This is a genomic window from Pseudomonas fontis (genome assembly GCF_028656955.1).
Taxonomy (GTDB): Bacteria; Pseudomonadota; Gammaproteobacteria; order Pseudomonadales; family Pseudomonadaceae; genus Aquipseudomonas; species Aquipseudomonas fontis.
On sequence record NZ_JAMDGY010000104.1, the window covers coordinates 55,805 to 109,568 of the forward strand.

A 53,764-nucleotide genomic window follows, 5' to 3' on the forward strand; every position below is an offset into this window, starting at 1 on the left:
GGTCCATTGCGTTTCAACACCCAATTCTTCCAGCTCGGCTCGGATGGCTGGCAATCCGATGCGGAAGAATTCTTTACGTGGGTTTACCTTGTTTACCTGCTCTCGCAGGAAGTGCCGGTGAAGCCTTTTCTCCAGCCCAGGTGCATCGTCGCTGAAAATCATGGCGTGCACGTCGAACTCGAACGGGACACTTGCATCGCCGAGTTCACGCACGCGATCCTGCGGTTCCAAACGACGTGTCATGCCGATTTTAAAGACCTGCTCACCAAATGAGCCGATATTGGAAATGACATACACATGGCCAGCTCGAGTCTGCTGAGCCATGGAAAGCGCACGTTGGTTTTTCTCTTCAGCGGCCTGCAGTTGCTCCTGCAGCAATGCCAAGCGCTCTTCAAACTCGGCGCGCTCGGCAGCGCTGGCGGCGGCCACTTGCTCCTGGGCTTTTTCAAGGGCTTTGCGCAAGTTGGCTTCTTCTTTGGCCGCCTCTTTGATGGCCCGCTCAAACTCGCGACGGGCCTTCTCTTCCTCGCGGATTTTTTCGCGAAGCTGACGTTGCTCCTCACGTTCCTGGTCTTTGAGCAGTTTCGCAGTCACAGCCCAGCGCAGCTCTTCCAACCGCGAGTGCAAATACTCTTCGTTGATCCGGGCATTGCGAAATGGAGCACCGTTAAGGTTTACCAACGCCGCAGCGTCGCGAATCTCCTGTTCAAGCTTGCCGTGGTTGTCCGACTTGGAACGAGAAAGGACTGAGTCGACCTTGCCGTTGAATGCATCGACGACAAATCGAACAGCGATCTCACGCCGATTCGCTTCGACATAATCACAAGCAGCAGCCCTTCCCGACTTGACCATCAAACGCGTGTAGTCCCGCGCTGCTTTGAGCTTCTGACCGGCTTCAGTGAAGCCGAATTCTTCCGCCAGGTCATCCAGGAGGTTGTAGGTCGGAACGATGTAGGCATCGCCATATCCTTCCACAACATTCTTCATGGCCTGAGCGGCATCAGCGTAATGCTTGGCCTTGCCCATTGCGGCCAAGGCATCTCCAGCCACCTGCTCGGCGCGCGCCTGAGCATCAGCAACAATTTTGCCGGCATCCGCAACAGCCTGCTGCAGGCGACTTTCAGCTTGCTCCACCTTCGCCTGGGCCTGCTGCAACAGGCGATCACGCTCCACTTTGGTCTTGCCGAGCATTTGAGTTGATTCGGCCTCGGCCTGTGCAATAGCCTGCTTTAGTCGGGCGTCGGCTTGAGTCACTTTGGACTGAGCCTGTTGCAGAAGCTGGTTACGCTCCGAGTTTGCCTGCGAAAGAATCCGTGCAGCTTCTGCCTCAGCATCCACGATGTCCTTAAAGCGCTCCAACTCCTTCAGTGCTTGCTCAAGCTGTTGCCGAAGAGTAGCAAGCCCTTCTTCAGTGGTTCTCAGATCGTTCTGCCGGGCAGCCAACTCTGTCTTGAGCTGGTTGATCTGCCCTTTTGCTCTAACGCTATTAATCAGAAAAACGACAGCAGTAATGCCTGCGATTAATGCCAGAAACTCCATGAGCGGCTATCCATGTCCAGAAAAACCATGGATCGTACATGGCTATCACGGCCAGCCGCCATACTCTTTGGCTGAACCCTATCCAAGCGAAACATGGCAAATTGGAACCACCCCCCACCTTTACCCTACACTGCGCCCCTCTCACGCTTTGAAATCGGCAGGTGCCGGTACGTGAATAAGGAGATTCTGGTGTTTTTCAATGCTCGCCGTTGTTTCGCTTTGAGCGCTATCACGCTTGCCTCCCTCAGCCTCACCGGGTGCTTCAGCGAGGAAATCGACACTCGCCAAACCCAGGAAATCCAGGGGTTGGTGTACAAAGTCCACGCGGATGACCCGTTCACCGGCCGGGTGCTCAACTACCCCATGTCGGTACTGGGGCTGTTCAGCGTTGGCTCGTGCGCAGTCGACTTCAAGAAAGGCCTGCCTGACGGGGAAATGCGCTGCTCCGACAATGCCGGCGTATTGCTCGGAGTCGGTGAGTTCAAGGCCGGCAAGCGCGACGGCAAGGAAGAGAAATTCGACGCCAAAACAGGCAAGAAGACCGCCGAAGGCAACTGGAAGAAAGGTGTCCAGGACGGCCTGCAGGAGCAGTTCAACCCGCAGAGCGGTGAACGCATTCTTGAAGTGCACTACACCGCCGGCAAGAAAGACGGTCGCGAACGTGCCTGGGACGGTCAAGGTAAAGAGCTGATTGCCGACCTTGAGTGGGAAAACGGCGTACAGAGCGGTTTCGACAATCGCGGCACACAACATCGCACCTACCTCAACGGTAAATACCACGGGCTGCAAAAAGAGTTCGGCATTGATGGCAACCGCTTCTTCGTTGCGTACGAACAGAACTACGCGAACGGTGAACTTCACGGCACCCAGAAGCGCATCAATGCCAAAGGCAACGTGACCGAGCTGAGTGAGTTCGAACACGGGAACCTGCGAGCGCGTACCGTCGATGAATACAGCTACGGCGGCCAGCATATTCACCATGTCAGCCGTCTGGCCATCAAGGCAGACGTGAATGAATTCATCGCCAGCGACCTGAGCAACGATGGCCTGGAGCAATACTGGGACAACAATGGCCATCTGATCCGCGAGCTGGTGTGGAACAAAGGCAAACTCGTCAGCGCCGTTGCCTCGACATGGGTGGGCGACCAGCAAGTCGGCCAATACCAAGGGGTGGCGCGCGGTGGGGATGAGCATCAGGATGACGTGACCAAGCACGGTCAAGAACGAATTTTCGACCGCAACGGTGAACTGCAAGCGGTGGTGGTCTGGAACACGGGCGAGGTAACCCATACCCTGGTCGCGCTTCCTGCGGATCGCCGTAGCCAGTACCCCGGCAAGATGGCCCTGCTCAACCCCAACTGGGGCTGGGGCAACCCGGTGCAGGAAATCCCGGATTTCGATACAGCCAGCCGCTACGATGGCGGTGGCTACGCGATTGACCACATCACCATCGTCGATATCCCGGCCCCGGGGCAGGCGATTCAAATGCAGCCTGCAAAGCCCCAGGCTGTCGCCGCAGCCGCCAGCAATAGCCTGGACAATTGCGTGCAGCAACGGGTCGATGCGGTGCATGCAGAAAATCCAGACGCCTTGATACGCTCAGACATGATTGAAGAGTTTGAGCAGGACTGTCAGTAAGGCCGTCGTCAGGGGCATCTGCTGGATGCCCCTTTTTTTGAGCAAAAAACGTTTCATCTGGAGTTTTTTTGCCTCAAACCATCATAGACATTGCCGCCACGAGCTATTTCTGCACAATGATCCACACCAGAAACTGACTCGAAGGCCTACTGATGGATCTTACGCCCCAGGATGAACGACTTATCAAGGCCCTGGCCTTGGCCATCGTCAATCGCCCGCGCGCGACCCTCAAGGAACTGGCCGAGGCCGCCGGCGTCAGCAAGGCCACCCTGCACCGCTTCTGCGGCACCCGCGACAACCTCGTGCACATCATGGAAACCCATGGCGAGGCCGCACTCAATCGCATCGTCGTCGACACCGACCTGCCCAACGCCGACCCGCTGACCACACTGCGCAGCCTGATCAACGAACACATGGCCCACCGCGAGCTGATGGCGTTCCTGCTGTTCCAGTACCGGCCCGACACCGTCGGCCCCGAAGGTGACACCGGGCGCTGGCAGTCCTATATCAAAGCCCTGGACGCGTTCTTTCTGCGCGGCCAGCAACAGGGCGCGTTTCGCATCGATATTACCGCTGCGGTGTTCTCGGAAATTTTCCTGACCATGATCTTCGCCATGGTCGATGCCGAGCGCCGCGGCCGCGCCGCCAGCGCCAACTCGATCACCGTGCTGGAGCAGATGTTCCTGCACGGCGCCCTGGTACCCAAAGTCGACAACGTCTGAACTACAAGCAAAAAAAGCCCCGCGCCCAATAAGGTACGCGGGGCCAATAAGGTTGGATGCGCCAACCCGGATAACGCTGCCCTGCCCTATTTACTGGCAACCTGAGCCGACCAGCCCCCGCCGAGTGAACGGAACAGGTCCACCAGCGCAATCTGGCGCTGGGTGCTGATGTCGATGGCCGCCGACTGGTTGACGAAGTGGCTGCGCTGCGCATCAAGGTAACGCAGATGGCTGTCCACCCCGCCCTCGTAGCGCGCCTTGGCCAACTTCAACGACTCGCTGCTGGTGGCTGCCAACGCCAAACGCGCAGCCTCCTCCCGACGCAACGTGTCGGTGGCCGCCAAGGCGTCCGCAACTTCGCGAAATGCGCTCTGCACCGTGCCTTCATACCCCGCCACGGCAGAATCCTTGCGCGCTTCGGCCAGGCTCAGGCCGGCACGGTTGCGACCGCCATCAAACAGCGGCACCGACAACGTCGGCATGAAGCTCCAGGAGCGCGAGCCGCCATCGAACAACCCGGACATCTGCGCGCTGGAGGTGCCGAAGCTCCCAGTCAGGGTGATCCGCGGGAAGAACGCGGCGCGGGCGGCGCCAATATCGGCGTTGCGCGCGCGCAGGCGGTGCTCGGCCGCAAGGATGTCCGGGCGACGCTCGATCAGCTCCGAAGGCGTGCCTGGGGCGATGTCCTGCAACAGTGTTGGCCGGGCCTGCAGCGTATGCGGGAGGGTCTTCGCCGCATCGGCGCTGCCCAGCAGCAAGACCAGTGCGTTGTAGGCCTGCTGCTTCTGGCGCAGATTGCTTTCCAGCTCGGCACGCGACTGTTCGACCAGCCCCGCTGCTTCCTGATAATCCAGCGCCGTGGCCGTGCCGGAAGTACGCCGCTGGCTGATCAAGCTCAACGAACTGTCGCGGCTGGCCAGGGTCTGCTCAGTCAACGCCAGGCGGCGCTGGGCGCCGTCGTGCACCAGGTAGGCCTGGCTGACTTCGGCAATCAGCGCGATGCGCGCGGCACGGGCGCCGGCTTCGCTGGCCAGGTACTCCTGCAACGCCGAATCGCTGAGGTTTTTCACCCGGCCGAACAGGTCCAGCTCGTACTCCGGCAACGACAGGCCGACCTGATAAGTGCTCGCCACCTCGGAGCGGCCGCCGTTGGCCAGCTCGCCCGGCAAGCGTTGGCGATTGCCTGAGGTGCCGGCATTCAGGCCGGGCACCCGGTCCGCGCGCTGGATACGGTACTGCGCCCGCGCTTGCTCGATGTCCAGCAACGACTGGCGTAGCGAGCGGTTGTTCTCCAGCGCAGTGCTGACCAACCGGCGCAGTTGCGCATCCACAATAAACTGCTGCCAATCCAGCGCCTCGCTGGCGAGCGCTTGCTGCGCGGGCGCACCCTCCCAGCGCTCGGCCACAGGTGCAGCCGGCCGCTCATAGGTCGGTGCCATGCTGCAGCCGCCGAGCGCCAGGGCGATCAGCAGCATCGGCACGGGGAAAACGGTATTAGCCATGATCATCACTCCTGTACCGGTGCCGGTTGTTCAGCGGTGGTCGATTTGCGCTCGAGCAACGACAGCACCCAGACGAAGCAGATCGGCACGAAAATCACCCCCAGCAAGGTCGCGCTGAGCATCCCGCCGATCACCCCGGTGCCGATGGCACGCTGGCTGGCGGCCCCCGCACCGGTGGCAATCGCCAGGGGCACCACGCCAAGGATGAAGGCCAGCGAGGTCATCATGATCGGGCGAAAGCGCAGGCGCGCGGCCTCGATGGCGGCATCACGCAGGCTGTAGCCTTTCTCCCAGAGTTCTTTGGCGAACTCGACAATCAGGATGGCGTTCTTCGCGGCCAAACCGATGATGGTGATCAGGCCGACCTTGAAGTACACATCGTTCGGCATGCCGGTGACCATCACCGCCAACACCGCGCCCAACGCACCAATCGGCACGATCAGCATGACCGTCAGCGGGATCGCCCAGCTTTCGTACAGCGCGACCAGCAGCAGGAACACCACCAGAATCGCCAAGGCAAACAGCTGGGTGGCCTGGCCGCTGGAGACCTTTTCCTGGTAGGAAAGGCCGGTCCATGCGTAACCGATGCCTGGCGGCAGCTCGGCGACCAGGCGCTCCATTTCCGCCATGGCCTCGCCAGTGCTGTAGCCCGGTGCGGCGTCGCCGGCAATACGGATGGCCGGGTAGCCGTTGTAACGCACGATCTGCACCGGGCCTTCTTCCCAATGGGTGGTGACGAAGGCGCTGAGCGGGACCAGGTCGCCGGTGGCGTTGGGCACGTACAGCTTGAGCACGCTTTCCGGGGTCATCCGCGCGCTTTGCTCCGCCTGCACGACGACACGCTGCTGGCGGCCGGCATTGGCGAAGTCGTTGATCACCGCCGAGCCAAAGGCCGTGGACAGTGCCTGATTGATCGACTCGAAGGTCACGCCCAGCGCACGAGCTTGTTCCCGATCGATGTTCAGGCGCAGTTGCGGCGCCTCGGCCAGGCCTTCCATCATCGCGTAGAGGATTTTCGGGTTGCCATTGGCTTGCTCCAGCAAGCGGTCCCGCGCCTGCAACAGCGCCTCGCGACCCAGGCCGCCACGGTCTTGCAGACGCAAGGCGAAACCGCCGGAGTTGCCCAGGCCGTCGATGGGTGGCGGCATCACGGCCATGACCGTGCCGTCGCCATAGCCGGCAAACCGCTCGTTCACGGCGTTGGTTTCGTCGGCGGCCGACTGGCCCTTGCCGCGCTCGGACCAGTCCTTGAAGGTCGGGAAGGCCAGCGCGGCGTTCTCGCCCATGCCGGAGAAGCTGAAGCCAATCACCAGGAAGGACGTCGCCACCGCTTCGCGGGACTTCAGGAAGTTCTCCAGGTCCTGGGTGGTCTGGTCCGTCCGGCTGCGGGTCGCCGCCGGGGGCAATTGCACGTCGACGATGTTGTAGCCCTGGTCCTCGACCGGCACGAACGACTCGGGCAGACGCACATAAAGGAAGCTCAGCAGCACGACGATGCCCAGGTACACCAGCATGAAACGCCCGGTGCGTTTCACCAGCAGCGTGTTCAGCCGCGAATAGCGCTGGGTCAGGCGTTCAAAGCCACGGTTGAAGGCGCCGAAGAACCCGCTCTTCTCGTGATGCCCCGGGGCAATCGGCTTGAGCAGCGTGGCGCACAGCGCCGGGGTGAAGGTCAGGGCGAGGAAGCCGGAGAACAGGATGGACACCGCCAGCGACAGCGAGAACTGCTGGTAGATCACCCCCACCGAACCCGACATGAACGCCAGCGGCATGAACACCGCCGACAGCACCAGGGTGATGCCGATGATCGCACCGGACACCTGCCCCATCGCCTTGATCGTCGCTTCAACCGGCGAGCAGCCTTCCTCGGCCATGATCCGCTCGACGTTCTCCACCACGACAATCGCGTCATCCACCAGGATGCCGATGGCCAGGACCATGCCGAACATGGTCATCATGTTCACCGAGAAGCCCAACAGGTACATCACCCCCAGCGTACCGGCCAGGCACACCGGCACCACGATGGACGGGATCAGCGTGTAGCGCACGTTCTGCAGGAACAGGAACATCACCAGGAACACCAGCACCATGGCCTCGACCAGGGTGTAGATCACCTTCTCGATGGCCACCTCGACAAAGCGCGAGGTGTCATAGGGCACGGAATACTCGATGTTCTCCGGGAAATACGTCGACAACTCGGCCAGGCGCTGTTTCACCGCAGCAGCGGTCTCGATGGCGTTGGCGCCCGGGGACAGCTGGATGGCCCCGGCCACGGCCGGCTTGCCGTCCAAGCGTGAAGAGAAGTTGTAGCTCTCGCTGCCGATTTCCAGGCGGGCGACATCGGCCAGCGTGACGCTGGAGCCGTCCTGGTTGGCGCGCAGGACAATCCGGCCGAACTCCTGCGGGTCGTCCAGGGTGCCCTTCACGGCCAGGGTGGCGGTCAGTTCCTGCTCGCTGCTGCCGGGCGAGCCGCCGAAGCTGCCAGCCGGCACTTGCACGTTCTGCCCACGGATGGCATTGCCTACGTCGTCGATGGACAAGCCGAAGCCGACGAGCTTCTGCGGGTCGATCCACACGCGCATGGCGGCTTCGGAGGAGAAGAACTGCAACTTGCCCACGCCCGGCACGCGGCGCAGTTCGTTGTTGATGTTGCGGGCGGCGTAATCGCCCAGCACCGTGGTGTCCGAGCGCTCCTCGCCAGCCTTGTAGCTGAGCGCATACACCAGCAGGAAGCCGGCGCTGCTTTGCTCCACTTCAAGGCCTTGGGTCAGCACGGCCTGGGGCATGCGCGACTCGGCCTTCTTCAGGCGGTTCTGCACATCCACCTGGGCCAGCTGCGGGTCGGTGCCCGGCTCGAAGGTGACCAGTACTTCGGCCACGCCGTTGGAGTTGTTGGTCGATTCGAAATACAGCAGGTGCTTGGCACCGTTGAGCGACTCTTCGATCACGCTGGTGACCGAGTCCACCAGCACTTTCGCCGATGCCCCCGGGTAGGTGGCGGTGACCGTGATCTGCGGTGGCGCCACGTTGGGGTACTGGGCGACCGGCAAGGCCGGAATCACCAGCAACCCCGCCAGCGAGATGAACAGCGCCATTACCCAGGACAGGTTCGGGCGCTTGATAAAGAACAAAGACATTGCAAATCCTCGCGGTGGACGCCGCCTGCTTAGTGGCCCGAGGCCTGTTGCTGCTGCGCCGATTGCGCCGCGACCTTGGTGCCCGGCTGCAAACCGCTGATGCCACCGACAATCACTTGATCACCGTTGTTGAGCCCCTCGCTGACCTGCCAGCGCGCACCCTGCATGGCGCCGGTGCGCACGCTGCGCACCTCGGCCAGGCCCTGGTCATTGACCAGCAGCACGCTGGCGTTGCCGTCGGCGCCGCGCTGAATGGCCCGTTGCGGCACCAGGATCGCCTGGTTGTCGGTGCCTTGCGGGGTGCGCACGCGCACATACAGGCCGGGCAACAGGGTGCCGTCGGCGTTGCTGAACTTGCCGCGCATGGACACCTGGCCAGTGCCGCGATCCACCGCGACATCGGTGAACATCAGTGCGCCTTTGCGCTCGTAGGCGGTGCCTTCGATGCGGATCGACAGGGCATTGTGCTCGCCCGCCGCCAGCGAGCCGTCTTTCAGGGCTTCACGCAGGCGCAGTGCGTCTGCCGCTGACTGGGTGAAGTCGACATAGATCGGGTCGAGCTGCTGCACCTTGGCCATCAAGGTGGCGTCGCCCTGCCCGACCAAAGCGCCTTCGGTGACCAGAGCACGGCCTACCCGGCCGGAGATTGGCGCGGTGACCGAGGCATAGCCAAGGTTCAAACGGGCGGTTTCAAGGTCGGCCTGGGCCGTGCGTACAGCAGCCTGGGCGCCGCGCAGGTCAGCCGTCGCGGTGTCGAAGTCCTGTGGGCTGACGGCTTCGATCTTTACCAGCGGCTCATAGCGTTTGACCCGTGCCTGGGCCTCGTGCACTACCGCCTGGGCTCTCGCCAGTTCGCCTTCGGCGCGGGACACCGCAGCTTTCAGCGGCGCCGGGTCGATCTGGAACAGTACCTCTCCGGCTTTGACATCGGCGCCCTCTTCGAAGCGCTTGTGCAGGACGATGCCGGCTACGCGGGCCCTGACTTCTGCCACGCGCATGGGTTCAACCCGGCCCGGCAATTCAGAGCTCAATGCCAGCGGCTCGGTGACCACCGTGACCACCTCGACCGGGCGCGGCGCTTCGACGGCGCCCTGCTGTTCAGCGGCCGGACCACACCCGACCAATGCGATGGCTGCGGCCAACGAGCCCGCCATCCTTATTGCACGCAAATTGCCCATGATTCACCCGAGCTAGATTGAAAACGGAGCGAATGGTACTTTTCAAACCATAATGAGTCAAATATGTCTCACAAGGTCCGTTTTGGATCCGTCGCTCTCACATTCAATCAACCCAGGGTGTAGCCGCTGCCGTCAGGCTGCGCTCGCCTGCGACGCAGGCGCGGGTTCAGGTTCAGGACCCCCTTGGGAGCCCTGCGGACTCCAGCGCAGCCTTACGGCAGCGGCTACATCGGCGCGATCGCCCGAGCAGCCTCCAGCACCAGACTGCGTAACCATTTCGAGGCCTGCGACCGATGCTTGCGCGCATGCCACAGCTGGTAATAACGCAACGGCTGGGCCGGCAGCGGAAAAGGCTCGATACGCAGCGGCAACAGCTCGGTGTAATGCTTGGCAAACGAGCGCGTGGTAGTGAACACCAGGTTCGACTTGACCAGCACATACGGCGCCATGCAGAAGTACGGCAACGTCGTGGTCACCCGCCTGGCCAGCCCGCTCTTGGCCAACTCCGCACCAATGGTTCCCTGCCCCGAGGCGTTGTGGGTCATCACCGCCAGGTGGTCCGCCTGCGAATAGGCCTGTTGCGTGAGGCAACCCGGCAGGATGGGGTGCTCCTCGCGGATCAGGCACACCAGGTCGTCATCGCACAAAGGCTGCAAGTGCAGATGCTCCGCCGGTGTTTGCCAGTTGCCGATCACCAGGTCCAGGTAACCCTCCTCCAGCCCCCGCGAATACCCGCCTTCGGCCTGCAGGTGTTTCAACTCCAGCGTAGCAAGCGGCGCCTGTGCCTGGAACCGCTCGACAATGGCGGGCACAAAAAACACGCTCAGGTAATCCGGCGTGCTGATGCGAAAGGTCTGCCGGGTGCTGGCAGGGTCGAACGGGTCAATCGGGTGCAGGATCTGCTCGATCCCCGCCAGCGCCTGCGACACCGGCTCGATCAGGCTCTGTGCGTGAGTGGTCAGCACCATGCGGCTGCCGCTGCGTACCAGCAACGGGTCACCGGTAAGCTCACGCAGCCGGCGCAACGCGACACTCACCGCAGGCTGCGCCTGCCCCAGCAGTTCGGCCGTGCGCGAAACACTGCACTGGGTGAGCAAGGTGTGCAGCGTGCGGATCAGTTGCGCATCACAGTTGGGCATTGCGTTGGACACAGCAGCCTCTTCTTGTTTTGTTCAGGCTACGGGCCGTAGCGCTATATATACAAAGATATAGCGCTACGCCTGGGTACGTCCATGTACAACGGCCCGGCGCCTTGGGGTTAACGCCAGTTCGGCAAGGCTTTCAGCAGTTCGGCTTTCTCCTGGGTGGCGGCGCCCATCAGCACGAAGCCTTGCAGCTGGCTGTGCTGATCGTGAAAGACCGCCTTCACATCGGCGATGCCCTTGTCGCAACGCCCCAGCAAGGCCGTCGACCACTGCCCGCTACACCCCAGCGGCGAGGCCACGACGGTTGGCAGCACACTGGTCTTGATGGTCACCGGCATCGCCGGATAAGCGACCGGGGTGGGCTGGCCGGCCAGCGTCTGGGCCAGTGCACGCGCCTGCAGCATGATCGGCATCACATACGGCAGCACCAGGTCGTGAACTTGCGCGCAGTCGCCCAGGGCGTAGACGTTGTCAGCGCTGGTGTGCAGATAGGCGTCGGTAACGATGCCGTTGGCCACCGCGATGCCCGCTGCACGTGCCAGCTCCAGTCGCGGCCCCAGGCCAATCGCACTCAGCACATAATCCGCCGCAAGCTCACGGCCGTCCGCCATCTGCAACCTGAACCCCTTCCCTGCCCGGTGAACGGCAACGGGGGCATTGCCAAGTGCCAGTTGCACGCCAAGCGATGTGAGCGCGTTGGCCATTTCGGCGCCGGCCTCCGAGGGCAGCAGGCGGCTCAATAGCCACTTGGCAGGGTCGATGATGCACACCTCATGGCCGGCATGACGCAGGTCGTTGGCAAACTCGCAGCCGATCAAGCCGCCGCCGAGGATGGCAATCCGGCTTTCCACGCCAATCTGCCAGCGCAGGCGGCGGTAGTCCTCCAAGTCGTTCACGGTGATCATCGCGTCCACCCCATCGCCCTGCAGGCCGGGCCGACGCGCATCGGCGCCAAGTGCCAATACCAACGCGCGATAGCGCTGTGGCTGGCCATCGATGTAGACGATCTGCGCGGTAGTGTCGATCTGCTCAACCGTCGTGTGCGTCTTGATGCGCGCTTGCAACTGCGCCGCCATCTGCTCAGCGCTGGAGGTCACCAGTTGATCCGGCAAGCGCCCGGTCTGGAAGGCATTGGACAGCGCCGGCTTGGAGTAGAACTCGCCGCCATCACGGGTCACGATCAGGATCGGCGTGTCACTGCTGAGTTTGCGCAGTTCACGCGCCACGGTGTAGCCGGCCAGCCCGGAACCGAGGATCAGCACCGGGTCAGGTTGTGGCGCCGGCTGGCTGGCCACGGCACTGACGCCGACCCGGACCATGTCAAAGTCCGCCTTGCCCACACCACAGTCCGGCCAGAACCAGTCCTGCGGCACCTCTTCCCAGCGGGTGCCCGCTGCAATGCCGTCTTCCGGCCGGCCTGCCGCCTCATCGTAGATGAAGCCGCACACCAGACATTCCCACGTATACATGCTCGATACTCCCAACAATCAATCGATAGGCAGCCAAAGGCTCAGCTGATGAACGCGCGACCCAGGCCCAATGCGCTCAGGGCGCGGCGGTAGGCGGTGGAGGAGCGATCGGCGGGAATGTGGATTTCCAGCGAGAGGTCCAGCGGCAGGTCTTCCGGGCGGCACATCTCGACGATGTCGCGGTCTTCTTCGAACACCTGCTGGTTGAAGGCGTAGACGTCCTCAAGCGGCAGCTCTTTGTCGAAATTGCGAGTGATGCCGCAGAACATCCGGGTCTTGCGCGCCGAGATCGGGCTGGCGGCATTGAGGATCACCAGGCGGTGTTCCGGGTTGGGGAAGTTGACCGTCAGGCGCGCGGTGAACGGCGCGAACACATCGAAGGTGCGTACCCAAAGGAAGTCCTCCGGCGCGCGATGCTGCATGTGCTTGGGGAAGTTGCTGACATTGCTGGTGTACACCGCGTGCACCCCGTATGGCGTGACTTCGGCCCGGTAGGTGGGCACCACCGGGTTGTCGCGTTCAGCAAAGGCTTCGTGGTGAATCCAGGCGAAGTGGGCGACGTCGATGAAGCCCTCGACCTGACGCCCGGCGGAGGCGGCAATGTCCAGCGACGGCGGCAGGATGCACTGGGAGTCTTCATCGTCCCAGGAGGGCATTTCGGCGAATGGCGCGTCACTGCCGGACATCAGCACCCAGACCAGCCCATAGGCTTCGCGGGCCGAGTACATCTGGATGCGATGGCGTTCGGTGAGATTGGCGTTAGGCTCCGAGGGGATGCGCGTACAGCGGCCATCGGTGCCGAAGTGCAGGCCATGGTACGGGCAGATGATGTTCTCGCCCTGCACCCAGCCTTTGCTCAGCGGCGCACCGCGATGGCTGCAGATATCGCGGGCGGCATTGAGTTTGTCGCCAGTGCGGTAGAGCACCACCGGCTCGTCGAGCAGGGTCACGGCGTAGGGTTTGTCGCCGACCTCGGCGCTGAACGCCACCGGGTGCCAATGCTGGCTGAGGATTTCGCGGTCATGGGTGGTGAAGGTGCTGGAACGGCTGATCGGGTTCCAGGTGACGTTCTGGCAGGCTATCGCGGCGCTGGACATGGCGGTTCTCCTTATTGTTGGCTGCGAGGGCCATGCTAAAGAACCGTGTCGGGTGCGCCCATGGCGGGGGGAACATGTTGGGTATGTGGGATTCGTTATGTAGAACGCGCCTCAGGTAGAGGCGCGATCGTTCATGCGGGCAAGGTTTCCTGCGCCAACTTGTCCGGACCTTCGGGTATTTCAGCCCCTGTTCCCAGGCGGCGGATGGTCGACTTGGGCAGGGTCGGTGCATCCAGCAAAATGCCGTCCAGGCGCTTGCGCAGTTCGGTCACCACAGTTCCAAGGGTGCCGTCCTCCTTTTTGCTGGCCAGTTCGTCCTGAATTTCCCGCGCCATCGCCCCAAGCTTTTCCGCCGTGTCCTGATGTGCCGCCGCTCGGCTATCAAAGTTCAGAAAGGTCTGTACCGAACTCAGTACCAAGGTCAGGATCGACACGAAGCCTGCCACATATTGCAGCCACACCAGCGATGAGTTGTTGATCGAACTGAACACGCTGGCGCTGACCACCGCCGAAAGCCCCACACACGGAATGCCCAGCTTCCAACTGAACTTCTCGAAGTCCCGGGCACTTACCTCATGTTCAATCTGTAGCCGAACGATCATCCGGCGCCACTTTTCTAGCAGTTCGATCTGGCTCATGGAGTGGTCCTCACTAGGCATTTGGGAACATCGTTGACGTCGTGCATCGCGCCTCCTGCGGCTTTACAGGATGATCTGATCCAGTGTCTCAATCGGCAGGAACACCGGCTCGCCACGGGCGAGGGCCTCCTGGCCGAGTGGTATTTGGGCCAACGGGTCGCTGGAGGCGTAGTCCTTGAAGTCATAGCCCGTCGCCTGCGCCAAGTCGGCCACCGCTACCTGGAAGGTGCGGTACGGCCCCAGCTCGAAACCTTCCAGCGTTTCTCGTCGCGAGCGATCCTCCAGCAGCTTGCGCAATAGTTGGCCCTGGCTCAGCACGTAGGCCGTGGCGTGCAGGGCATCGCCCGCCGCATTGAGGGTCACCACCAGTTTCCAGAACTCGACTGCCGCGACTGCACCGTCGATGACCAGCTCGATTTCCTCGCTGGCAGCGTCGCGCAGAATCGGCCCGGTGAACACGCACGCCTTGAAGCCATGGGTACGCGCGTTGTCGAGAATGTAATTCTCCAGGCCTTGCCACAGCGCCTTGCCCTGATTCAGCCGTGAATGCTGCGCGGCGGCATTCACGTAGTGGAAGGTGTCGAAGTTGGCCTGCTCGGCCTGTTGCGCACTCCCCCAATTGGGATCCTCGCGCCGTACCAGGTGCCCACGGTCGATCAGGGCATCCTTGAAGTTCTTCTCGCCCAATTGGAACTGCGTGGGAATGCGCTCGTCGACAAACCAGCGGTCGGTGCCACGCTTGATCCGCACGCTGGCCTCGCCGTCAATATTGACCGCAGTGATCAACGGCAGTTTGAACTCAGTGGAGTATTTGACGCCGAAATGGGTGTAGCGCAGTTCGTTGGGCTCATCGGGGGCGTCACTGGGTTTGGCAAGTTTCTCTGCAAGCTCTGGAGGTAGTCCGGGCCAAGGCGTTGCCAGTGGTTTCGCGGTTTTTTCGGTTTTCAGGAATTGACTGTCGAAGCCCTCTCGCTTGCTAAACCACTCCGGCTTGTGAGTGCCGTCCTTTGCCTCGCTGTGACTGCCTTGCATCAGCACGCTGACAGGACGCTCGCCGTTGACCAGCGCGCTGATGGTTGCCGCTGAAATGGCTGTGTTGGCTTCCTTGTAGACACCCTGGAAATGCAACCCGACGACCTTGCCGTCGCTCAGGCGAATGACCGGTGAGCCGGAGTTGCCACCCAGGCTGGTGCAATCGTAAGTCAGCAATTGGCCGCTAGCTGCCGGCTGCATGATCAACCCAGGAGCGAAGCGTTTGACGTCGTAGAGGTCACGGAAGTACTTCGCCTGTGCACTGGCATCGTTACGTGAGTCATAGGCGGGGTAGCCGATCAAGGCAACCAGCTCACCCTTGGCCAGCGATACGTTGCTGTCGATCAGTTCCATTGGCGTGGGCAAGGTAAAATCTGCCACTTCGATCAGCAGCAAGGCAACATCAGCGGCGGCATCATCGGCCAGGTATTTCACCTTGGTCAGTTCGGCGGTACGGCTGGTGTCATCCGGTTTACTCTCGGCCTCCTCGCGAAAATCAATCGCGGCGCCGTAGCGTGCCCCGGTGATAGCAGAGCGGTCGAACACTGCGGTGCCATCGGGTTTGCGCGTCGCCACCAGTTTGGCGACATGGCGATTGGTCACCACCAAGCTGCCTTTGCCCGTGTGTTGCACCACCCAGCCCGTTCCGGCCCAGGCCATTCTGTGGTTGCGAAACTCGATACGGCCAACCGAAGGTATCCACTTCTCGGCCTTGAGGATCAGGCCCTTGGTTTCCTGTGGCAACTCCGGCAACGGCTCCATCACCACCCGGTCGGCACTGATCAACAGCGGTGGCCGGCCGACCAGTTTGATGATCGCCTCCAGATTGGCGAGGGTGCCGTCACCCAGAATCGACTCAAGCCCCGCGCCGTCCTTGAGTGCCTTCAGGCTCTCACTGGACAACGTGGACACCAGTGACTCCGGCAGGCGCCCACTGTTCAGTGCCTCCTGTACTGCCGCCTCCATTTCTGGCGTCAGCCGTGTCAACAGATTGCTAACGCGCTCTTCCTTGGAAATCCCACTCATTTCAACCTCCCCTGTTTCACAAGTTTGCGTTCAGGATCACAACCGCCAATGCCGGCGCGAACAAAGCGGGTATGCCACGTGCCTGCAAGAGACGGGTAATGCCGCGGGCAGTGTCCGGACTCGACCGGTCGTGCAGTCTGCCCTTGGCGACGTCGCCCAGACGTTGGCGCAACGTCGGCAGCAGTGCTTGGCCAGGTGTTGCCTCATCCCATACCTGCAACTGCCAGTGCGCCTGGTGCAGGCTATCTGGCGCATCCAACAGCATGCTCAGGCGTCGTTCGACAACCTGATCAAGCGGTGGCATCGCACGCCAGCGGCCAATACGCCGACCAATTGACCAGTCACCCGCTATCGTGCGCCGCCAGCGTTCGGCCGCGCGGCCGATCAACACGAGGTCTTCATCACGCTCGATGAATGCACAAGCCTGCGCCCAATCGGCGAACAGGCCGATGTCGGTCAATGCCCCCAATGGGTCGCCGGTGTCCAACCGGGCTGGCATTGAATGGCTCAGATCGAACAGTCCACCGGCGTGGTCAAGGGCATTGGCAAAGTGCCGGGCCGACTCGCCCAGCGCGTTTTTCCCCGGCAGCAGTGACAAGTGCCGGGCAAAACTTGCGTACGGCGTGAGCGTCGACAGGATCCGGCCTGGCTCAACCTGATGCAGCGCCAGTACCTGTGGCCCGACACGGTCAAGCTGACGATGTCCGGCTTCCATGGCAACCTGTGCTTCCCCGCCCTTTACGCCAAGCCAGATTTCACTGGCTGCCGCCGCAAGGTTGCTCTCGCCCTCGCGCCCCGTCGGAAAATGGTAAGGGTCGGGCAAGTTGCCGAGCAGCAACGCCAACGCCCCCTGGCTTGCGCAGTCGTCGCTGGCAGTGATGGCGGCTTCGTCCAGCCGGGCAATATCCGGTCGCCATCTCAGCCAATTCAGGCGGAGCCGATTCGGCTCGAACTCGGCGCGCATCTCCAGGCGGACCAACGCCAACTCGGCCGGCAGGTCCGGGAGGTCGTCATCGCCAGCGCGGATATGATCACGCGCCTGCAACCAATGCCGCGCCCCGGCCCATTGCCCGGAACGCCAAAGCAGCATACGCAGGGCATCAGCCGCTGGAGAGCTTGGGTCCAGCCCACCCTCGTTGGTAACGCTGCGCACTAGATAGGAGGCCTCGATCCAATCCTGGCGCTTGAGGATGGTCAGGCTCTCGCGCACGATCGCCGCGTCATGCTCGCCGTCGCCATTGGACCAGTCGCCACGCAGCTCACTACTACGTTCGCCGCGCAGGTTACGCAACCGGTCCGCCACCAGGCGCGGCAATTCCTCCAGCATCTGGCTGTCGAACTGTGCGGCAAGCTGACTTGACATTGACGGCAGCGCGGTGCCCCTGCGGCTCAACTGCAACCGGTGGTACATTGCCTCACGTCGCGCCCAAGGCTGCTCCAGCCTGGTAAACCAGCGCATCGCCGCCTCATCGACTCGCGCCGAAAGCTCGGCGGCATCGCTGTACAGCAGCGGCAGCAGTAATGCACGCATATCACTGCGGTGTTTGAGATACCCCGGTGCACCGGGATCAGCCTCGACCAGCCAGTGCTGGGTCGCCAACTGGTTGCACAGCTCCTCAGCCCGTTCAATGCTCAAGCTGTCCAGCCCCAGCGCCGGCGCCAATACCTCGCGAATCACCTGGCCATTGATTCGGCGCACGATCAGGCCCGGATGCGCCAGCTTTTTAAGAAGAGGGTCATCGATGCGTGAAAGCAGCAGTCGGTAGAGAAAGGCCGAGCTGACTTCTTCATCACGTTGATGCCTGAGCACACGCTCGCCGCCGGGTCGCCTGGCGATCTCTGCACCCAGGCGCAGTTTCAGCGGATTACCCTGCGCAAGCTCCAGCAACTCCTGGCGGCACTGCGCTGGTGCGCCGAGCCTGTCCAGCAGAGCCAGGGCAGCGGCCTCTTCCAGCCCTCGCAGTTCGACCTGCTCGATCTGCCGCCATGGCTGATGCCGGGATGGCTGCAGGCTGTCGAGCGCATCCCCCCGTCCGGCCGCCAACACGCTCAGGGGCGTCACGCCGAGTTCGATCAACTGATCGAGCCAAGCAAACAGTGCACCCGGATGGCTTTCACCTCGACTGCGAAGCACCTCCAGGGTATCGAGCACTATCAGCACTGGCCGACCCGAGGCCAATACCGCCTGGCCCAGGCTGCGCGCCAATGCCCGCGGCAACTGTTGGCGCAACGACTGTTTGCCCTTCGAGTGCTTGTCTTCAATACGCCCGGCTTTCAGCCTGGCATCGAGCAAGGTCGCAACATCGCCGTGCAACTGCTCCGCCATCTGCCGTGTGGCTTCCATGGTCAGGCCAAGCAGGTCCTGCACATCGAGCCCGGCGCGGTCGAAGTCCAGGCGCAGGACCAGCGGACGATGGTGCATGGACAGCCGCCGGACAGACTCGCCGAGCAACGTCGACTTGCCAATACCCGGCGCCCCGGTCAGGAACACGCAACCCACCGGTCCCTGCGTAGCCGGCTGCGCCAGCCACGCGGCAATCTGCGCGAGTTCTACCTCCCGACCAAAAAAGCCGCGCTCGGCCAATTGCTCCATCTTTTGTGCACGGTCGAGGCTGCCCAGCGCTGCTCGGGCCAGCGGCAGCAAATCATGACTGGGGGCAGAACTTCCCGCCCGGTCGAGCGCCAGAATTATCCGTTCCAGTTCTGCCTGCTCTGTAGCGCCTTCCAGGCATTGGCTGATGTGCGCACGGCTCAGTGGCGCCTGATCGAGCAATACCGCCAGCAGGTCCTGGGTCTGCTCATCGGGATCGAGCCCGCGACGCGTTGCCACCTCGGCAGCCAGCCGGTCCTGTTTTTTCAAGTTGGCGAGCAGAGTGTGGCGTGTCGGTGTGCGCAGCAGCCAAAGGTCCTCGGCATCGGTCGGGCGGATGTCGCACAGATCGGCCAAGCGGGTTGCCAGCATGGCGAAATCAACGGGCTTGGACGCAATTTTCATCGCCATCAATGCCTTGCCGGGGTCGAACGGCCCGGACAGGGCGGCAAACACCACGGCGTCCTGAGCCTTGTTGATGCTCATATCTGCGCTCCCCTGCGGCAAAGTTTCTGCAGGCGCTTTTGCAGCCGTTCGGCGATCGTGCTGCGCACAAGGCTGTCATAGCGGCCATTGACCGGCTGCAGATCTTCCAGCGCTTCCTCAAGCCATTCGTCGAGATACTCCCTGCTGATCGGGCGTTTCAAATCTCGGGTAGCGGTGTCAATGAAATGACGTACATCCTGCGCATTGAGGTCACCCAGGTATTCGACCATCAACCCAGGAGCGCCTGAGCCCAAGGCATCGCCGGGCGCATCAAACTGAACACCGGGCATCTGTATGGCTTCAAAGCCCGCCAGGACAATGCGCAGGTTGTCCAGGCTCATTGCCTGCTCGACAAATGCACACAATGCCCAGCGCGGCTCATCGCCAAACACCACTGCCGGGTGGTCGAAGAACACCCAAAGGCGGATGCCCTGCGCGTAAGCCTGCTCATTGAGCGACACGGCGATACGCCGAGCTCGGTCGGCGATCATCGCTTCCGGCTCGGTCTGGTCGACGCCCGCCCCGGCCCGTGCCAGCGGTGCCTGCACGGTCAGCCCTGCCTGTGCGGCGCGACGGGCAATTTCCAGTGGCAGGTCATGCACGATAGTGTCGAAGCTCACCCGCATCAGGCGCGTGCTGGGGCTGCGCTCCACCAGGCTGGCGAGTATCTGGTAGGAAAATGGCAAGCCGGACACACCGTGAGTCAGATCCATTCGTCGGATCCACAACCCGCGCGCTCGCGGTGGACCGCGCATGGCAGCCTGGTAGCCGATGAAGAAATCATCGCGGGCAACAATCAGGTTGCTCTGGGGCGAGCCATCGAGCGACCACAACAGTGGTGGTACCTCATCGTCGACAATCGCCTGTTGCACCTGATGGTGAAAGCAGATCAACGGGACCAGCCGGCCATACCCCTGCCAGCGCCCCTGGTGAATGCCAACCAGGAAGAAGTTGTTGTCGAAACAGCCGCCACCGGACGAACCAGGACGATTGTCGGTTACGTTGTACCCCCAGCGGGCAGTGAGGTTCGCCAGCTGTTGCAGCTTGGCAAACTCCACACCGCGCCATTCGCCTTCTGGATACCCCACCAGCATGACGCCTGCCGGCCCATTGAAGGCATAGGGCGGTGAAGCCAGGGTCGCGTAGCTCAGGTGTATCCCAGCAGGCTTGTACAAGTGCAGCAGCGCGACATCGTGGCGGTCGACGGCCTCATTGTCATCATTCGGCGCGCGGCCTGCGTTTGGTGGCCACTCAATGTCAGCACACGGCGATGAGGCGGCCAGCTTGGCGACCGCAATCTTGCGCCCGTCTGCAAGTACCACATGGATTTTCGGCAACACCTTCTGCACTGCCCCCGGCTGTTTCTTGGCGATGACATGCCAGGCGGTCAATACAGAATTGGGGCCGACCAGAATGCCTGAGCCCTTGACCTCGCCATCAACCTGAATCACACAGCGGAAGGAGTCCAGCCTGATCAGGAAGTCGGCCAGTTTGTGCGACTCATAGGAAGACAGACTTTCCTTGGCAGCCTGTATGGGCTGCGGACTGTGCCGCAGCAGCAGTTTGCGCGCACGCATCCCCATGACGAAGGTTTCAAGGCAGCCATAGGCCTTGAATTTTTCCAGCCAGTAGGTAGCACGCTCCTTACCCTCAAATTGCGCAGCAACATTTAAACCGGCCGCGTTGGAAATTTCCTCTTCCCGGCCGACCCGCAACTGTGCAAGCACCTCGACTGCCTGGGCGAAGCCCTGCGGGTCTCGCAGTAAGCTAACGATCTCATCATCGTCAGGCATCGACTGCTGGGCAAGCTCATCCAATACTGGCATTTATACCGCCTCCGGCGCGTACTGTAGCCATACAGCCAAGGCGTACCCCGCGCTGTCGGCGTGGCCCGTACTTGGTGCTTCCCGGATCCTTCCCTGCTACGGCAACGTAAGCGACGTGCAACAACCGAGGGCACTGCGGATGAGGTCCTTAGGTAATAGCACAATGCAACTGCAGGCGTAAAAAATATGGTGAGTGCCCCCTAAATGCGGGACGTTGCCAATCCGTGCAGCGTCCCGGCGGCAACCTCGTCGGTCACTGCTATGGCCCCAGATCGATCTCTACTGCATCACCCTTCAAACGTACCGGCCACACCGCCAGCGCCTGCTCCGGGTATTCCAGGCAGGTACCGTCCTGCAGGCGGAAGTGTTGTTTGTAGAGGGGCGCAGCGACTACTCGCTCCCCAGCCAGGCTGCCTACCAAGCCCCGGCCAATCACATTGGCGCCAGACTTCGGGTCACGGTTGTCGAGGGCGAACAGGCGCGCACCTTCCGGCTCATCGGGCAGGTAGAACAGCGCCACCTGGACGCCCTCCAGGCGCGCCACCACCCCGGAATTGGCGACCAGGTCCTGGCGCCCGCAGAGGGGGCGCCAGGCAGGTTGGCGGGCAATTGCTACAGCACTTGTCGGGTTCATCAGACCAGCTCCTGGGTGGTAATCAACGTGAGTTCTTCGGCGCGCACCGGGCGGCGCTGGCCGCGTTCCTTGACGAAATGGATATCCGGATCGCCAGCCTGGTCATTGACGAAGGTGCGGAAGCGCTTGAGCTTCTCCGGGTCTTTCAGGGCATTGGCCCATTCGCATTCATAGCGCTCGACCACCAACTGCATCTGCGCTTCCAATTCGCCAGCCAGGCCCAGGCTGTCTTCGATGATCACTGCCTTGAGGTAATCCAGGCCGCCCTCCAGGCTTTCGCGCCATACCGAGGTGCGCTGCAGCTTGTCGGCCGTGCGGATGTACAGCATCAGGAAGCGGTCGATGTAGCGGATCAGGGTGGCGTCATCAAGGTCGGTGGCAAACAGTTCGGCGTGCCGGGGGCGCATGCCGCCATTGCCGCTGATGTACAGGTTCCAGCCCTTCTCGGTGGCAATCACCCCGACGTCCTTGCTCTGCGCTTCGGCGCATTCGCGGGTGCAACCGGACACCGCGAACTTGAGTTTGTGCGGCGAGCGCAGGCCCTTGTAGCGGTCCTCGATCAACAGGGCCATTTTCACGCTGTCCTGCACGCCATAGCGGCACCAGGTGCTGCCCACGCAACTCTTCACCGTACGCGTGGACTTGCCGTAGGCATGCCCGGTTTCGAAACCGGCGGCAATCAGCTCGGCCCAGATATCCGGCAGTTCGTGCAACTGCGCGCCGAACAGGTCGATACGCTGGCCGCCGGTGATCTTGGTGTAGAGGTCATACTTTTTCGCCACTGCACCGATGGCGATCAAGCCGTCCGGAGTGACCTCGCCACCGGGGATGCGCGGCACCACCGAATAGGTGCCGTTCTTCTGCATGTTGGCCATGAACGTGTCATTGGTGTCCTGCAACGGCACCAGCCAGGGTTCCTGGATCTGCCGGTTCCAGCAGGAGGCGAGAATCGAGCCCACCGTCGGCTTGCACACCGCGCAGCCCAGGTGACCTTTGCCGTGGCGGGCCAGCAACTGCTCAAAGGTCTCGATACCTTCCACCCGCACAATGGAGTAAAGCTCCTGGCGGGTATAGGCGAAGTGCTCGCACAGGCTCTTGTCGACGCTGATGCCACGCGCGGTCAGGGCATGCTCGAACACCTGCTTGAGCAGCCCGGCGCAACCGCCGCAACCGGTCGCAGCGCGGGTCTGCGACTTCAACCCGGCAAGGTCGGTGCAACCGGCGTCAATCGCGCAACAGATCGCCCCCTTGCTGACGTTGTGGCAGGAACACACAGTGGCACTGGCCGGCAAGGCATCCACGCCCAGCGCCGGGGCCGCCTGGCCCAACGGCAGAATCAGGCTGGAGGGGTCGGCCGGCAAGGTGATCGCGTTTTGCACATATTGCAGCAGGGTGTCGAAGTAGCTGTTGTCGCCCACCAGCACCGCGCCCAGGGCGTGCTTGCCATCGGCAGACACCACCAGGCGGCGATAGCTGCCGCTGGCCTCATCGATAAAACGGTAACTGCGTGCGCCGGCCGTCGCGCCATGGGCGTCACCAATCGAGCCGACATCGACACCGAGCAGCTTCAGCTTGGTGGACATGTCCGCACCGACAAAGGCGTCGGCCGGTTCGCCACACAATTGCGCGGCCACGCTGCGGGCCATCTGATAACCCGGCGCCACCAGGCCGAAGACGCTGTCGTTCCACGCGGCACACTCGCCGACGGCATAGATGTGCGGGTCGCTGCTGCGGCACTGGCTGTCGATGGCAATGCCGCCCCGTGCCCCCAGGCCGAGCGCGCACTGCCTGGCCAGGGCGTCCTGGGGCCGGATACCGGCCGAGAAGACAATCAGGTCGGTCTCGAGGAACTCGTCACCGGCAAAGTTCATGCGGTAGCGATACTCACTGCCCGGGGTGATCGACTGGGTGCCACGGGCCAGGTGCACGCCCACCCCCAGCGACTCGATCCGCGCCTTGAGCGCCTGGCCACCCGGCTCATCCAGCTGCACCGGCATCAGCCGTGGGGCGAATTCCACCACATGGGCTTCCAGGCCAAGGGACTTGAGTGCATTGGCGGCCTCCAGGCCGAGCAAGCCGCCCCCGACCACCACCCCGCGCCGGGCGTTCTTCGCAGCGGCCTGAATGGTGTCGAGGTCTGCCAGGGTGCGGTAGACCAGGCGCGAATCGCCCTCCGCGCCTTCGATGGGCGGCACGAAGGGATAGGAACCGGTGGCCAGCACCACCTGTGCATAGGGGAAGCAGCCAGCGGCGGTGATCACCTCGCGCCGCGCGCGGTCGATCTCCAAAACCGGCACGCCCAGGTGCAGGGTCACCCCCGGTGTCTGGTACAGCGTCGCCGCGCCGAGCGCCAGGGATTCGGCATCGCGTCCACTGAAATACTCTGACAGGTGGACACGGTCATACGCACGCCGTGGCTCTTCGCTGAACACATGGATCTGATAGCGCGCCAACGCGCCACGTTCGACCAGTTGCTCAACCACGTGATGGCCGACCATGCCATTGCCGATCACCACCAGGTTTTGCAGATCACTCGCCAACTTGCTGTTCATAGATGTACCTGCCAAAGCCGATCCGGTTATTTCAAAGCAAAAAAAAACGCCTGGAACCAGAAGGTTCCAGGCGCCTTTGCCTGTTCGTGCGGCCGGCCCTTGGGCCTGACACCGTCATTGTCACCCGGGCCTGTGCTGGCCAAACGATCGCCGTTGATCGACGGGGCGTCTCACTCGCTCAGTTGCGGTGAGTTGCTTACACCTATGCAGCGCTTGTGCCAGCTTCAATCGGGCTGGCTCCCCCGCCCCCTGCCGACCCATTAGCGAGCCCGGCCGCGGGGCGTATCAGGGGTTTTTCAGCGGCCTTTGCAACACACCCTGAACACCCCGGCCATGGCGTCCAGCCGTACCAAAACAGTGCGACATTGGCTGCCAAGCCCCAATCTGGCGCCACAACACCCGGCATTTCATGTGCACGCATTGCCCCTCAAACGCAGGGCGATCACCCGTGGCCGGTAGTTTCGCCGCAGTTGGCGCGGGCATTGCTTTGTGTCTGTTCAAGCAAAGGTCGTCAACGTCGATGACCCCACATCACGAACAGCAACAGACACGACAAAGGCGCCGTGCAGCCCCGTTGAAAAACGAAGGGCAGCACGGCGCCTTTGTCGTTTTCCGCCGCCACACAACCCACCGGTGGCGGCGCTGGCGAGGAAGCGCGATGACCGACAGCAACAGCAGCAAAACCGTGCGTAGCGTCTGCCCTTATTGTGGGGTGGGCTGCGGCATTGTCATGCAGGTAGAGAACAACCTGATCGTCAAGGTCACGGGCGACAGGCAGCACCCGAGCAACTTCGGCCGCTTGTGCACCAAGGGCAGCACCTGTGGCCAACCGGTGGCCAACAGCGGGCGGATGGAGCATGCCTTCATGCGTGATGAGCGTCAGCGCGACCCGGTACGGGTCGGCATTGACCAGGCAATCTCTGCCACTGCCGAGCGCCTGCAAGCGGTGATCGACGAGCATGGTCCCGACGCCGTGGCGCTGTATGTCAGTGGCCAGATGTCGCTGGAGGCGCAGTACCTGGCCAACAAGCTGACCAAGGGTTTTTTGCGCAGCCGCCACATCGAATCCAACTCACGGCTTTGCATGGCCAGTGCCAGCAGCGGCTACAAGCAGTCATTGGGTGCCGACGGCCCACCGGGGGCGTACAGCGACTTTGAGCACAGCGATGTATTCCTGGTGATCGGCGCGAACATGGCCGACTGTCACCCCATCCTGTTCCTGCGCCTGCTCGATCGGGTCAAGGCCGGGGCCAAGCTGATCGTGGTCGATCCACGGCGCACCAGTACTGCCGACAAGGCCGACCTGTACCTGCAAATCGCAGCCGGTAGCGACCTGGCCCTGCTCAATGGTTTGCTGCACTTGCTGGTGAAGAACGGCCATACCCGCGCGGATTTCATTGCAGCCTTTACCGAGGGCTGGGAGGTCATGCCGGGCTTTCTCGAGGATTACCCGCCGCAGCGGGTGGCCGAGCTGACCGGGCTTGCCGAAAGCGACATCCGTCAGGCTGCGCAGTGGCTGGGCGAGGCGGCCAACTGGATGAGTTGCTGGACCATGGGCCTCAACCAGAGCGTGCAAGGCACTTGGCACACCAATGCCCTGTGCAACCTGCACCTGGCCACTGGCGCCATCTGCCGCCAGGGCAGCGGCCCTTTCTCGCTGACCGGGCAACCCAACGCCATGGGCGGGCGCGAAATGGGCTACATGGGCCCCGGCCTGCCGGGCCAGCGCTCGGCGCTTGACGCCGCTGACCGTGCGTTCGTCGAGCACCTCTGGGGAATCGCGCCCGACAGCCTGCGCGCTGAAGGTAGCGACGGCACCGTGGCCCTGTTCGAGGCCATGGCCGCCGGTGCAATCAAAGCCTGCTGGATTATCTGCAGCAACCCGGTGGCCAGCGTACCCAACCGGCAGAAGGTCATCGAGGCGCTACAGAACGCCGAGCTGGTGATCACCCAGGACGCCTACCTGGACACTGAAACCAACCGTTACGCCGACATCCTCCTGCCTGGCGCACTGTGGGCGGAAGCCGAGGGGGTGATGATCAATTCCGAGCGCAACCTGACGTTGATGCAGCAGGCCGTGAAACCGCCTGGCGACAGTTTGGCCGATTGGCAGATCATTGCCCGCGTAGCCTGCGCCATGGGCTTTGCCGAGGCCTTCAGCTATGCCAGCGCCGCCGAGGTGTTCGAAGAGATCAAGCGCGCCTGGAACCCCAAGACCGGCTATGACATTCGCGGTGCCAGCTACCCCCGCCTGCGCGAGCAGCCGCTGCAATGGCCCTGCGCTGCACCCGACAGCCCCGCGCGCAACCCGCTGCGCTACCTCAATACCGGCCTCAGCCAACAGCTCACTGTGGCGGCCGACGGCAGCCAGCCGGCCCTGGCCTTTGCCACCGCCAGCGGCAAGGCGCAGTTCTTTGCCCGCCCTCACCTGCCGCCTGCTGAACTGCCTGACGACGCCTTCCCCCTGGTGCTCAATACCGGGCGCCTGCAACACCAATGGCACACGCTGACCAAGACCGGCAAGGTGCCCAGCCTGAACCGGCTCAACCCCGGCCCCATGCTGGAGGTCCATCCCAGCGACGCCGCCCGCCTGGGCATCACCGAAGGCAACAGCGTGGAGATCCGCTCCCGGCGGGGCCTGGCGCGGTTGCCGGCCATCATCAGTGAGCGTGTGCGGCCTGGCAACTGTTTTGCGCCGTTCCACTGGAACGACGTGTTCGGCGAGCACCTCGCGGTCAACGCCATCACCAGTGACGCCGTCGACTCCACGTCCCTGCAACCGGCGTTCAAGTTTTGCGCCGTCAGCCTTCAGGCCATTGCCGCTGAACCACTGTCGCAGCAACACCAACCGTCGCTGGCCGGCACTGCCCCCTCCAGCGCGCAACAGATCGAGGCCTTCGCCCGCGCGCTCAACCTCGACATCCCTGTACAGGTGCAACTGAGCGCGGATGAGCAGGTCTACCTGCAGGGTTACCTGCTCGGCCTGCGCAGTGCTGAGCGTCAACCGCTCGGCGTGCCCACCCTGCCCGCTTGCGCCCCCTTGCCTGCCGACAAGCGCCTGCTGCTGAACGGTCTGCTGGCGGGATTGTTTTCTCGCTCAGACGCGGACGATATTGCCCTCGCCCAGGCGCCCCTGGCCAACTCCACGCACTGGCTGGTGCTCTGGGGTTCGCAGACCGGCAACAGCGAAACCCTCGCGCAGACCCTGGCCCAGCGCCTGAGCAGCGCCGGCCACACTGCCCGCCTGAAAGCCATGGACGAAGCCGGCTTGGACGACCTGAAAAGCGCTGCCGGCGTGCTCCTGGTGACCAGCACCTTTGGCGATGGCGACCCGCCCGACAATGCCAGCGGCTTCTGGAGCGTCTTGCAAGGCGCCGAAACTCAAGCCTTGGCCAACAGCCGCTACAGCGTGCTGGCCCTGGGTGACTCCAGCTACGACCAGTTCTGTGGCTTTGGCCGCAAGCTGGACGAGCGCCTGGCATCGCTGGGTGCCGAACGCTTGCAGGCACGCCTGGAATGCGAGCCGGATGACCAGGTGCCGGCAGAGCGCTGGATGGCGCGTATTTGCGCCGAACTGGCGAGCAGCACGCCGACCACGGCCGCACCCCCTGCCCGCGCAGAAAGCAGCCCTTACAGCCGCCACAGCCCGCTGCGCACCCGGGTGCTGCACAATCAATTGCTCAACGGCCCCGGGGCGGAAAAAGAGACCCGGCATATCGCCTTCGATCTACAGGGCCATGACTTCCCCTACCAGGCCGGCGATGCCCTCGGCATCTGGCCAAGCAATGACCCGCAGTACATCAGCGCCCTGCTCGATACCCTGCAACTGGACGGCACGCTCAGCGTTGAGTTGAAAGACCAGCCCGCCATGCCCCTGCGTGAAGCCTTGCAAGACCACCTGGAGATCGCCCGCATCACGGCGCAGCAGTTGCAGTGGGTCAGCGAGCGGTGTGCCGGTTCGCTGTTGCATACCCTGCTCAGCGACGACAACCCGGCCCCGCTCAAAGGCTGGCTGTGGGGGCGGCAACTGCTCGACCTGTTGCGCGAACACCCGGTCAGCCTCAGCGCCGACGAGTTGGTCGGCCTGCTCAAGCCCTTGCAGCCACGGCTGTACTCGATTTCTTCGAGCCCCAGGGTCAACCCGCACGAGGTACACATCACCCTGTCTACCGTGCGTTATGAGCATGCCCGGCAGCCACGTGGCGGGGTCTGTTCAAGCTTTCTTGCCGACCGCAGTGCAAGCCAGCCGGTGCGCATCTTTCTCCAGCGCTCGACGCACTTTCACCTGCCGCAGGACCCGCAATTGCCGCTGATCATGATTGGCCCAGGCACCGGCATTGGGCCGTTTCGGGCCTTCCTGCAAGAGCGCGAAGCCATGGGCGGAACTGGCAAGAACTGGCTGTTCTTTGGCGAGCAACGGGTACTCAGCGACTTTTATTATCACCAGGAACTGCGCGCCTGGCAGCGCAGCGGCCTGCTCAGCCGGTTGGACACCGCGTTCTCGCGCGATCAGGCCGAGAAAATCTACGTGCAGCAACGCATGCTCGAAGAAGGCGCACAGCTCTGGCGCTGGCTGGAGCAAGGGGCGCATGTCTACGTGTGCGGCGATGCCAGCCGCATGGCCAAGGATGTCGATGCGGTGCTGAAAAAGATCGTCCAGGTACACGGCAGGATGAGCAGCGGCGAGGCGGCCCTGTATGTCAGTGGCATGAGCAAGGAGCGCCGCTACCTGCGCGATGTGTATTGAGCGCCGGCCCGGTGCTCCGGCACGGCTATTGCTCGCTCAGCAACAAAACCGCCCGACCGGCTGCAGCAGCCCGGCCGGGCGGCGACCTTTGGTGGCAGCAGTTTTCAGGAACGACCCTATGAGTGATGGCCTGCTTTCGCACTCCCTGGCCTGGGTGGCGGGCAGCGATGCCCCGGAAAAGAACGTACTCAACCTCGGCTACATGCCGCTGAGCGATTGCGCCTCGGTGGTGGTGGCCGCGACCCAGGGCTTTGCCCAGCCCTACGGCTTGACCCTGAACCTGCACCGTCAGGCCTCCTGGGCGGGCATCAACGACAAGCTGCTCAGCGGCGAGCTGGATGCCGCCCACAGCCTGTACGGCATGATCTACGCCACTCAGCTCGGCATCAGCGGTGCGCCCGCCACCCCCATGGCAGTGCTGATGGGCCTGAACCAGAACGGCCAATGCATCAACTTGTCCCAGCCGCTCAAGGAGCAAGGCGTGACCAGCGCCGGTGCGTTGAAGCAACGCGTGCACCAAAGCGGGACGAAACTTACCTTCGCGCAGACCTTCCCCACTGGCACCCATGCCATGTGGTTGTATTACTGGCTGGCCAGCCAGGGCATTCACCCGTTGCAGGACGTCACCAGCGTGGTGGTGCCGCCGCCGCAAATGCTCGCGCACCTGGCCGCTGGGCGTATCGACGGCTTTTGCGTAGGCGAACCCTGGAGCGCCGACGCGGTGCAACAGGGTCAGGGCTTTACCCTGGCGACCAGCCAGAGTATCTGGCCGGACCACCCGGAGAAGGCCCTGGCGTGTACCCGCGAGTTCGTCGAGCGCTACCCCAATACCGCCCGCACCCTGGTCATGGCCGTGCTCGAAGCCAGCCGCTTTATCGAGCAAAGCCGAGAGAACCGCAGCAGCACGGCGCAACTGCTGAGCGGGCGCGACTACCTCGATGCGCCCCTGGCCAGCATCCAGCCGCGCCTGCTCGGTGACTACCACGACGGGCTGGGCAACCACTGGCACGACGCGCACCCGCTGCGCTTTCACAATCACGGTGCGGCCAATTACCCCTACCTGTCCGATGGCATGTGGTTCATGACCCAGTTCCGCCGCTGGGGCCTGCTGCGAGAAGACCCCGACTACCTCGCGGTGGCCCGCCAGGTGCAGCAACTGCAGCTGTACAACGATGCAGCCACGGCCCTGGACATCGCCGTGCCGAGCCAGCCGATGCGCGCTAGCCAGTTGCTCGATGGCAGCCAGTGGGACGGCCGCGACCCCGCCGGCTATGCGCGCAGCTTTGCGCTGCATGCCCTTGATGATCTCTGACAGGAGCTGGCCGCCATGCTGCGTATCCTGCTGATCAACGACACCTCGAAACGGGTCGGGCGCTTGCGCGCGGCGCTCAGTGAAGCGGGGTTCGAGGTCATCGACGAATCCGGCCTGACCATCGACTTGCCTGCACGGGTCGAAGCGCTGCGCCCGGACGTGGTGTTGATCGATACCGAGTCCCCCAGCCGCGATGTCATGGAGCAAGTGGTGCTGGTGACCCGCGATCAGCCACGGCCGATCGTCATGTTCACCGACGAGCACGATCCTGGGGTAATGCGCCAGGCGATCAAGGCCGGGGTCAGCGCCTATATCGTCGAAGGCATCCACGCCCAACGCTTGCAGCCGATCCTCGATGTGGCCATGGCGCGCTTTGAAAGCGACCAGGTGCTGCGCACCCAGTTGCAGGCCCGCGATCAACAACTGGCGGAGCGCAAGCGGGTGGAGCTGGCCAAGGGCATGCTGATGAAAATGAAGCACTGCAACGAGGAAGAGGCCTATACCCTGATGCGCCGCCAGGCCATGAGCCGGCAGCAGAAGCTGATTCAGGTTGCCGAACAGATCATCGCCATGAACGAGCTGCTCGGCTGAATGCCCCACAACGCAGCAGCCCTGCACCATCAAGGGTCTGCACTGGCGAAAGCAGCGCGCGTCGCCCCCCCGGCAACAGCCTGGAACGCTGGAGCTTGAGCACTCCAGCCCGGCGCAGCAAACACTGGCACACATACTGCTAACAGCAAGGTACAGGTAGCCAACGGCGGTTGCCCCACCACGACAAAGACGTCGCACATCCCATCGCGCAAGCGACCCCGGGATTGCGGCGTCTTTGTGTTTTTGGCCTTGGAAACGAGGCGGTGGCGTGGCCGTTGGCGGTCACCCACCTGCAAGCACACAACCTTCGTTGACTCTTTTTGCAGATGAGGTGCTGGGAATGAACACCAACAGTTTCTGGAAAGCCGGACATACCCCTACGCTGTTTGCCGCCTTCCTGTATTTCGACCTGAGCTTCATGGTCTGGTACCTGCTGGGCCCAATGGCGGTGCAGATCGCCACCGACCTGCAACTGACCACCCAGCAGCGCGGCTTCATGGTGGCCACGCCGATTCTGGCGGGGGCCTTGCTGCGCTTTGCGATGGGCATGCTGGCGGACCAGCTGTCACCGAAAACCGCCGGCATCATTGGCCAGGTGATTGTCATCGTGGCCCTGTTCAGCGCCTGGCAACTGGGCATCCACAGCTATGAGCAGGCGCTGCTGCTCGGCGTATTCCTGGGCATGGCCGGTGCGTCCTTTGCCGTCGCCCTGCCCCTGGCATCGCAGTGGTACCCGGCAGAACACCAGGGCAAAGCCATGGGCATCGCCGGTGCAGGCAACTCCGGCACCGTACTGGCCGCATTGGCTGCGCCGCTGCTGGCGGCGGCCTACGGTTGGAACAATGTGCTCGGGCTGGCGGTCATCCCACTGCTGCTGACCCTTGTAGCCTTCAGCCTGATGGCCCGCAATGCGCCCAACCGCAGCAAGGCGAAATCCATGGCCGACTACTTCAAGGCCCTGGGTGACCGCGACAGCTGGTGGTTCATGTTCTTCTACAGCGTGACCTTCGGCGGCTTCATCGGCCTGGCCAGCGCCCTGCCCGGCTACTTCCACGACCAGTACGCGCTCGACCCGGTAATGGCCGGCTACTACACCGCCGCCTGTGTATTCGGTGGCAGCCTGATGCGCCCGCTGGGCGGCGCGCTGGCTGACCGATTCGGTGGCATTCGCACCCTGCTGGGCATGTATGCCCTGGCGGCCCTGTGCATTGGCGCGGTGGGTTTCAACCTGTCCAGCTCGGTGGCCGCCCTGGCCCTGTTCGTCAGTGCCATGCTCGGCCTGGGCGCCGCCAATGGTGCGGTGTTCCAGCTGGTGCCGCAGCGCTTCAACAAGGAGATCGGGGTGATGACCGGGCTGATCGGCATGGCCGGTGGCATCGGTGGTTTCCTGCTGGCGGCGGGCCTGGGGGCGATCAAGCAGAACACCGGTGACTACCAGCTGGGCCTGTGGTTGTTCGCCAGCCTCGGTGTGGTGGCCTGGTTTGGCCTGCACGGGGTGAAAAGCCGCTGGAGGACCACCTGGGGTTCGGCCGCCTTTACCGCAGCCCGCGTCTGAGTGGTTGGCCATGGCCTTGCAATTGAGCTACGCCGACAGCAGCGGCCGCGGGCCACGCACCGAGAACCAGGACGCCACGCGCCTGGTTGCGCCGGCGCCGTACCTGGCGGGCAGCAAGGGCTACCTGTTTGCCCTGGCCGATGGCGTCAGCCAGTGCGCCGACGGCGGCCTGGCCGCCCGTTCGACCCTGCAAGCATTGGCCCACGACTACTACAGCACCCCGCAAACCTGGACCGTGGCGCAGGCGTTGGACCGCCTGCTGCTGGCGCAGAACCGCTGGTTGCACAGCAACGGTAGCGGTCAGCCGCTGCTCACCACCCTGAGTGCCCTGGTGCTGCGCGGCAGGCACTTCACCCTCGCCCACGTGGGCGACTGCCGGGTGTACCGCTGGTGTGCCGGGCAATTGCAACGCATCAGCCAGGACCATGTCTGGGCCCAGCCGGGCATGCAGCATGTGCTCAAACGCGCCCTTGGCCTGGAGCAGCACGTGGTGGTGGATTACCTGGATGGCGAGCTGCGTGAGGGCGAATGCTTTCTGCTGGTCAGCGACGGCATCTGGGCGACCTTGAGCGAGGTGTCGATCAGCGGCGTGCTGCGCGACGAGCCTGACCTGCAAGGCGCGACCCAGGCGTTGGTGCGCGCCGCCCACCTGGCCGGCAGCCAGGACAACGCCAGCGCCGTGCTGGTGCGCGTCGACGCCCTGGGCGAGCCGGGCGTGTGCGATGACCTGGGCCGGGTCGAGCAATGGCCATTGCCGCCGCCCTTGAAGGCCGGGCAGGTGTTCGAAGGTTGGCAGGTGGACAGTTTGCTCGCCCAGAGCCGGCAATCTCTTGTGTACCGGGTGCGCGATGCCCAGCAACAGCCCTGGCTGCTGAAAACCCTGCCACCCCGGCGCGAGCAGGACAACGCCGCCGGCCAAGCCCTGTTGCTCGAGGAGTGGTTTTTACGGCGGGTCGCGGGGCGCTATTTCCCCCCGGTGCACCCTGGCACCCAGCGTCAGCATTTGTATTACCTGATGCGCGAACTGCCCGGGCAAACCCTTGCCGAGCACGTCAAACAGCATGGGCTGCTGGGCCTCAACCCGTGGCTGGAGCTGGCCACGCGGCTGCTGCGAGCACTGGGCATCCTGCATCGGCGCAATATCCTGCACCGCGACATCAAGCCGGAAAACCTGCTGCTCGGCGCTGACGGCGAACTGCACCTGCTGGACTTTGGCCTGGCGTACTGCCCGGGCTTGTCCAGCGCAGCCCATGGCGAGCTGCCCGGCACACCCGGCTATATCGCCCCGGAGGCCTACAAGGGCGAACCGCCGAGCGTTGCCCAGGACCTCTACAGCGCAGGCGTCACCTTGTACACGCTGCTGACCGGGCATTACCCGTACGGCGAAATCGAGGCTTTCCAGCGCCCCCGTTTTGGGGTGCCGGTGAGTGCCGGCCGCTATCGCCCGGACCTGCCGGAATGGGTCGCGCAGACCCTGGAAAAAGCGCTCGCCAGTGACCCGGCGCAGCGCTACGAAACCGCCGAGCAGTGGCTGCTGGCCTTGCAGCAGGCGGAGGATCAGCCCCCTGCCCGGCCGCGCCCATTGCTGGAGCGTGAGCCGGTGAAAGTCTGGCGCACGCTGGCCCTGGCTTCATTGTTGTTCAACCTGGCCTTGCTGATGACCTTGCTGCATGGCTGAACTCACTATTCTTGTTGGAGAAACGCAGATGCCTGGAAAAGTCTGGTTGGTGGGTGCGGGCCCGGGTGACCCCGAGCTGTTGACCCTGAAGGCCGTGCGTGCCTTGCGGGCGGCAGACGTGGTGATGATCGACGACCTGGTCAACCCCGCGGTGCTGGAGCATTGCCCGCTGGCGCGCGTGCTCGCCGTTGGCAAGCGCGGCGGTTGCCGCTCGACGCCACAGGCCTTTATCCATCGGTTGATGCTGCGCTATGCCCGCCAGGGCAAATGTGTGGTGCGCCTCAAAGGCGGCGACCCGTGCATTTTCGGGCGTGGCAGTGAAGAGGCCGAATGGCTGGGTGGCCATGGCATTGAAGTGGAACTGGTCAACGGTATTACCGCAGGCCTGGCGGGCGCCACCCAATGCGGCATCCCCCTGACCTTGCGCGGGGTAGCCCGTGGCGTGACGCTGGTCACGGCCCATACCCAGGACGACAGCCCGCTCAATTGGCAGGCCTTGGCGCAGAGCGGTACCACCCTGGTGGTGTACATGGGCGTTGCCAAGCTCGACATGGTACGTGAGGCATTGTTGGCGGGCGGCATGGGCGCCGGGACCCCGGTCGCGATGATCGAAAACGCCTCACTGGCGCATCAACGCCAGTGCCGCAGCAGCCTTGCGCAGATGACGGAAGCGGCCCAGGCCTTCGGGCTGAAAAGCCCGGCGGTGTTGGTAATTGGCGAGGTGGTCGAGTCTGGGGCGCTGACGCGCAGGGAGCTTAAGGAAGTCATGGCCATTCCGTTGACTGAGCGAGTGTCGCCACGTTAGCACTCAGGATTACCTGGCGTCATGTGATGCCCGGGGTGACCTGCCGTTCAGAACCAGGCCACCCCGCAAGCACCCTTCAATCACTCACGCCCTGAACGCGGGCGCCGCCAAGGGCTGATCAGCGCTGGGAATCCAGCACCTCGTTGTCGTTCACCACCTGCTGGGCCTTCAGGTAGCTCTCGATCAGCAACTGATAGTGCGGGAACACGGCGCTGTAGGCTTCGGCCCATTGCGCGGCGTCCGGGCGGTTCCAGGTGCGCTGCACTTCCGAGCACACCGCAGCGGTGTCCATCGGCACCACGCCGGCCTGTACGACACGCGCCAGGGTGATCTCCTGGGCCATCTTCGAATAAGTGCCCGAGGCATCGATCACCGCGAAGACCTTGTAGCCGGCATTGACTGCGGCAATCGCCGGGAAGGCCATGCACACGCTGGTGATGGTGCCAGCGATGATCAGGGTCTTTTTACCCGTCTTCTCCACGGCCGCGACGAACTCCGGGTTGTCCCAGGCGTTGATCTCGCCCTTGCGTGCCACGTACTGGGCATGCGGCGCGGCTTGGTGGATCTCCGGGATCAGCGGGCCATTGGGCCCCTGCGGGACAGAGGCCGTGGTAATCACCGGGATGTTCGCCAGGGTGGCGATTTTTGCCAGGGTGATGGCGTTGTTGCGCAGTTCAGTCATGGGCATGTCCTTGACCGTCTGGAACAGCCCGCTCTGATGGTCGATCAGCAACATCGCGGTGTCGTCCGGGTCGATCACCGGGCGCTGGCCGTTGAAGTTGGCAATCTGGTTGAAGTTGCTCATGTTGGTGTCTCCTCGAGCGGCATCCTTGCCGAGTGGCCCGCTGATCCCTGTGCGGGCGTTGTTTCTGGCTGCAGGTCGCTGCAGCCAGGGGGATGTTTAACGGGGCCTCTATCTAAGCCGACCTTGCTAAATCGATGGAGAACACGATAGATCTGCAACAATGCTGCGGGTAGTCTGTAAAAATTGCCTTCAGTGTTCTATTTGGAGAACAACGCAGTGGATGACCTCAACGATTTCTACTACTTCGCGCAGGTGGTCGAGCACGGCGGCTTCACCCCTGCCGGCCGAGCGCTGGACTTGCCCAAGTCGAAACTGAGCCGGCGCATTGCGCTGCTTGAGGAGCGCATGGGGGTGCGCCTGATCCAGCGTTCCACCCGGCATTTTTCGGTAACGGAAATCGGCCAGGTGTTCTACCGGCACTGCACGGCCATGCTGGTGGAGGCTGCGGCGGCCACTGAAGCGGTTGAGCGCCACCGTTCAGAGCCCAGGGGCGTGGTGCGCTTGAGCTGCCCGACCGCGCTGCTGAACTTCTGGGTTGGCCCGATGCTGGCGGAGTTCATGATGGCCTACCCGTTGATCGAGCTGCATGTGGAGAGCAGCAATCGCCAGGTGGATTTGATCCAGGAAGGCATCGACGTCGCCCTGCGGGTACGCTTCCCGCCGCTGGAGAGCAGCGACCTGGTGATGAAGGTCCTGGGGGAAAGCCAGCAATGCGTCGTGGGTGCGCCGCAGTTGCTCCAGCAACTGCCGCAACACCCCACGCCTGCCGAGGTGGCCGCGTTGCCGACCCTGCACTGGGGCTCGCCGCAACACGTTTACCAATGGCAGTTAGATGGGCCGGCGGGTGCCAGCGCGCAGGTCGCGCATAGCCCCCGGCTGGTGACCGATGACCTGATCGCATTGCGCCAGGCTGCCCTGATCGGGGCAGGTGCGGTGCATCTGCCATCAGTCGTGGTAAAGGACGACCTGAGCAGCGGCCGCCTGGTCAACCTGTTGCCCGAGTGGCTGCCGCGTACCGGCATCGTCCACGCCGTGTTCCCTTCCCGGCGCGGTTTGCTGCCTTCGGTGCGCGCGCTGCTGGATTTTCTCGGCGAGGCGTTCGTGAGAAGCGATATGGCCTGAGCGCGGCGAGTCGCGGGCTGTCAGGCATCAACGCGGAAACAACAGCGTCACCGCGAAACGAAAGCCCCAGCCGTGCGGACCATCCTCGGGGCTGTCGAGCCAGTAACGGGGCCCGGCTTGTACCGTCACGGGGTGCCCATCGACCTTGAACAACTGCGTGACCGTCAGGTTCACCGGCACCGACCATTCGCGCGCTTGCCAGTCGTAGGTCGACTCCGAGTTGATCCCATAAGTGGTCAGGGACGACGTGGTGTAGGAGAGGAATGGTTGCAGGAATGTCTGGTTGACCTTGGCCTTGTCATGGTCCGGGCTGCCCTCCAGGCCCCAGAGGTGGTTGGCCAGTACGCCGCGGGTCCAGCCATTTGATTGCTTCAACGCCACCGCCGTCGGGCCGAGCCCCCATTGCTCATTGCCCAGTAGCTCATCACTTGCGGTGGGGATCAACAGGGCCGGGCCGGCGCCCAGTATCCAGCCGCTGTCTGTCGGCTTTTTCGGCGAGAAGAAAAAGCTTTGCGTGATATCCCCGACCCCGGACTTGTCTGCCGCGCCATCGGGTGCCAGGCCATGCTGGTTGATCACCGGCAGGATCGTCCGGGAGATCAGGTTCCAGTCTTCATTCAAGGTAAAGGGCAGCACGGGTTGAATGTTGGTCACGCTGTGCATGCCGTCGCCGCTGGGCCCGATTTTCTGGTCCCAGTTGTATTGCACGGGCAGGCTGTACATCGCCGCCACCGGGTTGAGCGCCTGCTTGGCCAGCTCGGCCGCATCATCGGCGTGTGCGGCGGGCAGGACGCCCAGTACGGCGCCCAGCGCCACGCTATCGATTGACCACCGTTGGTATGCAGCCATTGTTTGCCACCTGCTTAATCTTGTATTGGCAGAAACTCCCGGGAATACAGCAGAGCTGTCTTGGCCGCTGAAGGGGCCAACGCGGCTCATGGGCAGGACCAATGAAGCTTAGGCAATGTGGGTGGGTGTGCAATTTTCAGGGACGAACGAGCTGCTTACGCAATCCTCGGTTGCTGACTAGGCGACATCAATGACTACTTTGCCAATCACCTTGCCTGCCTCCAATGCATCATGTGCAGCATGTGCTTCAGAGAGTTTGTAATGCTGTTCATCAAGTAATGGCTTGAGCTTGCCTGCTTCGGCCAGCTTGGTTGCTTCGCGCAAAATATCACCATGGTGAGCACGGCCTTCCCCGCCAAGCATTGGCAGCAACACAAAAATGCCGGAAAGGGTCACGCAACGCAGGGAACCAGGTGCCAGGTTGTGGCTACCGAATGCATAACAGCTCAACACATGCCCATACGGGCGCACAGCTACCAGCGAATCATCCAGGGTCTGACCGCCTACCGTGTCGTACACCAGGTCAAAGCCCACACCGTTGGCGTGTTGAGCCACGTAGTCCGCTACCGAGCTGGTTTGATAGTCGATTGCGGTGGCTCCGAAGGACTCAACGATTTCACGTTTTTTCGCGCTAGCCGTGGCAAAGACGTTCGCACCGAAGGCCTTGGCTATTTGTATGGCCACATGCCCAACACCACCAGCACCACCCTGTACCAGAACGCTCTGGCCTGCTTTGACACCTGCTCGATCGACCAAACCTTCCCAGGCCGTCAGGAACACCAGCGGAAGCGCTGCGGCTTCACGCATGCTGAGGTTTTTCGGTTTGATGGCAATCAAGTCCGCATCAACCACAGCGTATTCGGCAAGTGAGCCTGGCAAGCCACGCACACCACCGGTAAGACCATACACCTCATCGCCTTTCTTGAAGGCGCTAACCCCTGCACCCACTTCTTCCACCACACCGGCCAGGTCAGTACCCAGAATTGCCGGCAGCTCAGGCATGGCATACGGAGCCGCCCCGGTGCGGATCTTGAAATCAATTGGGTTAACGCCGCTGGCGATGATGCGTACGAGTACCTTGCCAGCATCTACAGTGGGGCGAGGCACTTGGGTTTCGGTGAACGTGCCGCTGGCATAGTCATGGAGAACCAGGGCGCGCATCGTGGTTTGAGTGGTCATGTCCAATTTCCTCGAAAAGATGTACGGGAGCGACAGCAGAAAGTGCTTGAGGTAAGGTTGAGCCACAAGGGTCTATTTGTCGATTAGGCACTGTTTTGAAACCTAGGCACCTTTAGGTAACCATGAAAACTCCAAACGTACGCAATCCGGGCACCCCACTGGTTATTTGTGAAACCTGCCCTCCGCGCCGCATCCATGCGCTGCTGACGCCTAAATGGACTTCCATGGTGATATACGTGCTGAGTTTTGGCCCGCTTCGCACAGGCCAACTACAGCGAAGCATGCCGGGCATCTCCAAGAAGATGCTCACGCAAACGCTCCGTGAGCTGGAGGGGGACAAGCTGATAGATCGCAAGGTTTTCCAGGTGGTCCCACCGATGGTGGAATACTCACTCACTGACTTTGGCCTGCGTTTTGTGGAGCCATTGATGGCCCTGTATGACTGGGCAGAAGCCAATGCGCAGATTCTTGATGAGCTGGAGCGAAACAGAGAGCACGCATTGCAAAGCGAACTGCCGAAGGTCGCCAGTTAAGCCTGTGTGTCGCCTGGCCTCTGGCCGACATCGATCGGTCTCAATGGCAGACAGGCAAGATACTCACCTTGGTCGCCTCCGCCGCCGACGTTTCTATAAGTACGGGCTTATCAGACATTTCCGAAACTTGTCGATACGCGCTGGGTAGCCTTGAAACCCCTCCTGAACACCGCTACTCTCCCGTCGTCGCTGCAAATTCAGCGATCAGGTTTGGTCACCTGCGTTAATCAAGGCGCACAAGCGTCCCTATCCGATTCAGTGGCGCTTTTTTAGTGTCTGCTGTTTCGTGTTATGGCGGCTGTGCGCGGGGCGCCTTCGTGCGCGCCGGGTTCCTTGATTCCCGGTTGACCAACCTGCGTACAGTCGCCACCCATCGTTTGGTCACGTACGTGGCGGCTCCGTCAATCAAGGAGCAACACAATGATAAAAATCGTTCCTGATCCACCCCTCGCCTACACCCTCCCCGCGTCAGCAAGCTTCGGCTCCTGCGATGGCAGTCATCCTCCCCTGTTTGCCATTCAACCTGGTGTCGATATCGAAGACGCGCTGGTACATGTCTCTGTTCTGCTCAGGGCTGCGTATGAGATCAATACGCAGGTTGTCGAGAAGACGGATGAGAGTACCCGGGAGTTTTTATGGGGGTCTCAGCAATTGCTGGAAATGGCGAAGTCTTTGACCCTTGCAGTGCTGGATGGGATAGAGGCGCGTTAAATGTCGGTGTAGTTTAGGGCCGCAGGTGCGGCCCGTTTGAGTTTTTGAGTAGAGTCGAGGGTTTGTAAATAGCGGTTGTGGGCGTCAGTCTGGCTCGTGAACCTTAATCCTAGCCAGGCTCTGCTTGACTATGCTCGACGCTCTCCCCGGTCACCTCCAAAACTGCGGACATTGTTCATCGAGCCGCGTGCCCGACTTCACCCGGCGCATGCTCAGAGAATTTTCGGAATCACCGGCGACGGCGTCCAAGGACTGATCGCCCTGCAGACTTGCCAAGCGTATGGCAGAGAAGTATCTGTGATGACTGGTGTCGTCCGATTGCTGCACGTCACAAATGGCAGTTAATGGCCGAAACGGTAAGCCTCAATGATAGACAGCTAAATTAGCGTTACTTATTGTCAGTCAGAAGCAACTAGCTAGACAGCGCCCGTTTGGGCAAGTAGTGTACAAGTGAATCATTGTCCAAGTAGGGTTCGCTCATGATTTCCATGGCTGTTCAAGAAGAAGTTCGGGGCCGCTTACGCCGCGCGGAGAACGAGCACGATGCAAAAATTTTGTTAGCGGTTGAGTCAGGAAGTCGCGCGTGGGGGTTCGCCTCACCCAATAGCGACTACGATGCGCGCTTCATCTACGTGAACAAACCCGACTGGTATCTCTCTGTCGGTCTCGAGGAGTTACGCGACGTCATCGAATATCCCATCATCGACGACATGGACATCAACGGCTGGGATCTACGAAAGGCACTTAGGTTATTTTGGAAGTCCAACCCAGGCTTTGTGGAATGGGTACAGTCGCCGATTATTTACGAACACACTGGGTCCTTTCACGAACGGGCCAAGGAATTGCTACCGCTGGTGTACTCTATAGAAAGTGGTATCTACCACTATCGCAGCATGGCCAAAACCAACTACAGAGGGTATTTACAAACCCCTAACGTCCCTCTGAAAAAATACTTCTATGTACTACGCCCATTGCTGTCCGTGCGCTGGCTAGAGCAATTTAAAACACCTGCTCCCATAGAGTTTGACACGCTGCGCACAGTTATCGAAGGAGAACCCGAGTTCCAACGGGCTCTTGATGACTTACTCATAACAAAACGCTCGTCTCCGGAAATGGGATTGTCGCCCCAAATCATACCGATCCAGAAATTCATTGAACGCGAACTCAATAGACTTGAGCTCATCAAACCGACCCGTAGCGAACGCAAAGAAGTTGAGGGATTACTTTCCGAACTGTTTCGTTCTGTGCTCAAAGAAACCTGGTGATGATACGTTGTACCTGAGCAGAGCCCCCCAGAGCACGCCATCTAGGATCAGGCGGTCGCTAAAGCGGGGCCGCCCTCTACCGTAGGTTTCGCTATTGATCGGGGAGCGCCTGGGGAGACAGCATGCTACAAAAACTGACAATCGTGGAATCAACAAATGTTCTAAGATTGTATTTTTTCAACGGCGCGGCATCGTTGATTCTGGCTTCAATAAGGGTGCGTACTTCGAGCCAAAAGCCCAACTCTAGCTCAAGTTCATTACTCCCTCGATTGTGCCTTAAGCGGTCCAAAACATATCGTTCCAAGGCGATTTCCGAGAACTCCGAGATGGCGATATTTGAACCGTCCAACAGCGCCTGCACAAAGCGCTCCGCGTCAACCTTAGTGAAAAATTCTGTGTGCCGGTGCTCTGTAAGCAACAGTGCTATGAGCACCCCGCGATCACCGTTTGATGCGGCCTCGTAAAACGTAGCCAACTTATTTGAGGCAAGGTGCTGTGAGCGCTCACTCTGCGCAAGCGTATAGGCACGCGCATGGGTATTTAAGAACTGTTCGTAGGCCTCGGAAAGCTCTGGAATTTTCGTCAAATGAGTAATCTCGTACCGACTGAATTCATCGAGCTTACAGGTCTTCCATGTGTCGCAGGATTGATATTTTTCAGTGTAGGACTTTAAGCTGTGGGCAAGCTCTGAAAAAACCACCTCACTCAAGTCGTTCGCGATAAATTTAGCCAATAAATCCACCTTCCTTAGATAGGTCGCCGGAAGGTCATCTTCTTGAGCTAGCACTTCAACCGCCAACCTACTTGCCAACGCTCTAAAACTCTCTTCCTCTAGGTTTTGAAAGCCATGGAGCTGAGTCAATACATCCAGCTCCGGCGTTATCGGCACGACAAAAAGTGACAGCGCCCTTGAGAGGGTATTGATATTTGAGTAATCACAACTAAATAGGGCTTCCGCCCAAAAACTCTCTCTAAGCACGGGGTGTTCGAGCGGAAAGTATTTTTTCGTGAACGATGAATCTGGTTGAAGCACAGTACCAGACAGAAGTGTTTTTCTGTCCAATGCCGCACACTTCACTTCCATACTGAGCGCAAAGAAAGTTTTTGCAAGGGTGTTCCCATACTGCTCACTGGTGCGGAACTCCGCATCCAGAACCTCATACATCTGAGAAAAGTCGTCAATCGCCTGCTTAAGTGACCGGAGGTTTCTGCAGCTTGAGGCAGCGTACATTTCCAAGATGATTTTTTTAAATGACCCAATACGTTCTGCGTCACCTTCAAGAAATGAATCAATGACGGCTTCAGGGTCATGCCCAACCTCAAATGTTTTACAAATTGCTTTTTCCTTGAATTTTCTATAGCTATCCCCGCAATTCTTTTCAAGCTCCACCTCATTAGCAATAAGAATTGTCTTTATCTTGCAGGTTTCCACAATATGATTAATGTAACCGAGCAGTTTCTGAATATCAATTTCAGTGCGCTCAAGATCATCCAAAATTAGAGCAAAATCGGTCCTGCCACTGATCAGTAAATTGAATATATTTAGTTTGTCTGCGCTTGCCGAAAGGGAGACGTCCGGACTACTGTCACCCAGCACATCCAGCTTAACCAAGGCCGCCACTTTCTTAACGGAACCCCCCAGCAATTTTAATGCCTTTGAGTCCATGACGGGGTGAAAAGCCCCCAGCATGCGATCCTCGATCTCTGAGAGAGTACTCAGCCCAAACAGGCTGACTTTAATAAGCTTGAGTTTCTCTGAGCTTTGGCGCTTGATAAAGTTGTCAATAAAATGTGTCTTTCCGCACCCCCACCCTCCTGTGAGTAATATGGCCTGATCCGATTTTTCACGAGCCAAGTAGAGTTTCAAATTGGTTTCGATGTTTTGGTTGATCGAATCAGTCACACTTAACTTTCCTATGTTTGTCGGGTGGCTATGACAGCCTAACCTAGCGTCAGCAAATACAGGTAGAATCCTCTTGCTGAAGCTGTGTTGATTCAGTTGCTAAAGTCGAGGTATTTCCTCTTGGAAATCGATCTGTCAGTGCTGTTGCCAACGGCAAAAAGAGCACTAGCAATCCAAACCTTAGCGCTTTACAAAACCCTCTTTTTTATCGCCAAACGCGCGCCCCAAAAACTCACTAACCAACGCCACAACCTGCCCCTGAATCACCTCCCGCGAACGCCCCCCTTGCCCATCCTGACAAATGATCCCGTCGCCCGGCATATCCTCTTCAAGCAGCTCCACCGCCCCAGGCTTGCACTGCGACAAGAAGCTGAAATGGCTGGCGTCACTGATCTCGACATAACGGCTTGAAGCCGCCGGCAGGCGCTTGCTCAGGTTGGCGGACTCCAGCTCGGCAGGCAGGTCCTGCGACGGCACCCCCGCCGCAATCACCAGCGTCGGCACCGGCAGGGCTGCCAGGCTTTCATCGGTCATCCCTCGCGACAGGCCCAAGTCCAGGGTCACGATCGCCGTCACACGCTTATCCCGCCAATCAGCCGCCAGCTCAGTCTTCAATGCAGGGGTACTGGCAGCGTTCATCGTTTGGTAAACGTTGCAACTGGACAACTGCGCGTGCACTTTGCAGTCACGGGCAAAACGCTCCGGGTCGAAACGCGCGCCGGCGACCTCCAAGGCCGTCCAGCCACCTAGTGAATGCCCCACCACGGCAATGCGCGGCGCTGCCACCACGCCATATTTTTCAGGCTGGCCGGTGACCGCGTCAATCACCCGGCTCACATCGACCGGCCGCTGCCACAGCTGCGCCGCCGCTTGTGGGCTGCGGTCGTGCGTTGTCGAACCGGGGTGGTTGAGCGCCGCGACAATGTAACCCTGCCGGGCCAGCGCGCTCGCCAGCCACATCTGGTTGCTCCAGTTGCCTCGGTAACCATGGGAGAGCACCACCAACGGATGCTCACCCGCCGTCGGAGGCGCGTCGCGAACAACAGAGGCACCGACAAATGCGACGTCATCGGCAATCAGCTGTGCGCCGGCAGTCGTGGCGCTGGGGTACCAGACCACCATGTCCAGCGCACGCCCATTGCGCGCGTCCGCCAGGGTAGTGGACTGGAAGCCGACGGTGGGCGCGTCAGCCCATGCGTTGGCGGTCAGGCAGGCAAGAAGCAAAGCGCCGAATGCTGTTTTCAATGTCGTTATCTTCCTTGATCAGACTGCCGGCATTAAAGCCCACATCCGCACCGACATGCATGTCTTTCTAACGCCTCACGCCAACAATTCGGCAATCCACCGCTCCTGCTGGGCCACCACCTGCACTTTCTCCTCGGGCACGGCCTGCCGCGCACGGGCAAAGTTGCCCAGGGTCTTTTGCTTCTGGATCAGCATGTGCTGCCACTTGGAGAGGAACGCCGCGCTGCGGGCCTGCATCAGCAGCGGGCCGAAATACAGCTCTTCGGGGGTATAGGCCACCGGCTCGGCGCGCTCGGCAACGATGATCTCGTAGTCGAAACGGTTCTCCCGCAGCATTTCCTCATGGAGGATGCGGTAGCCATTGTCCATCAGCCAATGGCGCAATGCCTGCTCGCCGCCATTGGGCTGCAGGATCAACCGCTCCCGACCACTCAGGCGCGCCTTGCCGTTCTCGAGAATGTCGCGAATCGTCTCGCCGCCCATGCCACAGATGGTGACGGCGGTGATCCCGTCCTGCGCCTCGATCGCCGCCAGGCCATTGGCCAGGCGCACGCTGACGTGCTGCTCCAGCTCGTTCTCGCGCACCGTGCGCGCCGCCGCATGGAACGGCGTAACCGCCACTTCCCCGGCTACCGCCGCCGCAATCGCACCACGGCGCATCAACGCCACCGGCAGATAGCCGTGATCGGAGCCGATATCGGCCAGCCGCGCACCGGCCGGCACATGCGCCGCCACGCGTTCCAGACGCATGGACAATGTCTGTTCGTTCAACCACCACCCCTTTTTACCGCGAACATCTGGCACCAATGGCCAGCGAGGGACGGGATTCTGTCGAGTAACGCCGCACTTTTCAAATTTGCGCGACCGATGAAGCGTTTCAGCGTGATGACAGGTTTCGTTCAGGTAGCCGGGCTTAGACTGGCGGCCACTTCAGAAAAGATCCTACAGATCCGGACCAGCACCTATGAAACCCAACCTCCTGCTTGCTCCACTGAGCCTGTTCCTGGCGCTGGAGATGACCACGGCCGAGGCCAACCAGGGAGACCAGTGGTACCTGCAAACCAGCGTCTACACCACGCACTTTCACCCCGACCCCGAGCACAACAACCAGCAGAACCTGATCGGCCTGGAATACCAGGGCCAGGGCGGCAAGGTCGCGGGTGCCGCGACCTTTCGCAACTCGTTCAGCCAGCGCACCCAGTACGCCTACGTCGGCAAGCGCTTCGACAGCGAATCGACGCCTTTCTATGCGAAGGTCACCGGCGGCCTGTTGCAGGGCTACCGTGGCGAATACCGCGACAAGATCCCCTTCAACCGCTACGGCGTTGCGCCGGCGATCATCCCGTCGCTGGGCGTGAAGGCCGGCCCGGTCGGCGCGGAAATGGTCCTGCTGGGCGCCTCGGCAATGATGGTCAATGTGGGCCTGTATTTCTGATCGGGCGATTTTCAGCCCGGCTCAGTTCCCGCAGGTGATGGCCCTGTTCCGATTGGCCAGCCAGCTCGCCTCGAACCCTGAATGATGATCTGCCTGCACGCTGACGGTCTCACTGCAGCTGGGCCGGACCTTGCGCAGGTACGCCTCGCTGACTGCCTGCGGGACCACCTTGTCGTTGGCACCGATGAAGTGGCGTTGCGGCAGCTTGGTCAGTTGCTCGGCGTAGTCAGCCGGGTTCAACGAGCCGCTCAGCGGCGTCAGGACCTTGAGCTGGGTCCAGGCCAGCGGGTCGATATTGCCGGCCAGGGTCTGCACCTGCAGCACATCGCTGCGCCGCGCCGCCAGCAACAACGCCACCGCCGCGCCCCCCGAATAGCCCACCAGTTCAAAACCCTGCACGCCATAACGGGCCTTGAGGGCGTCGAGTACTTCGCTTTGGGCCTGCACCACCGCATTGCTGAAGCGCGCAGTGGTCCACACGCTCTGCGTGCAGTTGGCGCTGCGGATGAACTGGCACGGCCGGGCCATGTACACCGATGGCTGCGGGTCACTGAGGGCGAAGCCCAGGGTCATGCTGGTCGTTGGTGTCGGGTCGTTGCTGACCGTGCGGCTGGTGATCCAGGCGCGGCCGTCACCTTCTATATAGACGCGCAGGCGCTTGCTGTTCACCGCCAGCGGTTGCAGCGTTTGCAGGGTGAAGGTCGAGGTGCTTACCGCGACGGGCTTGAGCGGCGAGCCCGCGCTGGCCTTGGCCAAGTCCAACGGTTGAGCCGCGCAGCCAGCTAGCAGCACCAGGGCTGTGAGCGTGGCGGCCTGTTGCAGAAAACCCCGAGCGTGAACCATCAAGACCTGAACCCTATCGCGCAAAAAAACCAGCCCGCCAGGCGGCGGGCTGCGAACGGTAGCACGAACGGCCTGCTCAGTACTCGGTACGCTTGCGAATGGCCCAGCGCCCGACAGATCAAGTCAACGTCACAATTGCTTCGCGGTCCATCGCTGCTAAACGTAGCCGCTGCCGTCAGGCTGCGCTCGCCTGCATAGCAGGCGCCGCCTTTGGGAGCCCTAACGGGCTCCAGCGCAGCCTGACGACAGCGGCTACAAAATTGTGCAAGACCGTTGCGCTCATCGTGTGCCGAGCAAGAGCGAAGCGAATTTTGATTTTCCAGAGGCTGAACGCAGGACGCGAGACTATTCACCCCACACCAAAAAGCACCCAACAAAGAACTAGTCCCCTCGGACGATGTTTCCCCTACCGCACATTGCAAGAATCCATCGTACTCCAAGCCAACAAGAGGCCAGTGCGATGACCACCACCAACCTGAAAGCCGACATGCTGCAGGCCATGCGCCGCCTGGCCAAGTCGGTCACCATCATCACCACCAGCAATGGCCGCGAGCGTTTCGCCATGGCGGCCACTGCAGTCGACTCGTTGAGCACCGAGCCACCGTCATTGCTCATCTGCGTCAACCAGTCGGCCTCCCCGCATGCCGCATTGGCGAGCGGAGCCGACTTCTGCGTCAACATCCTGGGCCTCGAGCAACAGGACCTGGCCCACCTGTGCAGCGGCGCCATCAAGGGTGAAGCGCGTTTCGAGCGTGGCAACTGGCTGACCAGCGACGAGGGCATCCCGTACCTCGCCGACGCCCAGTCCTCGATTCTCTGCCGCCAGGACGGCCAGTTCAGCTACGGCACCCACACCGTCTTCATCGGGCGCATCCTGCGCATCCGCACCACCAGCGAGATCACCCCGCTGGTGTACCTGGACGGCAGCTACACCACCACCGCAACGCCGGCCGCCACCTACGCCGTGGCTGGCTGAGGCGCGGCCATGGAGCGTGTGCAGGCGTTGACACCGATCCGGGTCAGCAGTGCAGAGGCCCTGCGCTGGGACGATCAGGCGGACCTGGTGGTCGTCGGCTTCGGCGGTGCCGGCGCTTGCGCAGCCATCGAGGCCAGCAGCCACGGCCTGCGTGTGCTGGCCCTCGACCGTTTCGCCGGGGGTGGCGCCACCGCCCTCAGTGGCGGTGTGGTCTACGCTGGGGGCGGTACGCCGTATCAGCAAAAAGCCGGCTACCAGGACAGCAGCGCCGCGATGTTCGACTACCTGCGCCAAGAGGTCGGCGAGGCCGTGTCGCCAGCCACCCTGCAGGACTTCTGCGAGCGCAGCTGCGCGCAACTGGCCTGGCTGGAACGCCAGGGCGTCGCCTTCGAAGCCAGCGTGCCGCCGCAAAAAACCTCCTACCCCAGCGACCAGTTCTACCTGTATTACTCCGGCAACGAAACCGTGCCGGCCTACGCCGCACACGCCGTCCCAGCCCCGCGCGGCCACCGCGTCAAGGGGCCGGGGATGTCCGGTGCCAGCCTGTTCGCCCCACTCAAGGCCAGCGCCCTGCGCCAGGGCGTGCGCCTGCACAGCCAATGCGAAGTGCGCCGCCTGGTCCTGGACAGCAACGACCGAGTGCTGGGCGTCGAAGCCTGGCAATTGCCGCCCGACAGCCCAGCCGCCCGCCGTCATGCGCGCCTGGCGCGCTGGGCCAGCAACATTCATATGTACGCCCCGGCTCTCGCTGACCATCTGCGCTCACGCCTGCGAAAAATCGAGCAACGAAACGCAAAGCGCACCCTGATCCGCGCAGAAAAAGGCGTGTTGCTGAGCAGTGGCGGTTTTATCCTCAATCGCGCGCTGGTGCGCCAATACGCCCCGCAGTACCTCGCCGGCCTGCCGCTAGGCACCACCGGCTGCGATGGCAGCGGCATCGCCCTGGGCCAGAGCGTTGGCGGCAGCGTCACTCGCATGGACAAGGTCAGCGCCTGGCGCTTCATCAACCCGCCACTGGCCTGGGCACGCGGCATCATCGTCAACGCCCAGGGCCGGCGCTACTGCAACGAAGAGGTCTACGGCGCCACCCTGGGCCATGCCATGGTCGAGGAAAACCACGGCCGGGCCATCCTGATTCTCAACCGCGCCCTGGTCAACGAGTCACTGCGCCAGGTCGGGCCGGGCAAGGTGTGGCAGTTCCAACGCCTGCCGGTACTGCTCAACCTGCTGTTCAACGCCCGGCGCAGCAACAGCCTGGAACACCTCGCACAGCGCTGCGGGCTGCCGGAAAGCGCCCTGCGCCATAGCGTGGAAACCTACAACCGCGCGGCCCGTGGCGAAATCACTGACCCGCTCGGCAAGTCGCCAGGCATGCGCGCGTCGCTGGAGCACGGGCCCTGGTACGCCTGCGACCTGTCCTATGACAGCAAGCTGTTCCCCTGCCCGGCCATCACCCTCGGCGGGCTGCGGGTAGACGAGCGCAGCGGCCAGGTGCTGGACGCGTACGGCGAGCCTATCGCCGGCCTGTATAGCGCCGGGCGCAATGCCGTGGGGGTCGCCTCCAACCTGTACATCTCCGGCCTGTCCCTGGCCGATTGCATCTATTCCGGGCGTCGTGCCGCGGCTCATGTGGCCGGGCATGGCGCCGCCAACACCACGCCATCAGGAGAACACCCATGCAACGCGTAGAAGGCAAAGTCTGCATCGTCACCGGCGCCGCCAGTGGAATCGGGCGCGAAGACGCCCTGCTGTTGGCGCGCCAGGGCGCACGCGTCGTGCTCACCGACCTCAATGAAGATGCCGGGCGCAAGGTAGCCGCCGAGATCGGTGGCAACGCCCTGTTCATCCGCCATGACATTGCCAGTGAACAGGACTGGCAGCAGGTGATCAGCACCACCCTGGAACACTTCGGGCGTCTCGACGTGCTGGTCAACAACGCCGCCATCCTGATTCCCGGCAGCATCGAGGACACCTCGCTGGAGACCTGGCAGAAGGTCCAGCGGATCAACGGTGACGGCTACTTCCTGGGCTGCAAGTACGCCATCGAGGCGATGAAAAACACCGGCGGCGGCTCGATCGTGAACATGTCCTCGGTTGCAGCGCTGGGCGCCATGCCGATGTTCTGCGCCTATTCCGCTTCCAAGGGCGCAGTGGCCGCCATGACCCGTTCCATCGCCTTGCACTGCAAGCAGAAGGGCTACCGCATCCGCTGCAACAGCGTGCACCCGGACGGCGTCAACACGCCGATGACCCAGGCGCTGACTGGCGGCCAGGCGATCCCCCAGGAAGTGCTCGACCAGGACCCGATGAACCGCATGTGCGCCCCACGGGCCATCGCCAACGTGGTGCTGTTCCTGGCCAGCGACGAATCAAGCTTCGTCAACGGCGCGGAAATCCGCGTGGACAACGCGCAATTGATCAGCGGCATCTGAGGCAGGCATGAGCATGGGCAGCTATCGGCTACAGGTCTGCGCGGTGATCGATGAAACCGCCGACGCACGCTCGCTGGTGTTCGAGGTGCCGGAGCACCTGCGCGCGCGCTTTCACTACAAGGCCGGGCAGTTTCTCGGCTTTCGCGTGCCCTGCGCCGGCAAGCTGCTGACCCGCTGCTACTCGATGGCCAGCTCGCCGCTGTGCGACCCCCGGCCCAAGGTGACCATCAAGCGGGTCGAGGGTGGCCGGGTGTCGAACTGGATGAACCAGCAGGTCCAGGTCGGTGACTGGCTGGAGGTGCTGCCACCGGCCGGGCATTTCTGCCTGGGCGATGACAGCGCGTGGCCGCTGGTGTTGTTTGGCGGCGGCTCGGGCATCACCCCGGTGATGTCGATCCTCAAGTCGACCCTGCTGGGCAGCGAGCGCCCGATCAAGCTGGTGTACGCCAACCGCGATGAGGCCTCGGTGATATTCCGTGACGAGTTGCGCCAGTTGGCGCGCGACTACCCCGAGCGCCTGGAGATCGTGCATGTGCTCGATTCGGTACAGGGCTTCCTCGGCGATGCCCAGGTCCGTCAATTGGTGCGCGGGTTGGAAGGTGGCGAGTACTTCATCTGCGGCCCCGCCCCCTTCATGGATACGGTCGAGCGCGCCTTGCTGGCCCTGGGCGAGGCGGCAGAACGCATCCATGTCGAGCGCTTTGTGTCTCCACCCGATCCTGATGAGGTGGTTGAGCAGGTATTCGAGGGTGAGGTGGCCTGCGAATCGCTGCTCGTCGAGCTGGACGGCCAGCAGCACGAAATTACCTGCCAACCCGGCGAAACCCTGCTGCAGAGCTGTCGCAGCGCTGGCCTGGACGTGCCGTCCTCGTGTGAAGAAGGCTTTTGCGGTGCCTGCATGTGCACCGTGCAGGAGGGTGAAACCCGCCTGGCGCGCAACGATGTGCTCAGCGCCGCCGAGCTGGCCGCCGGCTGGACCCTGGCCTGCCAGAGCCGCCCGATAGGCCCGCGGGTGCGCTTGAGGTTCCCGGATTGAACGGTGCCCTAGTCTCAATGGACGATCATCCGTGGTCCGGCTGCGGTTAGACTCGGCAGCCGGATCGCTCAACAACAATAAGACAGAGGTTCAGTTATGGCTCGTTTGCAGAACAAGGTCGCCGTTGTTACTGGCGGTGCATCGGGAATCGGCCTGGCCTGTGTGCGCCGTTTCGCTGCCGAGGGGGCCCAGGTGGTCGGCCTGGATATCGGTGAAGCGCCGGCGGACTTCCCTGGCCTGTTCATGACCCTGGATGTGCGTGACGAAGCGCAGGTGCAGCAGGTGATGAGCGACGTGATCAGCCGTTTCGGGCGGCTCGACGTGCTGGTCAATGCTGCCGGCGTTGCCGACCAGGGCAGCGTGACCCAGACCACCACGGCCAACTGGCAGCGGGTACTGGACATCAACCTGACCGGCAGCATGCTTACCAGCAAGTACGTGCTGGCACAGATGGCGTCGCAGCGCAGCGGCTCGATCATCAACGTCGGCTCGATCTTCGGCCTGCAGGGCTGCGACGGCAATGTGGCGTACAACGTGTCCAAGGGCGGCATCAACCAGCTGACCCGCTCGATGGCCATCGACTATGGCTACGCCAATATTCGCGTGAACGGGCTGTGCCCGGGGCTGATCGAAACGCCGATGACCAGCATGGTCCGCGAGCAGCAGGCGTTCCATGCCTTCTTTGCCTCCCAGCACATGCTCAACCGCTCCGGGCAGCCGGATGAGGTGGCCAATGTCGCGTTGTTCCTGGCCTCGGACGAAGCGTCCTTTGTCAGTGGGCAGATGATCGCGGTCGATGGCGGCTTCTCCGCCGGCCGTCGCTTCGCCCCGCCAAGCGCCTGATTACCTGGGCCGGGCGCCCTGCCCGGCCCTTATCCCCCTGATTTTTCATCCTCTGCCTGAGGAGGCACCATGGCGCCTATCGAAAATGCCCAGACCATCGCCCAGCTCTTTGCCCGTGCAGCCCGGATCTATGCTGACCAAGCGGCTATCGAGGATGGTGGGCAGAGCATCAGTTATCGACAACTCGAGCACCTGCGCCAACAGGCCGCCCGCGCCCTGCTCGCCCTGGACGTGCAGGTAGCGGACCGGGTGGCGGTATGGGCACCCAACCTGTGGGAGTGGATCGTCGCGGCGGCGGCCCTGCAAAGTGTCGGTGCCACGCTGGTGCCGCTCAATACGCGGATGAAGGGCAGTGAAACCGCGCATATCCTGCGCGAAAGCGGCAGCTGCGTGCTGTTCAGTGTCGGTCGTTTCCTCGACACCGACTACCCCGCCATGCTGCGCGATGAGCCTTTGCCGGCGTTGCGGCAGATCGTGCACATCCGGCCGCAAGCGGCGCTGGATACCGGCTTGAGCTGGGCTGCATTCATGGCGCTGGCGCAGCAGGTCCCTGAGGATGCGCTGGGTGAACGCGAAGCGTTGGTTAATGCGCAGACCTTGTCCGACCTGCTGTTCACCTCGGGTACATCGGGCAAGCCCAAGGGCGTGATGACGTGCCACGGGCAGAACCTGCAGGTGGTCCGTGACTGGAGCGAAATCGTTGGCCTGCGCCAGGGTGAGCGTTACCTGATCGTCAATCCGTTCTTCCATTCCTTTGGCTACAAGGCCGGTTGGTTGGCGGCGTTGATGCGTGGCTGCACCATCGTGCCGCACCAGGTGTTCGATGTGCAGGCGGTGCTCGAGTGCGTACAGCAGGCGCGCATCAACGTATTGCCGGGGCCGCCGACCTTGTACCAGACCTTGTTGGCGCATCCTCGGCGTGGGCAATACGACCTCAGTTCGTTGCGGGTTGCCGTGACTGGCGCAGCGGCGATCCCGGTGGAGATGATTGCGCGCATGCGTGATGAGCTGGGGTTCAGCACCATTGTCACGGCCTACGGGCTTACCGAGGCGTGTGGCTTTGCCAGCATCTGCCGCCCGGGCGACAGTGCCGAGCGAGTGGCCAGCACCAGCGGCCGGGCCATGCCGGGGGTTGAGATCCGCTGTGCCGAAGGCAACGGCGAGGTGCTGATTCGTGGATACAACCTGATGCAGGGGTACCTGAATGACCCGCAGGGTAGCCAGGATGCGGTGGATGCCGAGGGTTGGCTGCATACCGGTGATGTCGGGGTGCTGGATGATGCCGGGTATTTGCGTATTACCGGGCGGCTGAAGGACATGATCATTACCGGCGGGTTCAATGTGTACCCAGCGGAGATCGAGCATTCGTTGTTGCTGCATCCAGGTGTGGCGCAGGCGGCGGTGATTGGTGTGGCGGATGAGCGGTTGGGTGAGGTGGCCATGGCGTTTGTGCTGCCGGTGGCGGGTCAGGCGATTGATCCGGCAGGGTTTATCAGCTGGTGTCGGGAGCAGATGGCCAACTACAAGGTGCCGCGCAAGGTGCAGGTGGTGGAGGTGATGCCCCTGAATGCTACGGGGAAAGTGGATAAGCAGGTTTTGCGGGGGTTGGTTGTTTAGGTTTGGCTTGAATTTGTTGGCCTATCCCATTGATTTTGTTGTTTTTGATGCCCCCTTCCGCCTTTACGGCG

39 protein-coding genes (1 of these 39 only partly in view) are annotated in these 53,764 nt (G+C 62.1%); 19 read left to right on the top strand and 20 right to left on the bottom strand.

All coding sequences use genetic code 11. From position 1 onward, the window contains the following. On the bottom strand, positions 1-1,539 hold the 5' portion of the coding sequence (locus M5G11_RS24675; protein WP_273912813.1) for an SNIPE associated domain-containing protein. 156 nt of this gene lie to the left of the window's left edge; only the first 1,539 of its 1,695 coding nucleotides appear in the window; the start codon lies at positions 1,537-1,539; its stop codon lies off the left edge, out of view. A gap of 171 nt (positions 1,540-1,710) precedes the next feature. Here M5G11_RS24675 and M5G11_RS24680 point away from each other — a divergent pair, with 171 nt between their 5' ends. Both M5G11_RS24680 and M5G11_RS24685 read left to right on the top strand, forming a co-directional pair. Beyond that, complete coding sequence (locus M5G11_RS24680; RefSeq protein ID WP_273912812.1) at positions 1,711-3,177, top strand: toxin-antitoxin system YwqK family antitoxin; 1,467 nt, start codon at positions 1,711-1,713, stop codon at positions 3,175-3,177. Between the two features lie 152 nt (positions 3,178-3,329). Further along, positions 3,330-3,899 (top strand): TetR/AcrR family transcriptional regulator, encoded by a 570-nt coding sequence (locus M5G11_RS24685; protein ID WP_273912811.1) that lies wholly within the window; start codon positions 3,330-3,332, stop codon positions 3,897-3,899. Between the two features lie 86 nt (positions 3,900-3,985). Here the strand turns inward: M5G11_RS24685 and M5G11_RS24690 are convergent, their stop codons facing one another. The 12 genes from M5G11_RS24690 to nirB all read right to left on the bottom strand — a co-directional run bounded on the left by M5G11_RS24690 (position 3,986) and on the right by nirB (position 24,211). After that, on the bottom strand, positions 3,986-5,401 hold the full coding sequence (locus tag M5G11_RS24690) for an efflux transporter outer membrane subunit (protein WP_273912810.1): 1,416 nt from the start codon (positions 5,399-5,401) through the stop codon (positions 3,986-3,988). Between the two features lie 5 nt (positions 5,402-5,406). Then, positions 5,407-8,538: an efflux RND transporter permease subunit gene (locus tag M5G11_RS24695; RefSeq protein WP_273912809.1), complete on the bottom strand. Its 3,132-nt coding sequence runs from the start codon at positions 8,536-8,538 to the stop codon at positions 5,407-5,409. Between the two features lie 29 nt (positions 8,539-8,567). Beyond that, positions 8,568-9,716, bottom strand: a complete 1,149-nt coding sequence (locus M5G11_RS24700) for a MexC family multidrug efflux RND transporter periplasmic adaptor subunit (protein ID WP_273912808.1) — start codon at positions 9,714-9,716, stop codon at positions 8,568-8,570. Between the two features lie 224 nt (positions 9,717-9,940). Next, a complete protein-coding gene (locus tag M5G11_RS24705) occupies positions 9,941-10,867 on the bottom strand; it encodes a LysR family transcriptional regulator (protein WP_273912807.1) in 927 nt (308 codons plus the stop codon). 107 nt (positions 10,868-10,974) lie between these two features. Further along, a complete protein-coding gene (locus M5G11_RS24710) occupies positions 10,975-12,330 on the bottom strand; it encodes an FAD-dependent oxidoreductase (RefSeq protein ID WP_273912806.1) in 1,356 nt (451 codons plus the stop codon). A gap of 41 nt (positions 12,331-12,371) precedes the next feature. After that, positions 12,372-13,427 (bottom strand): Rieske 2Fe-2S domain-containing protein, encoded by a 1,056-nt coding sequence (locus M5G11_RS24715; RefSeq protein ID WP_273912805.1) that lies wholly within the window; start codon positions 13,425-13,427, stop codon positions 12,372-12,374. Positions 13,428-13,558: 131 nt separating this feature from the next. After that, positions 13,559-14,065 carry an SLATT domain-containing protein gene (locus M5G11_RS24720; protein WP_273912804.1) on the bottom strand — a complete coding sequence of 169 codons (507 nt, stop codon included), beginning with the start codon at positions 14,063-14,065 and terminating at the stop codon, positions 13,559-13,561. A 63-nt stretch (positions 14,066-14,128) separates the two neighbouring features. Then, entirely contained in the window at positions 14,129-16,123 is a 1,995-nt protein-coding gene (locus M5G11_RS24725) for a DNA/RNA non-specific endonuclease (protein WP_273912803.1), read from the bottom strand. A gap of 16 nt (positions 16,124-16,139) precedes the next feature. Further along, on the bottom strand, positions 16,140-19,199 hold the full coding sequence (locus tag M5G11_RS24730; protein WP_273912802.1) for an AAA family ATPase: 3,060 nt from the start codon (positions 19,197-19,199) through the stop codon (positions 16,140-16,142). Continuing rightward, positions 19,196-21,025, bottom strand: coding sequence for a S1 family peptidase (locus M5G11_RS24735; protein ID WP_273912801.1), 1,830 nt, complete (start codon positions 21,023-21,025; stop codon positions 19,196-19,198). The genes M5G11_RS24730 and M5G11_RS24735 overlap by 4 nt, the downstream gene beginning before the upstream one ends. Before the next feature lie 259 nt (positions 21,026-21,284). After that, positions 21,285-21,659, bottom strand: coding sequence for a nitrite reductase small subunit NirD (gene nirD, locus M5G11_RS24740; RefSeq protein WP_273912800.1), 375 nt, complete (start codon positions 21,657-21,659; stop codon positions 21,285-21,287). Continuing rightward, positions 21,659-24,211, bottom strand: a complete 2,553-nt coding sequence (gene nirB, locus M5G11_RS24745) for a nitrite reductase large subunit NirB (protein WP_273912799.1) — start codon at positions 24,209-24,211, stop codon at positions 21,659-21,661. The genes nirD and nirB overlap by 1 nt, the downstream gene beginning before the upstream one ends. Before the next feature lie 658 nt (positions 24,212-24,869). On the opposite strand from nirB, the gene M5G11_RS24750 reads away from it, so the two are divergent. From M5G11_RS24750 to cobA, 6 genes are all read left to right on the top strand, one after another. Continuing rightward, complete coding sequence (locus tag M5G11_RS24750) at positions 24,870-28,958, top strand: bifunctional nitrate reductase/sulfite reductase flavoprotein subunit alpha (RefSeq protein WP_273912798.1); 4,089 nt, start codon at positions 24,870-24,872, stop codon at positions 28,956-28,958. 118 nt (positions 28,959-29,076) lie between these two features. Continuing rightward, positions 29,077-30,270, top strand: a complete 1,194-nt coding sequence (locus M5G11_RS24755; protein WP_273912797.1) for a CmpA/NrtA family ABC transporter substrate-binding protein — start codon at positions 29,077-29,079, stop codon at positions 30,268-30,270. Positions 30,271-30,285: 15 nt separating this feature from the next. Beyond that, a complete protein-coding gene (locus M5G11_RS24760; protein WP_273912796.1) occupies positions 30,286-30,861 on the top strand; it encodes an ANTAR domain-containing response regulator in 576 nt (191 codons plus the stop codon). Between the two features lie 340 nt (positions 30,862-31,201). After that, positions 31,202-32,416, top strand: coding sequence for a nitrate/nitrite transporter (locus tag M5G11_RS24765; protein ID WP_273912795.1), 1,215 nt, complete (start codon positions 31,202-31,204; stop codon positions 32,414-32,416). Positions 32,417-32,426: 10 nt separating this feature from the next. Continuing rightward, complete coding sequence (locus M5G11_RS24770) at positions 32,427-34,094, top strand: bifunctional protein-serine/threonine kinase/phosphatase (protein ID WP_273912794.1); 1,668 nt, start codon at positions 32,427-32,429, stop codon at positions 34,092-34,094. A gap of 28 nt (positions 34,095-34,122) precedes the next feature. Beyond that, a complete protein-coding gene (cobA, locus tag M5G11_RS24775; protein ID WP_273912793.1) occupies positions 34,123-34,899 on the top strand; it encodes a uroporphyrinogen-III C-methyltransferase in 777 nt (258 codons plus the stop codon). Between the two features lie 118 nt (positions 34,900-35,017). Here the strand turns inward: cobA and M5G11_RS24780 are convergent, their stop codons facing one another. Next, complete coding sequence (locus tag M5G11_RS24780; protein WP_273912792.1) at positions 35,018-35,704, bottom strand: hydrolase; 687 nt, start codon at positions 35,702-35,704, stop codon at positions 35,018-35,020. 216 nt (positions 35,705-35,920) lie between these two features. Here M5G11_RS24780 and M5G11_RS24785 point away from each other — a divergent pair, with 216 nt between their 5' ends. Then, a complete protein-coding gene (locus tag M5G11_RS24785) occupies positions 35,921-36,826 on the top strand; it encodes a LysR family transcriptional regulator (RefSeq protein WP_273912791.1) in 906 nt (301 codons plus the stop codon). A 27-nt stretch (positions 36,827-36,853) separates the two neighbouring features. On the opposite strand, the gene M5G11_RS24790 is transcribed toward M5G11_RS24785, so the two are convergent. Both M5G11_RS24790 and M5G11_RS24795 read right to left on the bottom strand, forming a co-directional pair. Beyond that, positions 36,854-37,675, bottom strand: a complete 822-nt coding sequence (locus tag M5G11_RS24790; RefSeq protein WP_273912790.1) for a transporter — start codon at positions 37,673-37,675, stop codon at positions 36,854-36,856. Between the two features lie 177 nt (positions 37,676-37,852). Beyond that, positions 37,853-38,854 carry a zinc-dependent alcohol dehydrogenase family protein gene (locus M5G11_RS24795; RefSeq protein ID WP_273912789.1) on the bottom strand — a complete coding sequence of 334 codons (1,002 nt, stop codon included), beginning with the start codon at positions 38,852-38,854 and terminating at the stop codon, positions 37,853-37,855. Positions 38,855-38,976: 122 nt separating this feature from the next. Here M5G11_RS24795 and M5G11_RS24800 point away from each other — a divergent pair, with 122 nt between their 5' ends. From M5G11_RS24800 to M5G11_RS24810, 3 genes are all read left to right on the top strand, one after another. Next, entirely contained in the window at positions 38,977-39,387 is a 411-nt protein-coding gene (locus tag M5G11_RS24800; protein ID WP_273912788.1) for a winged helix-turn-helix transcriptional regulator, read from the top strand. A gap of 420 nt (positions 39,388-39,807) precedes the next feature. Further along, entirely contained in the window at positions 39,808-40,098 is a 291-nt protein-coding gene (locus tag M5G11_RS24805; protein ID WP_273912787.1) for a DUF3077 domain-containing protein, read from the top strand. Between the two features lie 488 nt (positions 40,099-40,586). Beyond that, on the top strand, positions 40,587-41,363 hold the full coding sequence (locus tag M5G11_RS24810) for a nucleotidyltransferase domain-containing protein (protein WP_273912786.1): 777 nt from the start codon (positions 40,587-40,589) through the stop codon (positions 41,361-41,363). Between the two features lie 91 nt (positions 41,364-41,454). On the opposite strand, the gene M5G11_RS24815 is transcribed toward M5G11_RS24810, so the two are convergent. The 3 genes from M5G11_RS24815 to M5G11_RS24825 form a co-directional block, all read right to left on the bottom strand. Continuing rightward, positions 41,455-43,362, bottom strand: a complete 1,908-nt coding sequence (locus M5G11_RS24815) for a P-loop NTPase fold protein (protein ID WP_337994929.1) — start codon at positions 43,360-43,362, stop codon at positions 41,455-41,457. A gap of 84 nt (positions 43,363-43,446) precedes the next feature. Continuing rightward, entirely contained in the window at positions 43,447-44,511 is a 1,065-nt protein-coding gene (locus M5G11_RS24820) for an alpha/beta hydrolase family protein (RefSeq protein ID WP_273912785.1), read from the bottom strand. Between the two features lie 75 nt (positions 44,512-44,586). Beyond that, complete coding sequence (locus M5G11_RS24825) at positions 44,587-45,282, bottom strand: tRNA (adenine(22)-N(1))-methyltransferase (protein WP_337994618.1); 696 nt, start codon at positions 45,280-45,282, stop codon at positions 44,587-44,589. Between the two features lie 193 nt (positions 45,283-45,475). Between M5G11_RS24825 and M5G11_RS24830 the strand changes: the two genes are divergently transcribed. Further along, positions 45,476-45,946 carry a sn-glycerol-3-phosphate transporter gene (locus M5G11_RS24830; RefSeq protein WP_420793856.1) on the top strand — a complete coding sequence of 157 codons (471 nt, stop codon included), beginning with the start codon at positions 45,476-45,478 and terminating at the stop codon, positions 45,944-45,946. Between the two features lie 21 nt (positions 45,947-45,967). Here the strand turns inward: M5G11_RS24830 and M5G11_RS24835 are convergent, their stop codons facing one another. After that, on the bottom strand, positions 45,968-46,789 hold the full coding sequence (locus tag M5G11_RS24835) for an alpha/beta hydrolase (protein ID WP_273912784.1): 822 nt from the start codon (positions 46,787-46,789) through the stop codon (positions 45,968-45,970). A 460-nt stretch (positions 46,790-47,249) separates the two neighbouring features. On the opposite strand from M5G11_RS24835, the gene M5G11_RS24840 reads away from it, so the two are divergent. From M5G11_RS24840 to M5G11_RS24865, 6 genes are all read left to right on the top strand, one after another. Beyond that, on the top strand, positions 47,250-47,765 hold the full coding sequence (locus tag M5G11_RS24840; RefSeq protein ID WP_273912783.1) for a flavin reductase family protein: 516 nt from the start codon (positions 47,250-47,252) through the stop codon (positions 47,763-47,765). A gap of 9 nt (positions 47,766-47,774) precedes the next feature. Next, positions 47,775-49,454, top strand: coding sequence for an FAD-binding protein (locus tag M5G11_RS24845; RefSeq protein WP_273912782.1), 1,680 nt, complete (start codon positions 47,775-47,777; stop codon positions 49,452-49,454). Then, positions 49,442-50,197, top strand: a complete 756-nt coding sequence (locus tag M5G11_RS24850) for a glucose 1-dehydrogenase (RefSeq protein WP_273912781.1) — start codon at positions 49,442-49,444, stop codon at positions 50,195-50,197. The genes M5G11_RS24845 and M5G11_RS24850 overlap by 13 nt, the downstream gene beginning before the upstream one ends. 7 nt (positions 50,198-50,204) lie before the next feature. Next, on the top strand, positions 50,205-51,233 hold the full coding sequence (locus M5G11_RS24855) for a ferredoxin--NADP reductase (protein ID WP_273912780.1): 1,029 nt from the start codon (positions 50,205-50,207) through the stop codon (positions 51,231-51,233). A 96-nt stretch (positions 51,234-51,329) separates the two neighbouring features. Beyond that, complete coding sequence (locus M5G11_RS24860) at positions 51,330-52,076, top strand: SDR family NAD(P)-dependent oxidoreductase (RefSeq protein ID WP_273912779.1); 747 nt, start codon at positions 51,330-51,332, stop codon at positions 52,074-52,076. 69 nt (positions 52,077-52,145) lie between these two features. After that, positions 52,146-53,693, top strand: a complete 1,548-nt coding sequence (locus M5G11_RS24865) for a FadD3 family acyl-CoA ligase (RefSeq protein ID WP_273912778.1) — start codon at positions 52,146-52,148, stop codon at positions 53,691-53,693. The last annotated feature ends 71 nt before the right edge of the window (positions 53,694-53,764 follow it).

Excerpts from the sequence above, each read along its gene's own strand:
- cobA (WP_273912793.1), top strand. The coding sequence starts at position 34,123 with ATGCCTGGAAAAGTCTGGTTGGTGGGTGCGGGCCCGGGTGACCCCGAG.
- M5G11_RS24750 (WP_273912798.1), top strand. The coding sequence starts at position 24,870 with ATGACCGACAGCAACAGCAGCAAAACCGTGCGTAGCGTCTGCCCTTAT.
- nirB (WP_273912799.1), bottom strand. The coding sequence starts at position 24,211 with ATGAACAGCAAGTTGGCGAGTGATCTGCAAAACCTGGTGGTGATCGGC.
- M5G11_RS24720 (WP_273912804.1), bottom strand. The coding sequence starts at position 14,065 with ATGAGCCAGATCGAACTGCTAGAAAAGTGGCGCCGGATGATCGTTCGG.
- nirD (WP_273912800.1), bottom strand. The coding sequence starts at position 21,659 with ATGAACCCGACAAGTGCTGTAGCAATTGCCCGCCAACCTGCCTGGCGC.
- M5G11_RS24700 (WP_273912808.1), bottom strand. The coding sequence starts at position 9,716 with ATGGGCAATTTGCGTGCAATAAGGATGGCGGGCTCGTTGGCCGCAGCC.
- M5G11_RS24780 (WP_273912792.1), bottom strand. The coding sequence starts at position 35,704 with ATGAGCAACTTCAACCAGATTGCCAACTTCAACGGCCAGCGCCCGGTG.
- M5G11_RS24845 (WP_273912782.1), top strand. The coding sequence starts at position 47,775 with ATGGAGCGTGTGCAGGCGTTGACACCGATCCGGGTCAGCAGTGCAGAG.
- M5G11_RS24790 (WP_273912790.1), bottom strand. The coding sequence starts at position 37,675 with ATGGCTGCATACCAACGGTGGTCAATCGATAGCGTGGCGCTGGGCGCC.
- M5G11_RS24725 (WP_273912803.1), bottom strand. The coding sequence starts at position 16,123 with ATGAGTGGGATTTCCAAGGAAGAGCGCGTTAGCAATCTGTTGACACGG.
- M5G11_RS24770 (WP_273912794.1), top strand. The coding sequence starts at position 32,427 with ATGGCCTTGCAATTGAGCTACGCCGACAGCAGCGGCCGCGGGCCACGC.
- M5G11_RS24865 (WP_273912778.1), top strand. The coding sequence starts at position 52,146 with ATGGCGCCTATCGAAAATGCCCAGACCATCGCCCAGCTCTTTGCCCGT.
- M5G11_RS24710 (WP_273912806.1), bottom strand. The coding sequence starts at position 12,330 with ATGTATACGTGGGAATGTCTGGTGTGCGGCTTCATCTACGATGAGGCG.
- M5G11_RS24795 (WP_273912789.1), bottom strand. The coding sequence starts at position 38,854 with ATGACCACTCAAACCACGATGCGCGCCCTGGTTCTCCATGACTATGCC.
- M5G11_RS24860 (WP_273912779.1), top strand. The coding sequence starts at position 51,330 with ATGGCTCGTTTGCAGAACAAGGTCGCCGTTGTTACTGGCGGTGCATCG.
- M5G11_RS24735 (WP_273912801.1), bottom strand. The coding sequence starts at position 21,025 with ATGCCAGTATTGGATGAGCTTGCCCAGCAGTCGATGCCTGACGATGAT.
- M5G11_RS24855 (WP_273912780.1), top strand. The coding sequence starts at position 50,205 with ATGAGCATGGGCAGCTATCGGCTACAGGTCTGCGCGGTGATCGATGAA.
- M5G11_RS24840 (WP_273912783.1), top strand. The coding sequence starts at position 47,250 with ATGACCACCACCAACCTGAAAGCCGACATGCTGCAGGCCATGCGCCGC.
- M5G11_RS24830 (WP_420793856.1), top strand. The coding sequence starts at position 45,476 with ATGAAACCCAACCTCCTGCTTGCTCCACTGAGCCTGTTCCTGGCGCTG.
- M5G11_RS24685 (WP_273912811.1), top strand. The coding sequence starts at position 3,330 with ATGGATCTTACGCCCCAGGATGAACGACTTATCAAGGCCCTGGCCTTG.
- M5G11_RS24760 (WP_273912796.1), top strand. The coding sequence starts at position 30,286 with ATGCTGCGTATCCTGCTGATCAACGACACCTCGAAACGGGTCGGGCGC.
- M5G11_RS24755 (WP_273912797.1), top strand. The coding sequence starts at position 29,077 with ATGAGTGATGGCCTGCTTTCGCACTCCCTGGCCTGGGTGGCGGGCAGC.
- M5G11_RS24850 (WP_273912781.1), top strand. The coding sequence starts at position 49,442 with ATGCAACGCGTAGAAGGCAAAGTCTGCATCGTCACCGGCGCCGCCAGT.
- M5G11_RS24800 (WP_273912788.1), top strand. The coding sequence starts at position 38,977 with ATGAAAACTCCAAACGTACGCAATCCGGGCACCCCACTGGTTATTTGT.
- M5G11_RS24715 (WP_273912805.1), bottom strand. The coding sequence starts at position 13,427 with ATGTCCAGCGCCGCGATAGCCTGCCAGAACGTCACCTGGAACCCGATC.
- M5G11_RS24805 (WP_273912787.1), top strand. The coding sequence starts at position 39,808 with ATGATAAAAATCGTTCCTGATCCACCCCTCGCCTACACCCTCCCCGCG.
- M5G11_RS24730 (WP_273912802.1), bottom strand. The coding sequence starts at position 19,199 with ATGAGCATCAACAAGGCTCAGGACGCCGTGGTGTTTGCCGCCCTGTCC.
- M5G11_RS24695 (WP_273912809.1), bottom strand. The coding sequence starts at position 8,538 with ATGTCTTTGTTCTTTATCAAGCGCCCGAACCTGTCCTGGGTAATGGCG.
- M5G11_RS24765 (WP_273912795.1), top strand. The coding sequence starts at position 31,202 with ATGAACACCAACAGTTTCTGGAAAGCCGGACATACCCCTACGCTGTTT.
- M5G11_RS24690 (WP_273912810.1), bottom strand. The coding sequence starts at position 5,401 with ATGGCTAATACCGTTTTCCCCGTGCCGATGCTGCTGATCGCCCTGGCG.
- M5G11_RS24835 (WP_273912784.1), bottom strand. The coding sequence starts at position 46,789 with ATGGTTCACGCTCGGGGTTTTCTGCAACAGGCCGCCACGCTCACAGCC.
- M5G11_RS24810 (WP_273912786.1), top strand. The coding sequence starts at position 40,587 with ATGGCTGTTCAAGAAGAAGTTCGGGGCCGCTTACGCCGCGCGGAGAAC.